Annotated in this window: 46 protein-coding genes, 1 pseudogene and 1 riboswitch (2 of these 48 cut by a window edge); of the genes and pseudogenes, 20 read left to right on the top strand and 27 right to left on the bottom strand. The window is 44.9% G+C overall.

Annotation, left to right across the window (positions count from 1 at the left end; genetic code table 11):
* The 3 genes from MSG34_RS22210 to MSG34_RS22200 form a co-directional block, all read right to left on the bottom strand.
* Positions 1 to 964, bottom strand: the 5' portion of a protein-coding gene (locus MSG34_RS22210; protein WP_048614238.1) for a sodium-dependent transporter. 398 nt of this gene lie to the left of the window's left edge; the window shows 964 of its 1,362 coding nt (coding positions 1-964); it begins with the start codon at positions 962 to 964; its stop codon lies off the left edge, out of view.
* Positions 965 to 1,253: 289 nt separating this feature from the next.
* Entirely contained in the window at positions 1,254 to 2,012 is a 759-nt protein-coding gene (locus MSG34_RS22205) for a YggN family protein (protein ID WP_248339429.1), read from the bottom strand.
* A gap of 88 nt (positions 2,013 to 2,100) precedes the next feature.
* Complete coding sequence (locus MSG34_RS22200) at positions 2,101 to 2,574, bottom strand: GreA/GreB family elongation factor (RefSeq protein ID WP_248339428.1); 474 nt, start codon at positions 2,572 to 2,574, stop codon at positions 2,101 to 2,103.
* Between the two features lie 145 nt (positions 2,575 to 2,719).
* Here MSG34_RS22200 and MSG34_RS22195 point away from each other — a divergent pair, with 145 nt between their 5' ends.
* Together MSG34_RS22195 and MSG34_RS22190 are read left to right on the top strand one after the other, a co-directional pair.
* Positions 2,720 to 4,654 (top strand): RecQ family ATP-dependent DNA helicase, encoded by a 1,935-nt coding sequence (locus tag MSG34_RS22195; protein WP_248339427.1) that lies wholly within the window; start codon positions 2,720 to 2,722, stop codon positions 4,652 to 4,654.
* 258 nt (positions 4,655 to 4,912) lie between these two features.
* The gene (locus MSG34_RS22190) at positions 4,913 to 6,817 is read left to right on the top strand and encodes a methyl-accepting chemotaxis protein (RefSeq protein WP_248339426.1); all 1,905 of its coding nucleotides are present in this window, start codon (positions 4,913 to 4,915) and stop codon (positions 6,815 to 6,817) included.
* A gap of 120 nt (positions 6,818 to 6,937) precedes the next feature.
* Here MSG34_RS22190 and dinB read toward each other — a convergent pair whose 3' ends face one another.
* Positions 6,938 to 8,014: a DNA polymerase IV gene (dinB, locus tag MSG34_RS22185; RefSeq protein ID WP_248339425.1), complete on the bottom strand. Its 1,077-nt coding sequence runs from the start codon at positions 8,012 to 8,014 to the stop codon at positions 6,938 to 6,940.
* 164 nt (positions 8,015 to 8,178) lie between these two features.
* Between dinB and MSG34_RS22180 the strand changes: the two genes are divergently transcribed.
* Positions 8,179 to 9,417 carry a response regulator gene (locus MSG34_RS22180; protein ID WP_248339424.1) on the top strand — a complete coding sequence of 413 codons (1,239 nt, stop codon included), beginning with the start codon at positions 8,179 to 8,181 and terminating at the stop codon, positions 9,415 to 9,417.
* 135 nt (positions 9,418 to 9,552) lie between these two features.
* Here MSG34_RS22180 and nqrM read toward each other — a convergent pair whose 3' ends face one another.
* From nqrM to bolA, 9 genes are all read right to left on the bottom strand, one after another.
* Positions 9,553 to 9,807 carry a (Na+)-NQR maturation NqrM gene (gene nqrM, locus MSG34_RS22175; protein ID WP_009848378.1) on the bottom strand — a complete coding sequence of 85 codons (255 nt, stop codon included), beginning with the start codon at positions 9,805 to 9,807 and terminating at the stop codon, positions 9,553 to 9,555.
* 16 nt (positions 9,808 to 9,823) lie between these two features.
* Positions 9,824 to 10,828 carry an FAD:protein FMN transferase gene (locus MSG34_RS22170; RefSeq protein WP_048607978.1) on the bottom strand — a complete coding sequence of 335 codons (1,005 nt, stop codon included), beginning with the start codon at positions 10,826 to 10,828 and terminating at the stop codon, positions 9,824 to 9,826.
* 174 nt (positions 10,829 to 11,002) lie between these two features.
* Entirely contained in the window at positions 11,003 to 12,229 is a 1,227-nt protein-coding gene (gene nqrF / locus MSG34_RS22165; RefSeq protein ID WP_017631923.1) for an NADH:ubiquinone reductase (Na(+)-transporting) subunit F, read from the bottom strand.
* Between the two features lie 29 nt (positions 12,230 to 12,258).
* A complete protein-coding gene (nqrE, locus tag MSG34_RS22160; protein ID WP_009848375.1) occupies positions 12,259 to 12,855 on the bottom strand; it encodes an NADH:ubiquinone reductase (Na(+)-transporting) subunit E in 597 nt (198 codons plus the stop codon).
* A gap of 7 nt (positions 12,856 to 12,862) precedes the next feature.
* On the bottom strand, positions 12,863 to 13,495 hold the full coding sequence (locus MSG34_RS22155; RefSeq protein WP_008223083.1) for an NADH:ubiquinone reductase (Na(+)-transporting) subunit D: 633 nt from the start codon (positions 13,493 to 13,495) through the stop codon (positions 12,863 to 12,865).
* On the bottom strand, positions 13,495 to 14,262 hold the full coding sequence (locus MSG34_RS22150; protein ID WP_019823841.1) for a Na(+)-translocating NADH-quinone reductase subunit C: 768 nt from the start codon (positions 14,260 to 14,262) through the stop codon (positions 13,495 to 13,497). The genes MSG34_RS22155 and MSG34_RS22150 overlap by 1 nt, the downstream gene beginning before the upstream one ends.
* Positions 14,252 to 15,496, bottom strand: a complete 1,245-nt coding sequence (locus tag MSG34_RS22145) for an NADH:ubiquinone reductase (Na(+)-transporting) subunit B (protein ID WP_017067139.1) — start codon at positions 15,494 to 15,496, stop codon at positions 14,252 to 14,254. The genes MSG34_RS22150 and MSG34_RS22145 overlap by 11 nt, the downstream gene beginning before the upstream one ends.
* A gap of 5 nt (positions 15,497 to 15,501) precedes the next feature.
* Positions 15,502 to 16,842: a Na(+)-translocating NADH-quinone reductase subunit A gene (locus MSG34_RS22140; RefSeq protein ID WP_019823845.1), complete on the bottom strand. Its 1,341-nt coding sequence runs from the start codon at positions 16,840 to 16,842 to the stop codon at positions 15,502 to 15,504.
* A 521-nt stretch (positions 16,843 to 17,363) separates the two neighbouring features.
* A complete protein-coding gene (gene bolA / locus MSG34_RS22135; protein WP_017064186.1) occupies positions 17,364 to 17,672 on the bottom strand; it encodes a transcriptional regulator BolA in 309 nt (102 codons plus the stop codon).
* 174 nt (positions 17,673 to 17,846) lie between these two features.
* Here bolA and MSG34_RS22130 point away from each other — a divergent pair, with 174 nt between their 5' ends.
* The 4 genes from MSG34_RS22130 to MSG34_RS22115 all read left to right on the top strand — a co-directional run bounded on the left by MSG34_RS22130 (position 17,847) and on the right by MSG34_RS22115 (position 21,594).
* Entirely contained in the window at positions 17,847 to 18,998 is a 1,152-nt protein-coding gene (locus MSG34_RS22130; RefSeq protein WP_017068516.1) for a methyltransferase, read from the top strand.
* Positions 18,999 to 19,064: 66 nt separating this feature from the next.
* Positions 19,065 to 19,634 (top strand): YajG family lipoprotein, encoded by a 570-nt coding sequence (locus MSG34_RS22125; RefSeq protein ID WP_017631927.1) that lies wholly within the window; start codon positions 19,065 to 19,067, stop codon positions 19,632 to 19,634.
* A complete protein-coding gene (locus MSG34_RS22120; RefSeq protein WP_248339423.1) occupies positions 19,634 to 20,182 on the top strand; it encodes a peptidylprolyl isomerase in 549 nt (182 codons plus the stop codon). The genes MSG34_RS22125 and MSG34_RS22120 overlap by 1 nt, the downstream gene beginning before the upstream one ends.
* A gap of 53 nt (positions 20,183 to 20,235) precedes the next feature.
* Positions 20,236 to 21,594 (top strand): MFS transporter, encoded by a 1,359-nt coding sequence (locus MSG34_RS22115; protein ID WP_048657901.1) that lies wholly within the window; start codon positions 20,236 to 20,238, stop codon positions 21,592 to 21,594.
* Between the two features lie 78 nt (positions 21,595 to 21,672).
* Here MSG34_RS22115 and MSG34_RS22110 read toward each other — a convergent pair whose 3' ends face one another.
* Positions 21,673 to 23,013: a DUF4397 domain-containing protein gene (locus MSG34_RS22110; protein WP_248339422.1), complete on the bottom strand. Its 1,341-nt coding sequence runs from the start codon at positions 23,011 to 23,013 to the stop codon at positions 21,673 to 21,675.
* Positions 23,014 to 23,526: 513 nt separating this feature from the next.
* On the opposite strand from MSG34_RS22110, the pseudogene MSG34_RS22105 reads away from it, so the two are divergent.
* From MSG34_RS22105 to csdA, 3 genes and pseudogenes are all read left to right on the top strand, one after another.
* Positions 23,527 to 24,415: pseudogene (locus MSG34_RS22105) on the top strand (outer membrane protein OmpK).
* Positions 24,416 to 24,525: 110 nt separating this feature from the next.
* On the top strand, positions 24,526 to 25,419 hold the full coding sequence (gene panE, locus MSG34_RS22100; protein WP_248339418.1) for a 2-dehydropantoate 2-reductase: 894 nt from the start codon (positions 24,526 to 24,528) through the stop codon (positions 25,417 to 25,419).
* An 87-nt stretch (positions 25,420 to 25,506) separates the two neighbouring features.
* A complete protein-coding gene (gene csdA, locus MSG34_RS22095; RefSeq protein ID WP_248339417.1) occupies positions 25,507 to 26,718 on the top strand; it encodes a cysteine desulfurase CsdA in 1,212 nt (403 codons plus the stop codon).
* Between the two features lie 332 nt (positions 26,719 to 27,050).
* Here the strand turns inward: csdA and csdE are convergent, their stop codons facing one another.
* The 4 genes from csdE to MSG34_RS22075 form a co-directional block, all read right to left on the bottom strand.
* Positions 27,051 to 27,482: a cysteine desulfurase sulfur acceptor subunit CsdE gene (csdE, locus tag MSG34_RS22090; RefSeq protein ID WP_248339416.1), complete on the bottom strand. Its 432-nt coding sequence runs from the start codon at positions 27,480 to 27,482 to the stop codon at positions 27,051 to 27,053.
* Positions 27,483 to 27,519: 37 nt separating this feature from the next.
* A complete protein-coding gene (tcdA, locus tag MSG34_RS22085; protein ID WP_050052889.1) occupies positions 27,520 to 28,329 on the bottom strand; it encodes a tRNA cyclic N6-threonylcarbamoyladenosine(37) synthase TcdA in 810 nt (269 codons plus the stop codon).
* A gap of 113 nt (positions 28,330 to 28,442) precedes the next feature.
* Positions 28,443 to 29,555 carry a murein transglycosylase A gene (gene mltA / locus MSG34_RS22080; RefSeq protein WP_050619901.1) on the bottom strand — a complete coding sequence of 371 codons (1,113 nt, stop codon included), beginning with the start codon at positions 29,553 to 29,555 and terminating at the stop codon, positions 28,443 to 28,445.
* Positions 29,556 to 29,636: 81 nt separating this feature from the next.
* The gene (locus MSG34_RS22075; protein WP_248339439.1) at positions 29,637 to 30,110 is read right to left on the bottom strand and encodes a DUF2850 domain-containing protein; all 474 of its coding nucleotides are present in this window, start codon (positions 30,108 to 30,110) and stop codon (positions 29,637 to 29,639) included.
* Positions 30,111 to 30,272: 162 nt separating this feature from the next.
* On the opposite strand from MSG34_RS22075, the gene argA reads away from it, so the two are divergent.
* Together argA and MSG34_RS22065 are read left to right on the top strand one after the other, a co-directional pair.
* The gene (gene argA, locus MSG34_RS22070; RefSeq protein ID WP_248339415.1) at positions 30,273 to 31,610 is read left to right on the top strand and encodes an amino-acid N-acetyltransferase; all 1,338 of its coding nucleotides are present in this window, start codon (positions 30,273 to 30,275) and stop codon (positions 31,608 to 31,610) included.
* A 283-nt stretch (positions 31,611 to 31,893) separates the two neighbouring features.
* Complete coding sequence (locus MSG34_RS22065) at positions 31,894 to 32,085, top strand: hypothetical protein (protein WP_004735192.1); 192 nt, start codon at positions 31,894 to 31,896, stop codon at positions 32,083 to 32,085.
* 80 nt (positions 32,086 to 32,165) lie between these two features.
* On the opposite strand, the gene recD is transcribed toward MSG34_RS22065, so the two are convergent.
* From recD to MSG34_RS22040, 5 genes are all read right to left on the bottom strand, one after another.
* On the bottom strand, positions 32,166 to 34,373 hold the full coding sequence (gene recD / locus MSG34_RS22060) for an exodeoxyribonuclease V subunit alpha (RefSeq protein WP_248339414.1): 2,208 nt from the start codon (positions 34,371 to 34,373) through the stop codon (positions 32,166 to 32,168).
* Positions 34,373 to 38,047: an exodeoxyribonuclease V subunit beta gene (gene recB / locus MSG34_RS22055; RefSeq protein ID WP_248339413.1), complete on the bottom strand. Its 3,675-nt coding sequence runs from the start codon at positions 38,045 to 38,047 to the stop codon at positions 34,373 to 34,375. The genes recD and recB overlap by 1 nt, the downstream gene beginning before the upstream one ends.
* A gap of 260 nt (positions 38,048 to 38,307) precedes the next feature.
* The gene (locus tag MSG34_RS22050; protein WP_248339440.1) at positions 38,308 to 38,454 is read right to left on the bottom strand and encodes a hypothetical protein; all 147 of its coding nucleotides are present in this window, start codon (positions 38,452 to 38,454) and stop codon (positions 38,308 to 38,310) included.
* 6 nt (positions 38,455 to 38,460) lie between these two features.
* Complete coding sequence (recC, locus tag MSG34_RS22045; protein WP_248339412.1) at positions 38,461 to 41,937, bottom strand: exodeoxyribonuclease V subunit gamma; 3,477 nt, start codon at positions 41,935 to 41,937, stop codon at positions 38,461 to 38,463.
* Positions 41,938 to 42,064: 127 nt separating this feature from the next.
* Positions 42,065 to 43,060, bottom strand: coding sequence for a TDT family transporter (locus MSG34_RS22040; protein ID WP_050633773.1), 996 nt, complete (start codon positions 43,058 to 43,060; stop codon positions 42,065 to 42,067).
* 163 nt (positions 43,061 to 43,223) lie between these two features.
* On the opposite strand from MSG34_RS22040, the gene MSG34_RS22035 reads away from it, so the two are divergent.
* The 6 genes from MSG34_RS22035 to dapD all read left to right on the top strand — a co-directional run bounded on the left by MSG34_RS22035 (position 43,224) and on the right by dapD (position 48,799).
* The gene (locus MSG34_RS22035) at positions 43,224 to 44,120 is read left to right on the top strand and encodes a LysR family transcriptional regulator (RefSeq protein WP_248339411.1); all 897 of its coding nucleotides are present in this window, start codon (positions 43,224 to 43,226) and stop codon (positions 44,118 to 44,120) included.
* An 88-nt stretch (positions 44,121 to 44,208) separates the two neighbouring features.
* A complete protein-coding gene (locus MSG34_RS22030) occupies positions 44,209 to 44,502 on the top strand; it encodes a YebG family protein (protein WP_008223840.1) in 294 nt (97 codons plus the stop codon).
* A 155-nt stretch (positions 44,503 to 44,657) separates the two neighbouring features.
* Positions 44,658 to 44,741, top strand: a riboswitch (Fluoride riboswitch).
* Between the two features lie 194 nt (positions 44,742 to 44,935).
* Complete coding sequence (locus MSG34_RS22025; protein ID WP_048608014.1) at positions 44,936 to 45,628, top strand: hypothetical protein; 693 nt, start codon at positions 44,936 to 44,938, stop codon at positions 45,626 to 45,628.
* A gap of 23 nt (positions 45,629 to 45,651) precedes the next feature.
* Positions 45,652 to 46,641, top strand: a complete 990-nt coding sequence (locus MSG34_RS22020) for a GGGtGRT protein (protein ID WP_248339409.1) — start codon at positions 45,652 to 45,654, stop codon at positions 46,639 to 46,641.
* A gap of 228 nt (positions 46,642 to 46,869) precedes the next feature.
* Positions 46,870 to 47,511 carry a MarC family protein gene (locus tag MSG34_RS22015; RefSeq protein ID WP_048614308.1) on the top strand — a complete coding sequence of 214 codons (642 nt, stop codon included), beginning with the start codon at positions 46,870 to 46,872 and terminating at the stop codon, positions 47,509 to 47,511.
* A gap of 256 nt (positions 47,512 to 47,767) precedes the next feature.
* Positions 47,768 to 48,799, top strand: coding sequence for a 2,3,4,5-tetrahydropyridine-2,6-dicarboxylate N-succinyltransferase (gene dapD / locus MSG34_RS22010; protein ID WP_048608022.1), 1,032 nt, complete (start codon positions 47,768 to 47,770; stop codon positions 48,797 to 48,799).
* Positions 48,800 to 48,903: 104 nt separating this feature from the next.
* Here the strand turns inward: dapD and MSG34_RS22005 are convergent, their stop codons facing one another.
* On the bottom strand, positions 48,904 to 49,437 hold the full coding sequence (locus MSG34_RS22005; RefSeq protein WP_048608024.1) for a DUF3332 domain-containing protein: 534 nt from the start codon (positions 49,435 to 49,437) through the stop codon (positions 48,904 to 48,906).
* A 254-nt stretch (positions 49,438 to 49,691) separates the two neighbouring features.
* Entirely contained in the window at positions 49,692 to 53,588 is a 3,897-nt protein-coding gene (gene purL, locus MSG34_RS22000; RefSeq protein WP_248339408.1) for a phosphoribosylformylglycinamidine synthase, read from the bottom strand.
* Positions 53,589 to 53,917: 329 nt separating this feature from the next.
* On the opposite strand from purL, the gene mltF reads away from it, so the two are divergent.
* Both mltF and MSG34_RS24225 read left to right on the top strand, forming a co-directional pair.
* Positions 53,918 to 55,486 (top strand): membrane-bound lytic murein transglycosylase MltF, encoded by a 1,569-nt coding sequence (gene mltF, locus MSG34_RS21995; protein WP_048614314.1) that lies wholly within the window; start codon positions 53,918 to 53,920, stop codon positions 55,484 to 55,486.
* A 317-nt stretch (positions 55,487 to 55,803) separates the two neighbouring features.
* Positions 55,804 to 55,935, top strand: a complete 132-nt coding sequence (locus MSG34_RS24225; RefSeq protein WP_017059878.1) for a hypothetical protein — start codon at positions 55,804 to 55,806, stop codon at positions 55,933 to 55,935.
* Between the two features lie 61 nt (positions 55,936 to 55,996).
* On the opposite strand, the gene tadA is transcribed toward MSG34_RS24225, so the two are convergent.
* Positions 55,997 to 56,602 carry a tRNA adenosine(34) deaminase TadA gene (gene tadA, locus MSG34_RS21990; RefSeq protein WP_248339405.1) on the bottom strand — a complete coding sequence of 202 codons (606 nt, stop codon included), beginning with the start codon at positions 56,600 to 56,602 and terminating at the stop codon, positions 55,997 to 55,999.
* An 86-nt stretch (positions 56,603 to 56,688) separates the two neighbouring features.
* Positions 56,689 to 57,671, bottom strand: partial view of a hemolysin family protein gene (locus tag MSG34_RS21985; RefSeq protein ID WP_050646966.1) — the 3' portion only. 307 nt of this gene lie beyond the right edge of the window; only the last 983 of its 1,290 coding nucleotides appear in the window; its start codon lies beyond the right edge, outside the window — the gene reads right to left on this strand; it ends in the stop codon at positions 56,689 to 56,691.

Below are 57,671 nucleotides of genomic sequence, written 5' to 3'. Positions count from 1 at the left end.
CAATCGCAAAGATCTGACCAAGCACACCTAAACTATCAAACATCAACGGCAGAACCGTGAATACGAGCGTGTCAGAACTTAATAGTGAGCCATCTTCCGCATAGATTTGTACGCCTTTTTGCATCGCAACAAACATTGCTGGCATCACCACTAATCCAGCAATAAAAGCGACAGCAGTATCCACCAGAGTCACGTTCATCGCCATTTTTGGTAGGTTCTCTTTCTTGCTTAAGTAAGAGCCATAAACCAACATCGAGCAACCGCCAATAGTGAGTGAGAAGAACCCCTGTCCCATTGCCGCCAGAATCAGTTTTCTATCCCACACTTTCTCAAAGTCCGGAACTAGGTAATGTTTTAGGCCTTCCATCGCGCCAGATTGCGTCATGATGTACACGAACAATAAGCCAAATAAAACAAACAGCGCAGGCATCAGACGAGTCGACCACTTCTCGATGCCTTGCTTAACACCGCCCTGCACAATCAAGATAGTCAGTACATAGAACGCGACGGTACCAAATACGTTGCGCTCAACACTGAAGCCTTTAAACCAATCAGCAATCGCTTCTAGGCCGATAAGATCCGCGACCGCACCAATGAGAAAGCAGATCAACCAACCACCAACAATACTGTAAAACGCCAACACTGCGCTTGGTACACTCAGTCCAATCCAGCCGACAAACTCACCGACTTTCTTACCCAAAGGGTTTGTCGTCAAAGATCGCATACTATCAACTGGGTTTGCTTGGCCGTGACGGCCGATAGCCATCTCTACCACCAGCATTGGGAAAGCAACCACGAAGATCATGATCAAATAGACTAAAAGGAAAGCGCCACCACCATTGCTGGCAACTTGAGTCGGGAAACCCCAAATATTACCCAAGCCAACCGCTGCACCAGCCGCTGCTAAAATAAAGCCTAAACGAGAGCTAAAGTGCTCTCTTGAAGAGGAAGATTGTTGGTCCATATCGCCCGCATTGAAAATCAGTGAACTAGTTGAGAAGTACAGTAATAAAAAGCAATGATAGGCACAACTAATAAATGAACAATTCTCTGATTTTTACAATCAATGCGCTATTTAGAACCACAAAATTAACAACCTACTGGTGTTATCGTTCAATTATAAGAAACAAAGCGAAGTGGAAGGCTTGAGAAGGAAATGGATTAAATAGAGATAAATACTCGCTGTGTGGTTCCATTTATACAAACAAAAAGAGCACCAACCGGTGCTCTTGCTATTCATCACTAGACTCGAATTAAATTGTGAATACTTGATAGTCTTTTAGGTTCGGAATGATTTCATGCAACTCTTGTTCTTGTTCCGCCATCTCATCAAGAGAATCACAGAACTCACTCGCTTCCTCTTGTACTTGTTGAGAGTGTTCTTTCATTCGCTCTTCAACTTTCAGCTTTAATTCAGCCATGCTGTCAGCTAATTCAGTCAGGTTTAGGCCACCGTCTTGTTTCATCTTTTCTGACATCGCATTAAAAGCACTAGAGATAAATTCTTGGTTAAAGATCTCTTTTGCCTTCTCGAAATCTTCAGACCAGCCATTGGCCATAGAATCAAAGCTTTCTGCTGGTAACACTAACTCGCCATCTTTGTAGTAACGCGCTTCCAGTTCTGCAAAGTAGGTTTTCATTGATTCTTTTACGTTATCAAATGACTCAGGTGAATCCAGGCTAGCCGCGATATCATCAATCACGTCATTGGCTAACGCTAAGCTATCGTTGGCCATTTGTTTCGCTCGAGGTAAGTACTCACTCATATTTTCGCGATATTTCTCAATCGCCGCTTGTTGGTCGGCATCAAGCTCAACCTTCTCACCATGGATATAGAGGTCGTTGTTATCATCAAAAACGGCCGTATCACCATTCACTTGATGGATTTCGACTTTTTGATCATCGATTCTTAGTTCATTTTTCAAATCAACTCGACACTGAGCAGCAAACGTTGGCAGGCTCACAACAGCGATAACCGCTGTTAGTGATGCAATTAATACATTGTTTTTCATAACATCCTCTCATCAATCTGACAGATTACTATACCCTTGGATTATGCTTCTTTGTCAGAGAAACGTTTAATATCTACTAATCAACCAGTTAGTCGATAGAGATAACCTCATAGCAAAACTGTTTATCAGCGACCTTAAATTCAATCTCATCGCCAACTTCTTTACCCATTAGAGCCTGACCAAAAGGCGCATTCGCCGTCACAATAGCTACCTCATTTTCATTCCACGTGACAGAAAGTCCGCCGACTCTCGGCCCCATAAAGAAATGTTTATATTGATCATGCTCGTCAATGACCACAACGTAGCTGCTCACTGCAATCTTCTCACTATCACGCAGTACTAAGTTGCGATAACACTGAATGTCGTCCTCACACTCTTGCACCCTCACCGCTTGACCATGGGCGAGATACGAAGCTTCTAGTGCCAATGTATCGTACTTATGCTCAGGCACTGTCTCTTCATCGGTCGCAGCATCAATCGCACGCTGAGTCGCAGATTGTGCGATACATAATCGGGATTCGAGTTGCTCTATGATTATTTGGCGAAGCTCAGACTTATTCATACTATTGGGGTGCTTTTCTATAGGAGCTACAGAATAGAATTAGGTACAATCAGGTGCAAGACATTTGATTCATCAAGCGACGCTATCATGAATAGGCGCCCGCTTTAGCATCAATACGACACTTAATAACTCAGGTAGAACATAAATGATTGAGCAGAAGCTAAAACAAGTATTCGGATTCGACTCACTGCGTAATGGGCAAAAGCAAGTCATTGATAACGTTCTATCTGGTCACTCGACTGCCGCGATATTCCCGACAGGCTCAGGTAAATCGCTGTGCTATCAATTACCAGCACTAGAGTTACCGCACTTAACCTTGGTGATATCGCCACTGTTAGCTTTAATGAAAGACCAACTCGCTTTCCTGCACAATAAAGGCATTAGTGCAGCTGCAATCGAATCAAGCCAAGACAGACAAACCACACAACAGGTTATGCAGTCGGTACGTAACGGAGACACCAAGATCCTCATGATCTCCGTTGAGCGCTTGAAGAACGAACGCTTTCGTCAGTTTATCTCCCAAGTGCCGATCTCGTTACTGGTGGTAGATGAAGCGCACTGTATTTCAGAATGGGGACACAACTTCAGACCAGATTACCTGAAGCTTCCTCAATACCAAAAGCAGCTCAATATTCCTCAGGTTCTGCTACTGACAGCCACTGCGACCACATCGGTTATCCAAGATATGAAGTCAAAGTTTGAAATTGATGAGGAGCGCGTTGTTGTTACGGGCTTCTATCGTCAAAACCTCGATCTGTCGATTCAACCTTGTGAACAAACCAGCAAGTTAGAAACCTTGTGCAATGTGGTTAACCAAGCTTCTCTCGCTCCTACTATTGTTTATGTCACCCTTCAACAAACAGCAGAGATGGTAGCTCAGCAACTTCGTAACGCTGGCGTTAATGCAGTGGCTTACCATGCGGGTCTCAAGCCTGAAAACCGAGATGCAATTCAACATCAATTCATGAATGATGAAGTGAGTTGTATCGTGGCAACCATTGCGTTTGGTATGGGCGTGGATAAGTCCAATATTCGCCGAGTGATTCACTTTGACTTACCAAAATCGATAGAGAACTACTCACAAGAGATCGGCAGAGCTGGCCGAGATGGGCAAGCGTCTGAATGTATTTTACTGGCTAACAAACATGGTTTGAGCACACTCGAGAACTTCGTTTTTGGTGATACGCCAGACAACATATCGATCCAAGCGGTATTAAAAGAAATTTACGAAAATCAAAACATTGGCGCTTCTGGCTCGAATCAATGGGAGATCATGCTTAACCAACTATCACGTGAATCCAACATTCGTCAGTTACCGCTAAAAACACTGTTGGTATATCTGGAAATTGAAGGCGTGATTGAGCCCAAGTACAGCTACTTCGCAGACTACAAATTTAAGTTCATTCGCCCGAAACAACAAATCACCGAACAGTTCCAAAGTGAACGTCGTCAATTTGTCGAAGCTATTTTCCAATGCTCTCCTCAAGCAAGAGTGTGGTGCCAAGTCGACTTCGATGCACTTTGGACTCACTTCCAAGCCGATCGCCAGCGTGTGATTGCGGCTATCGACTACTTCAATGAACAAGGTTGGATTGAACTAGAAAGCAAGCAGATCACCGATGTCTACGCGATCCATAATACTTCTGAAGATATGATGCAACTGTCAGAGCGTCTAACTGAGTTGTTTAAAGCAAAAGAAAACAGCGAGATAAACCGCCTTAACCAAATGCTGAATTTCTTTGAGGCGGATACTTGCCTAAGCTCACGCCTTGCAAGTTATTTTGCCGATGATAAGGCACCAACAGACTGCGGTCACTGCTCTGTATGTCGAGGAGAAGTGGCAATCTTACCAACCGTTGATGTTGAACCTATCGATGATGAGACGGTGATGACATGGATACATGAGTTTATTTCTGCTAGCCAACAACTGATTACCGACGAGGCAATTACTCGCTTCTTATGTGGAATAGCCACCCCGCTTTCAACCAAACTCAAAGCCAGCAAAATGGTCGGTTACGGCAAGCTAGAGCAGCAACCGTTCAGTGGTACCTTAGCGCGAGTTAAACAGCTTCCTAGGTAACCCAACTTCCTTGTTTAGAAAAAACCGGCTAGGTTATCAAATCTAGTCGGTTACATATGGCTTAGATTCCTTAGCCCGCCGAGATTCAAGCTTTCTTATCTTCTATAAGCTGCGCCCAATTTAATCATTCCTGCCATTAAAAACCTCAAAAACAATCAATAACCTTCAAAAACTAGACACCCTTTCAAATTGATTAACAATCGGCCAACTTTCAAATTTTGATTAATACCCCCTATTTTGTATTAAAGGAACCATAGAATGGTCAAGAAGATATCTCTATCTTTTCTTATAGTTATGCTCGGTTTATTTTTGGTCGCATTAACATCTGCAAATCACTATCTCAACAACTGGAAATGGGAAAACATTCAAGTTAATAACGACGAAGTGGTCAGTGTTGTTTCTCAAACGTTTGAGTCGAACCTAGAAGATACAAAGTCTATGATTCAACAATTCGCGTTTCTACTTCCATATTACGGAACCGACGCCCCTTTTGACGAATCTCGAATGCTCCGAGTACTAGATAGAGTTCATTCCGTAAACCCTGCTTTTATCGATGTTTATTTTGCAGACATTAATGGCACCCCATTTAGTGCACTATCCAAAGGCTGGGTGAAGGATTTTAATGTTATCGAAATGCAGAGAGAGTGGTTTCTCGCCATATCCGCAAAAGGCAATACTAGCTATATATCAGCTCCCTATGTTAGTAACACAGGTGAACGAGTTATTTCAGTATCTGCACCAATTAAGAGAAGTGGACAGTTAGTTGGAGTATTTGGTGTTGATATAACACTGTCTGAGTTAATGCCGGAGTTTGGTGTCGAATTTGCTATTACAACAAAAGATGGCGAGATTGTGATGGCGGACGCCTCAACCAGAGAAACAGGCTGGGTGAATAAAAATATCTATGATTTACGCCCAAACTTTACAACACTGACCAACACCCCCTATCTATATAAAGCTGAGGGATCTGACGAACCGTACACAGTATCCAAGCAGCCACTGACAGATAGCTATGACTTGTTTGCTTGGACTAACCAAAGTCATGAAGACACTATGAATAAAAGCCTAATGACAGGGATCATAGGGTTGTTCGCATGTATTGGTATTTTACTGATGATAACTGTTTATGTCGCTATTCAAAGACAGCTTAGAAACCTACCGATTATGGTATCAACGCTTGAAAAAATGTCCGTCGGCGAATTCACTCCTATTGAGTCCAACTCAAGTAATAACGAACTCGATCAGGTACAAACTTCATTACAACGGTTACAAAAAAGTATCTCTAATATTGTCGAACAGTCGAATATTAAGATGTCAGATTTAGCCGTACAACAAACTAAGATAGAACAGTTAATCGATGATACAAACACCAATGCAAGCTCTGGGTTTAATAATGTAGAACAAGTAGCAACTGCGGCAACTGAGTTATCAGCAGCTGCGTCTAGCGTATCAGACAACGCTGCGCACGCAGACAGAATGGCAAAAGCCACTATGCAGGTTATTGAAACCAGTGCCAACGTAATCAGCGAAGCCGATAATATAAATCATGATGTGAGTTCAGCGATGGCAGAATCAGCCATTATCGTAAATGAACTAAGGGAGCATTCTGAACATATAAACTCGGTGGTTGAAGTTATCAACTCAATATCAGAGCAAACAAACTTACTTGCTTTAAATGCCGCAATAGAGGCAGCGCGTGCTGGAGAACATGGACGTGGATTTTCAGTAGTCGCTGATGAAGTAAGATCTCTTGCAAAGAGAACTCAAGTATCTACGGTGGATATCAAAAACATCATCACTCAACTTCAATCTCAGTCCCGAAAAGCTGACGAATACATGTATTCAAATACGGTACTGGTTCAACGCTCGCAAGAAATGATGCTTGAACTTTCACAAGCCTTCTCCGATATCAGACAACAAGTTATAGAAATATCTGAAATGAACACCATGGTATCTTCTGCCTCAGAAGAGCAAAGTATCGTGACGCAAGATATTACCGAACGTATTGAAGGTATTAACACAACAGTAAAAAACAGTGTAACCAGTGCTCAACATACTCAAGACGCCAATATCGTTATTTCAGAAAAAACGGCAGAACTCAAAGAGGTGTTAGCCTTTTTCAATATTAGTCAGATAGGTAACAGAGGCCGAGACTCACAATAACTTCGCTAATAATCCAAACAAAACACGCTTAATAAGGCGTTCGAGTAACGAACGCCGATACATATTGGGAAATATGTCGCACCACGAAAGTCATATGAGGGGTGCCCAATAAACAATGCCCTAGAAGAAACTCAGCTGACGCATTTGGTCTTTGGGTTGTAGCATTACGCTTAAACCAAGCAGACGTATTTCTCGCCCCTGTTGTCTTTTCAGTATTTCACTTAAAAGTTCTTTGAAGTGTTCACGATCGAGAGAGGCATGGATGTGTTCAATCGTGGTTTGTTGAAAATCAGCGAACTTGAGCTTAATGCCCTGCTTAATGATCGCTTTACTTGGGCTGGCTTTTTCTAAGCGAGTTTCGAGTTCAGGAAACAGCTTATCTTCGATTACCTGCCAACATTCAGCGTAGGTTGAAATATTTTGGGTAAAGGTGCGCTCTACGCCTACTGATTTTCGCTCGCGTTCGATGATAACTTCTCGATCATCAATGCCATGACTGCGCTTCCAAAGTGATGCACCTTGACGGCCAAACTTGAGTAGCAGGTCTCGATAGTCAGACTCCTTGATATCCTTACAAGTAAAGAAACCCGCTTGATGCAGCTTTTCAATGCTCACCTTGCCGACACCGGGAATCTTTTCAAGTGGCAGCTCATCAATCACTGATTGAACCTCCTGTGGAGGTATAACAAACTGACCATTGGGCTTATTCAGATCCGAGGCCACTTTCGCCAAAAATTTAATCGGTGCAATTCCTGCAGAAGCTGTCAGGTTCAGTTCGTTCCAAATATCACGGCGAATCGACTCGGCAATGAGTGTTGCTGAACCGTGACACTGCTTAGAATCGGTAACATCTAGGAAAGCTTCATCCAAAGAAAGAGGTTCAATGATTGATGTGTATCGAGAGAAGATTTCGCGGATCTTATTAGATATCTCGACATAGACCGACATTCTTCCCGGCACAACCAATAGATTAGGACAAAGCTGTAGGGCTTTTCCGGTCGGCATTGCAGAGCGAACACCAAACTTGCGGGCTTCGTAATTACAGGTGCTCAAAACACCGCGTTGCTTTTCATGCCCACCAACAGCTAACGGGCGATTTCGGTAAGCAGGGTTATCACGCATTTCTACAGCCGCGTAAAAACAATCCATATCAACATGAATTATTTTTCTTACTTTCTCTTCACCCGCGCTACACATCTAGAAATCACTCGACCTTACAACTGTATCTATAAACAGTATAATCCAATTATTATCAGATTTAAAACGATCTCGAGTCCAGCTAAAGAGGTTTCGCTTCAATAGCCATGAGCTCTTCTGATACTATTGTTAACGAGTATTTAGTCTATAAGTAGGGATCGCTTGTGAGTGAAAAAATACTAGTGGTGGAAGATAGCCGAGCATTTCGCAACTACCTGTACCAACAGCTGAAAAATAGCGGTTATGAGGTAGCAGTTGCTGAATCGATTGCGGAAGCAAAAAACATATTGGAACAAGAGACGGATTTCTTGTGTGCCGTATTGGATTACTGCTTACCTGACGGGCAAGACGGTGAGATCATTGACCTCGTCTTAGGCTACCAACAGAAAATCATTGTTCTGACCGGGATGTTCGACAATCAACTGCGAGAGCAAGTCCTAGCCAAAGGCGTTATTGATTACATACTTAAAGATAGTATGTCATCAGTAAGCTACCTACTCCCTCTAGTTCAAAGAATTTCGAATAATCGCCACCACAAAGCATTGGTTGTCGATGATTCAGCGGTCGTTCGCCGTTACATAGTTCAACTTCTAGAACACCAATACATCCAAACAATCCAAGCCGAAGATGGCGAACAAGCATTAAAGCTTCTTCATAACGACCCCGATATTACATTCGTTGTTACAGACCATGATATGCCTAAGAAAGACGGTATAGCGATGATCCGTGAGATTCGACGCGATCACGACAGAAACCAGTTGGCTATTCTAGGATTATCGGGCAGCGATGATCGCACCATGACAGCTCGATTCCTTAAAGCGGGGGCTAACGATTTCCTTTACAAGCCTTTTAACCAAGAAGAGTTTTTCTGCCGTATCCATCAGCTGCTTGATATGAAAGAAGCGGCTAATGAGCTATTTCGACATGCCAACGAGGATGCTCTTACTGGCTTATGGAATCGCCGCTACCTGTTCAGTCACCCTTGTAAGGGCTGCGATCAACGAAACATCGCGATGATGGACATCGACTTCTTTAAGAAAGTGAATGACACCTTTGGCCACGATGGTGGCGATGCCGTGCTGATCGATGTAGGGAAAATCATCAAAGATCATTTCAAAGACGATGTCGCTGTGCGCTTCGGTGGTGAAGAGTTTTGTATTCAGTCGTGCGGTGCGTTTGAGAGCTTTGTTGACAACTTAGAGTCCATGAGAGAAGCCATTGAAAGCCATGTTGTTGAGCATGACTCTCAAAAAATCAAGGTCAGTATCAGTATCGGCGTAACCGATTTAGACGCCAAGTTAGATGAACAGATCAAAGCCGCTGATGAGCTTCTTTATACGGCAAAAGAGCAAGGTAGAAACCAGCTAGTCTTTGCGCGCAACAGCATGCAAATCGAACAATAGTCATTCGGTTTTGTTTCCATTTTTAGTATGCCAAGATTAATTGCTAGACTTCAAAACTAAAAAAGCTCAAGACGGTAATCTTGAGCTTTTCAATTTAAGGGCATAGATAACTCTACCCCTTATGACTGTCACCAATTAAGCGATACGGTCTTTACTCCAAGCCGCTTCTTTTTGTTGACGCTCAGCCAGCTTCTCTTCACGGTAAGCTTCACGTGCTTCACGCTTCTTACGCGCGTCACAAGGTTCAGGGCAGTTACATACTTTATCAATACCAACAGCACCCAAACCGCCACAGCTACCTTTCACAACTTTCTTTTGGATAATGTAGCCAATTGACATCGCTGCGATTACTGCAAGAAAAACACCAAATGTAATCAGAAATGTATTCATAATTATCTCGCTTACCTTATTTACCTAAGTATGGCTTAAATGCTTCAGAAGCAATTTCTTTAAAGCCATCTGCTGTTTTTACCACCATGAACACTGGGATGTTATGTTGGTTTGCGACTTCCATTCCTTTTTCCTCACCTAAGACCATAAGGCCCGTAGATAAGCCGTCTGCAGTCATTGAAGACGGGTTTAAAACAGTCACAGAAACCACTTTATGATGAAGAGGCTTTCCTGTTTCTGGGTTGATGATGTGTGAGTAACGAACACCATCACGCTCAAAATAGTTGCGGTAGTCACCAGACGTTGCGATCGCCATATCACCAGGTTCGATGATCTCTTGAATGTTGCGTTCGTCAATACTTGGCTTTTCGATGGCAATACGCCAGCCTACACTTTCGCGGTTAAGGCCTTTTAAACGGATTTCACCGCCGACTTCTACCATGTAGTTGTGAATACCAATTGAATCAAGGTAATCAGCAACAACATCAACGCCCCAACCTTTTGCAATGGTTGACAGGTCGACATACAAATTAGGCAAGTCTTTAGTTAGCTTGTTGCCTTCAACGCTCAAGTGGTGAATACCAACCTTAGCTTTACGAGCAGCAAGCTCTTCATCTGATGGAACCACTTCCGGACGCGCTTCAGGACCAAAACCCCAAAGATTAACTAATGGACCAACCGTAACGTCCAACGCACCTTCAGTAAGACCGTTCAAACGAATGGCTTCTTTCACAACGATAGCGGTTTGTTCAGAGACTTCGAATGCGTCAGCGCCTTTGTGTTGGTTGAAACGGCTCAGCTCTGAATCTTCACGGTAAGTCGACATTTGATCATTCACTTCTTCAAGTAGACGATCGATCTCTGTATGAACTTCATTAGACTCGGGAAATTCATCACCATTGATGTATTTAATATTGTAACTGGTGCCCATAGTCGGGCCACTTAAATGCACTTGCTCTCTTGCCTGCTCACAGCCCGCAAGAAAAATCAAAGAAGTTAATGCAACAAGCCAAATTCTCACTTGCTTACTCCTGTCTAATGTTGAGGATTTATATAAGGAAAAATAAGAGTAAAAAATAGGTATTTTGAATGCCTTACTCTTTCTTATATAAGCCAGTATGTTGTCAAAAATAGTCTTAGAAAAACAAATGGCTGACTCGTGAGAGTCAGCCATAATATCAATCACTTAAATGGATTAACCACCGAAGTCATCTAGTAGGATGTTTTCATCTTCTACACCAAGATCTTTCAGCATGCCGATAACAGCCGCGTTCATCATTGGTGGACCACACATGTAGTACTCACAGTCTTCAGGAGCTTCGTGATCCTTCAGGTAGTTTTCGTACAATACGTTGTGGATGAAACCTGTGTAACCGTCCCAGTTGTCCTCTGGTTGAGGATCAGACAGAGCACAGTGCCACACGAAGTTCTCGTTTGCAGCCGCTAGGCCATCGAAGTCTTCAATGTAGAACATCTCACGCTTAGAACGTGCACCGTACCAGTAAGACATCTTACGAGTAGAGTTAAGACGCTTAAGTTGGTCGAAGATATGTGAACGCATTGGCGCCATACCTGCACCACCACCGATGAATACCATTTCATTGTCTGTGTCTTTAGCAAAGAACTCACCAAATGGACCAGAAATAGTACATTTGTCGCCTTCTTTAAGAGACCAGATGTATGAAGACATCACACCAGGAGCTACGTCAGGGTTGTTTGGCGGCGGAGTTGCGATACGCACGTTAAGCTTGATGATGCCTTTCTCTTCTGGGTATGAAGCCATTGAGTAAGCACGGATCGAATGCTCTTTAACGATAGACTCGTAACGGAACAAGTTGAACTTATCCCAGTCACCACGGTATTCCTCAGGAATATCGTAATCTGCGTATTTCACGTGATGTGGTTCAGCTTCAATCTGAATGTAACCACCCGCGCGGAACGGAACTTCTTCACCTTCAGGGATCGCTAGAGCAAGTTCTTTGATGAAAGTAGCTTCGTTGTTATTCGAGATAACAGTACATTCCCACTTTTTAACACCAAAGATATCTTCGTCTAGTTCAATCTCCATGTCAGTTTTCATAGCAACTTGACATGCAAGACGTTCGCCTTCGCGAGCTTCACCTTTTGTGATGTGATCAAGTTCAGTTGGAAGGATGTCGCCACCACCAGACTTAACTTTTACACGACACTGACCACAAGAGCCACCGCCACCACAAGCAGAAGATACGAAGATACCAGCGCCAGCTAGGGCACCAAGTAGCTTGCTACCAGGTTGAGTAACGATCGCCTTTTCAGGGTCGCCGTTTACAGCAATAGTGATGTCACCTGATGGTACTAGCTTAGACTTAGCGAAAAGAATCACTAGTACTAGAGCCAATACAATAATGGTAAACATCGCTACGCCAAGAATAATGCTTTGCATTTGTTATTCCTTATTACTGGGTGCTTACCCTACAGTTGAACACCAGAGAAAGACATAAAGCCTAACGCCATCAGACCAACAGTAATGAACGTGATACCAAGGCCACGAAGACCTGGAGGTACGTCAGAGTACTTCATCTTCTCACGGATACCCGCAAGAGCAACGATAGCTAACATCCAACCCACACCAGAACCGAAGCCGTAAACAACAGATTCAGCAAAGTTGTAGTCACGAGTTACCATGAAAGATACACCACCAAAGATTGCACAGTTAACTGTGATCAGTGGAAGGAAGATACCTAGTGCGTTGTACAAAGGTGGGAAGAAACGGTCTAGAACCATCTCTAGGATTTGTACAAGTGCCGCGATAACACCGATGAATGCGATGAAGTTAAGGAAACTTAAATCGACACCTTCAACAAGCGCGTTTTCTTTCAGGATGTGTGTGTAAACAAGGTTGTTTACAGGAACAGCGATTGTAAGTACTACAACTACCGCAACACCAAGACCAAAAGAAGTTTTAACTTTCTTAGATACCGCTAGGAATGTACACATACCTAGGAAGAAAGAAAGCGCCATGTTTTCGATGAAAATCGATTTAACTAGCAGACTAATATAATGTTCCATGACTACCTTACCCCTTCGCTTCTACTTGTTCTGGTTTGAACACACGAATTGCCCAAATCAAGAAACCAATTAGGAAGAATGCAGAAGGTGCTAGAAGCATCAAGCCGTTTGGCTGATACCAACCACCGTTGCTCACTAGAGGTAGTACTTCCATACCAAATAGTTTGCCAGAGCCTAGAAGCTCACGGAAGAAACCAACAGTGATAAGAACGAAACCGTAACCAAGACCGTTACCAAGACCATCGATTAGAGATGGGATTGGCGCAGACTTCATTGCGAATGCTTCAGCACGACCCATTACAATACAGTTAGTAATGATTAGGCCTACGAATACAGATAGCTGCTTAGAGATATCGTATAGGTATGCTTTAAGCACTTGGTCTACCACGATTACTAATGATGCGATAATTGCCATCTGAACGATGATACGCACACTGTTAGGAATGTGGTTACGGATCAAAGAAACGAAGAAGTTAGACAGAGCAGTAACGAACATTACCGCGATAGTCATAACAAATGCTGTTTCTAGCTTAGTGGTTACCGCAAGAGCAGAACACACACCAAGAACCTGTAGCGCGATTGGGTTGTTGTCCAACACCGGCGCTAAGATGCTCTTTTTAATTTCTTTTGCACTAGACATTAGTTCAGACCTCCGTCACGAACTTTTGCTAGGAACGGACCAAAGCCCATATCACCTAACCAGAAGTCAAATGTATGTTGAACACCAACGCTAGTCAGTGTTGCACCAGAAAGGCCATCTACACCGTGCTCAGAACCTTGAGGAGCGCCACCTTTAACAACCTGAATAGCAGGTTTGTGGTTTTCGTCGAATAATTTCTTACCAACGAATTGAGCGCGCCAAGTTGGGTTCTCAACTTCACCACCAAGTCCAGGAGTTTCACCTTGCTCGTAGTAAGTGATACCAGAAACTGTGTTGCCATCAGTTTCTACCGCAACGAATGCGTACATCATTGACCATAGACCGTTACCGTGAACAGGGATGATAACTTTAGAAGTTTCAGCGCCATCTTTCACAAGGTATACAGTACCCGTGTTAGCACGACGAAGGATCTTAGCGATGTCATCTTCAGCTGAAAGCTTGATTGACTGAGCTGGATCTTTTGCCGCTTTACGTTGGTCGTATGCAGCAGCATCGCCGTCAACGAAATCGCCAGTAGCGAAATCAACTAGACGAGGTTCAATGTTCTCTGCGTACAGTTCAGGGATATTACCCGCAAGTTCAATGCCCGCAACTTCAAGGATCTTAGTTTGCTGATCCAGAACTGCGTTAGCTTGTTGCTTAGGTTTAAGAACAACTGCAGCTGTTGAAACGATGATTGAGCACACTAGGCTCAATGCGATAACAACAAACAGCGTCTTTTTAATGCTATCGTTATTACTTGCCATAGCGCGCTAGTCTCCGCTTAATGTTCTTCTCGATTACAACGTGGTCAAACAGAGGAGCAAATAGGTTTGCGAATAGAATCGCAAGCATCATGCCTTCTGGGTATGCAGGGTTAACTACACGAATCATTACACACATTGCGCCGATTAGGATGCCGTACCACCACTTACCTTTGTTGGTAAATGAAGCTGATACTGGGTCAGTCGCCATGAAGAACATACCGAATGCGAAGCCACCTAGAACTAGGTGCCAGTGCCAAGGCATGCTGAACATTGCGTTAGTATCAGAACCGATCACGTTAAACAGCGTAGACACAGCAATCATACCGATCATTACACCAGCAATGATGCGCCATGAAGCGATACGCATGTAAACGATCATCGCTGCACCAATCATAAGTGCTAGAGTCGATACTTCACCGATAGAACCTGGGATGTTACCAATGAATGCGTCCATCCAAGTGATTGCTTCACCAGATGTTACGTTCATTAGTGCGCTACCGCCGCCTTGAGCCCATTGGCTAAGAGCAGTTGCACCAGAGAAACCATCTGCAGCAGTCCAAACTACGTCACCTGAAATCTGTGCAGGATATGCAAAGAATAGGAACGCACGGCCAGCAAGTGCAGGGTTCAGGAAGTTACGACCCGTACCACCGAAGATCTCTTTAGCGACTACAACACCGAAGGTAATACCTAGTGCTGCTTGCCATAGAGGAAGTGTTGGCGGAACGATAAGCGCAAATAAGATAGAAGTAACAAAGAAACCTTCGTTTACTTCGTGCTTACGCACCATACAGAACAGAACTTCCCAGAAACCACCAACGATGAATACCGTTGCGTAGATAGGTAGGAAGTAAGTCGCACCAAGTAGCATCTTACTGCCAACACCTGCATCGGCTCCTAAGGAGGCTCCAAGCATTTCGGTTAGCCAGTAGTGCCAGTTACCACTGATAACAGATGCTAGTTCAGCGCCTGCGTACATATGGTTAAGTGCTGCGATAGCTTGGCCACCCGCGTTGTACATACCCCAGAACATTGCTGGGAATACCGCGAACCAAACCATGATCATGATACGTTTTAAATCAACGCTATCACGAACGTGCGAGCTTTTCTTTGTAATAAGACCTGGCGTGTAGAACACTGTCGCTGCTGCTTCATAAAGCGCAAACCACTTCTCGTGTTTACCACCTGGCTCAAAATGATGCTCGATGTCTTCAAGAAACTTTTTAAGGCCCATGAAAATTACCCTTCCTTCTCAATCGTATCTAGGCATTCACGAAGTAGTTGACCGTACTCGTACTTACCTGGACATACAAAGGTACACAATGCTACATCTTCTTCGTCTAGCTCTAGCGCACCAAGTGCTTGAGCACTATCAATGTCGCCTGCACATAGATCACGAAGCAGCAATGTAGGTTCCATATCTAGAGGCATTACGCGCTCGTAGTTACCAATTGGAACCATTGAGCGGTCACTACCGTTTGTTGTCGTTGTCATGTTGAACAACTGACCTTTAAACAGGTGACCAAGGAATGAACGAGTAACAGAGAACTTGTTCTTACCAGGCATAGCCCAGCCGAATAGCTCTTTATCACGACCTTCACGTAGAACAGAAACTTGCTGATGGTAACGACCAAGGAAAGCATGTGGACCTGTTGCTTCAGTACCCGTAAGTACAGAACCAGAAATCACACGAACTTCGCCTGGCATTAACTCGCTGTCTGTCAACTCTTCAAGGCTAGCACCAATTTGAGTACGAACTAGACGTGGGTTGTTAACCACTGGACCAGCCAGAGAAACAACACGCTCAGAGTAAATCTCACCAGTAAGGAAAAGCTTACCGAATGCGATAACATCTTGGTAGTTAATGCTCCACGCTACATTTTGTGCATTTACCGGATATAGGTAATGCATATGCGTGCCTGCAAGACCTGCAGGGTGTGGGCCATCAAAAACATGTTCTTCAACGTTAGACTGAGCTGAACGAGGTAAGCTAGTACCTTTTTTACAAACGTACACTTTACCGTTAGTCAGAGTTGAAAGAAGATCTAAACCAGCAACGAAAGCATCAGACTGCTCGTTAATGATTAATTCTGGCTCAGCTGCTAGCGGATTAGTATCCATAGCAGTAACGAAAATAGCCTGAGTTTCAGAATCAACTGCTGGAACCTTGCTGAACGGACGAGTTCGCAAAGCGGTCCATGCGCCAGACTCAACTAACTGAGCTTTAACCGTTTCACGGTCAAGACCTACTAGTTGGTTAGCTTCATAGCTATTGAACGTGATTTGCTCATTGCCTGCTACTTCAATCACTACTGATTGAAGAACACGCTTAGCACCACGGTTCACTTCAATAACTTTACCGCTTGCTGGAGAAGTAAATACAACACCTGGGTTCTTTTTATCTGCAAAAAGAACTTGGCCTTTCTTCACTTCATCACCAACGCGAGCATGCATCGTAGGACGCATACCAACGTACTCTTCGCCAAGCAAGGCGACTTTAGTGATGGACTTACCATCATTAATCACCTGGGATGGAGTTCCTGCGATAGGAAGATCCAAACCCTTCTTTATTGTAATCATACGCACTTGCACTACTTTATCGGGAAAAAGATTCTTTTAATTGCGTAAATTCGGGACGTTTTAAAATCGCCCTTAGACACGACATTACAGTGTCCGGTTTTGGTAAATTTGAGATACCAAAATCGCAACATTACATTAATAAACTCATCACAAAGATTATGTGAGATTTATCAGGTGCCGTATTCTAGCATTTTTTGACAACTTGATGCCATGACCAATAACTTGAATACGGCCTTTATTTGGTGAGATTTGAAGCATATGGACTCTCAAATATGTATAAATTTGACGAGCCGCACAGATAAAATGGCTTTTGAAACGTGTTTTAAACAAGAGATTAATACTCTGTCACAAACTATTATTTTAAGATTTATGTTGAAACACTGTTAATAAAAACATTACTCATTGTAGGTATTTTCAGCCGTTCGATTTACCATCAGTTTGAGTGATATAACAACGAAAAACAGATGAGTTTGACGACAAAAAAGGCGACATAGCCACCTCTTCTATATTCGTAAGCTTTCTTACTTACCGCCACCCATGCACATCGGGCTATCTGGCACGTTATCGAGCTGCTTCATCCATTCATCTTTTGTATAAGTGTGAATGGACAATGCGTGAATATTGTTCGCTAACTCTTCTGAAAGTGCTTTATTTACCGCTCGATGACGAGCAATAAGGCGCAATCCTTCAAACACATCACTGACAACAATCACTTTAAAATGACTCTCAGAACCGGCCGGAACATTGTGCATATAGCTCTCATTGACCACGTTTAAATGACTTGGTGAAAACTCATTGTGCAATTTTGTTTCGATAACTTCTTGGATCATTGTGATTCCTTAATAACGTATTGGCATTATCCGTGGGGTGAGTATAAACCCTAACAGGTCGAGTGTCTGAGTATTTGATAGCGAATGGCATAGGTTTGGTTGAGTTTTTTCTATCTTGTTCAGCCTGCATTTGAGACAATATCTTTGTTATTTCTTACATAAGTATCTCAAGCAATGAAAACCGAACTTACCCTTCACGACAGAACTTTGACCTTACATCGTTTCCCGAAACGTTCAAATGAAACCCTTCAAGCTTGGGATGCGGGCGACGAATACCTGATCAGTCATGTCGAAGAGATGAACCTTGAACCTGGCAAACATATCCTGATCATGAACGACAGCTTCGGTGCCCTATCCGCTTGGTTCTCGAAAGATCATGATGTCACTATGATGAGCGACTCATTTATCTCTCACCGTGGCGCACTGAAAAACTTGCAGCGCAATCAAAGTAACCGAGTGAACTTCTTGAACACGATGGATGATATCCCACACGGTATCGATCTTGTGATCATGCAGCTGCCAAAAACAAATCGTCACCTAATCTGGCAATTGAGCCAGCTACGCCAAGCTTTGCCTGAAGGCTGCCAAGTGATCGGCGTCAACAAGGTAAAAGAGATTCACACCTCTACGCTTAACCTGTTCGAAAAATACCTAGGTGAAACCAAAACATCACTAGCGAAGAAAAAACACCGCTTAGTATTCTCATCACCAAACTGCCAGCCGATTCAAACGGTAGAGCCTTTTGTTGAATGGGATGTAGACGGTGAAGATATCCGATTGAAAAATTTACCAAATGTTTACTCAGGGGAAGCACTCGATCAAGGCGCTCGCTATATGCTAGAGCACATCCCTCAAGATCCTGAGCTGCGTCATATCATCGATCTCGGCTGTGGCAACGGTGTATTGAGTGTAAAAGCAGGGCAATTGAACCCACAAGCTCGTATCACCTGTGTGGATGAAAGCTTTATGGCGGTGGAATCGGCGCGCCAAAACGTCAAGGATAACCTTGGTGAAGAAGGCAACTTCCAGTTCATCGCCAACAACTGTTTAGATGGCTTCAAGAAAAACAGCACCTACTTAGTGATGTGTAATCCTCCATTCCATCAGCAACAAGCGATTACTGATCACATTGCATGGCAAATGTTCTGTGATGCAAAGCATGTTCTAAGCAATGGAGGCAAATTAATTGTTATTGGCAACCGACACCTCGGATACGATGTCAAACTAGCAAGACTATTTGGTGAAGCTAACGTTGAAACGCTTGAACTAAACCAAAAATTTGAGATATTACAAGCAACAAGAGAACCTGCGAATTTTAATAAATAAGCAGAAACGACTTCACAAGAATTTAAGATACCGAGCTTCTGGTGTGAATTTAGAAAGGATAAAGGAATGAAAAAACTGATTTTGGCTGCTTCTATTATGGCTTTGACAGCATGTTCAGCCCCTCAGCAAGAACAGATCAATGTAATGCCAGAAGCTTCACTAAGCTCAAGCAACCTAGTACAAGGCAAAACATACACACTAACAAGTAAAGATGTTCGTGCCGCTCAATACGTTGCATTGGTTGATAGTGGCCGTTCAAATATTCAGCCAATTCACGCTAAGCAGAACATGCGCATTTCTCTAGAGAACGCTGTAGCACAACAGTTAGAGTCTCAAGGTTACCGCGCAAGCGTAAACAGCGAAAACTCGATTGTTTTAGAGATTCAAGAAGCGCTTGTTACCGTAGAACACACCATTATGGAAAACCAAATGGACGGTAAGGTAACACTTGAAGTAACGGCTGAAACTCCGGAAGGTAAGCTCGTTAAAACATTCAACGGTACTGCTACTCGCACAGGTGCATTAAGCGCTTCAAACGACGATATCGCGATGGTGCTTAACGATGTAATCAACTTGGTATTGAAAGAAATTGCCAATGACCAAGAGCTACAAACTTACATGAAGGAACGTTTCTAATGGGTCGCATTCTATCTTCTATTGCATTAATGCTGGTGAGCGTGAGCGTTTGGGCTGGTCCTAAAGTGAACGTAGAAACAACATTAGGCGGCTTCACTATCGAGCTTAACCAAGAACAAGCACCAGTGAGTGCTGAGAACTTTCTAAAATACGTGGCAGACGGCAGCTACGAAGGTACTATCTTCCACCGTGTTATTCCTGGTTTCATGGCGCAAGGTGGCGGCTTCGATCAAGACATGAATCAGCAAGCGACTTATGCACCTATCAAGAATGAAGGCAGCAATGGCTTGAAGAACGATACAGCAACAATCGCTATGGCTCGTACTAATGCGCCAGATTCTGCAACTCGTCAGTTCTTCATTAACTTCTCTGATAATGATTTCTTGAACGCAAAAGGTGGTAACCCAGGCTACGCTGTATTCGGCAAAGTAACTGAAGGTTTTGATGTTGTTCAAAAGATGGCAACGATTCCAACCAAGCGAATGGGCCGCATGTCAGACATCCCAGTCGACCCAATCGTCATCACTAAAGTGACCCTTCTTAAGTAATCCAATGTAACGCCCTTATTTCTTAAGGGCGTTTTTCTATACAAGGACGCCCTATGTCATCAGGCACTCCCTCTCTTTCTTGGATGCAGACCTTCCGCAGCTACCTTGATAAACGCCTACTTTGGGTGTTTATGCTCGGTTGTTCGAGCGGCTTCCCATGGGTTCTTATTGGATCCAACATGTCTGGTTGGCTAAAAGATGCAGGTTTAACACGAGCAGCCATTGGCTACTTTGGTAGTGTGTTTGCCGTCTATGCGATTAATTTTTTATGGGCACCATTGGTAGACCGAGTAAAACTGCCAGTGCTTCACGCAATACTCGGCCAGCGCCGAAGTTGGATCTTTTTCTGCCAAACCATTGTTTTAATCGGCACCTTATTCATCGCAGGCGTCAATCCCGCAGAGAATTTGGCGTTTACCTCAATGTTGGCGCTCGCTATTGCTATTGCCTCAGCTACACAAGACATCGCGATTGATGCATTTCGTATTGATACCTTCCCAAAATCTGAAGCATCAAAACTGCCGCAAGCTTCTGCAATGGCGGTAATTGGTTGGTGGACGGGGTATTCTCTACCAGGCTACCTTGCCTTTATTAATGCAGACTCAATCGGTTGGAATGGCGTGTATTACGGGATGGCAGGTGTCGTTGTTGTATTAATGCTGTTTACTCTTTTTGTCGGAGAGCCAAATACACAACGTGAAGCCCTACAAGAACAAGCACAGCAGCGACACAATAAAGTGGTCGGCTCAAAGCTTGTCGCTTGGTTCAGTGTAACGGTAATTGAACCATTTTATGATTTCTTCAAAAGAAACGGCGTTCAAGTTGCCATTACTCTATTGCTGTTTGTGTTCCTATTTAAGATAGGTGAAGCCTTCCTAGGTCGCATGTCGATTACCTTCTATAAAGAGATAGGTTTCAGTAACGAGCAGATCGGTCACTACTCCAAGTTAATTGGCTGGGGAGCAACCATATTCTTCACTTTGGTAGGCAGTGTCTTCAATGTGAAATTCGGTATTGTACGCGGGCTGATGATCGGCGGTGTGGCAATGGCGGCAAGTAATCTAATGTTTGCGTGGATCGCTCAGACTGGTCCGAGTGAAACCTTGTTCTTGGCAACCATCATTGTCGACAACTTCACAACGGCCTTTTCTACCGTTGCGTTTGTCTCTTTCCTAACGTTATTGACAGGCCAAGCGTTTTCAGCAACACAATACGCCTTACTCGCATCCTTAGGTAACTTCGGTCGCACCACACTGGCTTCCTTTAGTGGTGAGTTGGTTGATTACCTCAATGACTGGTCAACCTTCTTTATACTTACTGCACTTATGGTGATACCAAGTTTGATCATGCTCTATTCGTTGCGCCACTTTTTCACAGATTTACTAGAAAAAGCGAAAACCAACCACGAATAAGAGAAAAAGAAGACAGAATAGAAAGAGGGTAGCATCACGCTACCCTCTTTTACTTTGCCACTAATGATTTGGTAAGCGCTAATCTGTTGTATCACTCACTATAAGATTAAAACCCGCTCCGTCATCAATTGCCACGACTTGATACACCACACCATCAGCTAAGGTTGCGGGCGCAGAATCAATCGCCACAACCGATGGTTGTCCCGCTACCGTTATCGTCACAAAGTAAGATCCCGCTGCCACATAAATGCCATTCGCATAATCTTTGAATTTCACATCACTTAACGCCGGAGTGCTACCAGAGATACCTACGTTTTCTGTTAAGTAGATGTCCACCGATGCCGCAATTGGGTTAGCAGCAGCATGGGTAATGTTTAATACCGCACTGGTCGCCACCGGACGACGGTTCTCAGGAACAAGCAAAGGTTCCAAATTCAGTGGACTTACTGTCCCTACCGCATAGATGCTGTAATCCATGCCGGCAAATACAGCAACACCATCCGCATCAATCAATGCATTGGTTGTAGTGCCGTCAGCAAAGATGTCAATGTCATAACTTCCTGCAGCTAAATCGATAAATCCACGGATCTCTTTAAACATCAAATCAGCAAGAGGTGCAAATGCAGCTCCGTTCACAAATGGATCTACGTCCGGGGCGCCATCAACAAGATGACCGACTCGTACTTCTGCAGTTTCTGCCATGTCATAGATTAAAGATGATCCACTACCGTCCATCACCATCAATTTTACTGGGGAAGCGCTATTGGAGTCAGCTCTTGGCACCGCCGCAATAGTTAGCTCGCTACCGCCAGACAGAGTTATTTCTCCAGAATCAAAAGCAATAGCATTGCCGCTCACGGTTTCTAATCTCACTCGGTATTGCCCTGCTGGAATATTGAGTACGTCAGTAAAATCTTTATAGCCCAGCGTACCAAGCGGAGCGCCCAATGGATCACTCGGCCCTGTCACATATAGGTTTACATCGCCAACTCCTGTTGCCGCGTGTACTACTTGCACATCTAGACTTGAACTGGTTGCCGTTCCTGCAGCAGGGCGAGTAACAACCAAAGCCTCTACAGGATTGTTGGATCCATCGGCGTCGCCTACAACCATCACGGTGTAATCTAAGTCACCGCTTAAATCGAATTGGCTTTGAGGGATAACAGTGACCACTTCGTCACCTGGGAGTTGGACATCGACTTGAAGAGTTGTCTGTCCTTGACCTACGGAGGCGTATCCGGATGCTTGAGCATAATCGACATCGCTCCAACGAGCCTGACTATTGACTAGAACGTTAGCTAAAGGCGCATCTGGCGATGCATGTACAGCTTGTAGTTGAGTTGTTGATTCATCGTCGTCATCACACCCAACAATAAATAGGGCTGAAATTGCTACAGCGAGTATAGGTGAATATTTCATTGGTCTTCTCTCCAAAAAAGTTAGACCAGTTCGTCACACAAATGATTAGTCCAATAACTAATCTTTAAAAAGTATTTCAAAATCTAGTGCAGTGAACTGTCTTTAATTCTCCGTGATTCAAAAAGTAGCTAGGTTCAAATCCCTAGGCAGTCATCACATGAGTTGTCCATCAATTGATTCCAACTCCATTACGCTGTTGGTCAAAAATAGATCAAAGACAAGATTAAGAGGTGGTTTGAATGAGTCATTTTTTAAGAGAAAACGCTTAGAAAGGAATACTGTTGATTTTGATATGCATGTCACTCTAATTAGTAGAATCGTTTGCTTAGCGCAGTATTTCACCTATTTATCCACAAAATAATCGAATTTCACAAAATCAATAGAATTAGAGGTGCATCAAGATGCATTGCCACCTTAAAGTTCCATCATTTAGATCATTAGTGTGATCAACCTCACCTTAATAATTGTAGTTTTCACTCTGTCTCACTTTTATTTGAGAACAAAATCGCTATTATGCTCGGCATTCGGACATCATAAACACGCACGGATTAGCGGGTTACTTATTTCAAACATAGAGAGTTCCATTATGCGTAAATCACTTTTAACTCTTGGCCTACTTGCAGCAACTTCTGCTCCTGTAATGGCAGCGGATTATTCTGACGGCGATACTCACAAAAATGATTACAACTGGATGCAGTTTAACATCATGCACACTATCGACGAGAAGCCACAAGATAAAGACCATACTTACCTTGAAATGGAATTCGGCGGTCGCTCTGGAATCTTCGACCTTTATGGTTACATTGATGTATTTAACCTAACTAACGATAGCAGCAGCGATAAAGCAGAAGATGATCAACTGTTTGTTAAATTTGCACCGCGTATGTCTATCGATGGTCTAACTGGCAAAGATCTTTCTTTTGGTCCAGTTCAAGAACTATATGTTGCAAACTACACGACTATCGATGGTAAAGCTGACGGTGGCTACGCTACTAAAACAGGTATCGGTTCTGACGTAATGGTTCCATGGTTTGGCAAAATGCAGTTCAACCTTTACGCAACGTACGATCTAAATGCAAAAGATTGGAACGGTTACCAATTCTCTACTAACTGGTTCAAACCATTCGTAAACTTTGATAACGGTTCATTCATTGCTTACCAAGGTTACATTGATTACGAATTTGGTCGTGATAGCTCATACAACCAATCTAGCAATGGCGGCGCAATGTTTAACGGTATCTACTGGCACAATGACCAATTTGCAGTTGGTTACGGTCTGAAACTATACCAAGATGTATACGGTCTAAAAGACGGTGCTCTAATTGATAATGCAAACCCACAATTTGGTGAGTTCTCTACATCTGGCGTAGCACACTACTTCGCAGTAACTTACAAGTTCTAATCGAACTTCTAAGAAAGTTTCCAAAATGGCACCCTCGGGTGCCATTTTTTATTGCTTTCATTTAATGCCTCGCTATCCTTGCAGCATCACTTTCTTATCTCGGTATTGCTGTGAACATCACTATTGTTGGACCTGGAGCTATCGGCTCTTTATGGGCGATAAAACTACTTAAAGCTGGTCATAATGTCTCGTTGTGGAGTCGCTCCCCTGAAACCTCAATTGACCTAACACTTGATGAGCAAACTCCACTTTCCTTCAGCAATAACAATATCGAAAAGCTATCAACGAGTGACTTAGTAATCTTTACGGTCAAGGCTTGGCAAGTAGAAAAAGCCACCACTCCGTTACTTCAATATCTCGACTCTGACACCATTCTCATGTTCATGCATAACGGAATGGGTGCGGTCGACAACATCGCCACTCAAATTAGTACTTACCCGATAGTATTGGCAACCACGACCCAAGCTGCATTCAAACCTGATCGTAATAGTGTATCTCACACAGGAATAGGACAAACCCAGTTGGGGGCTTTTAACCAAACGGGACAGCAGTGCACGTTTTTAGTTGATGTATTGGATCATGCTCTCCCCGCTGTGAGTTGGAACCCAGAGATAACATCCGCACTATGGACTAAGCTCGCTATCAATTGTGCTATCAACCCACTCACTGGGTTGGAACAAATCAAGAACGGCGAACTTGCAGACCAAAGGTTTGAGGGTATTTTAAGTTCTATCGTTGAAGAGCTCACACAAGTTATGCAGGCCGAAGAGATCGCTTGTTCATTCGACGGATTAGAAGCAAGCGTCAAACAGGTCATCCAAGCCACAGCGCAGAACAACTCATCCATGAAGCAGGATATGTTTTACCAACGCAAGACAGAGATCGACTTCATCACTGGACACCTAATAAAAACAGCGCTTAAGCATCAGATAGAAGTTCCCGTTAACCAAAAGCTGTTCGATCAGGTCAAAGAGCAAGAAAATAGCTGGAATCATCAAGATTAGTCAGCAACGGTCAACAAGTCGCGATAAAATAACAATACCGCTAAGCATAACGCTGGCACCAATTTCCAAGATTTTAGGTAAGAATAGATGCTTGATATCAATCACATCCGAGAGCAGTTTCCTGCGCTATCACAAACCATCAATCAACAACCATTGATTTACTTAGACAGCGCGGCAACGACACAAAAACCTCAGGTAGTTATTGATGCCATTAGCCAATATTACTCCAAACAAAATGCCAATGTTCACCGTGGTAGCCATAGCTTAACAGCGAACGCGACCAGTCAGTTTGAAGCTGCCAGAGATAAGGTCGCTCAGTTTATCGGTGCAAGCTCTTCAAAAGAGATCATCTGGACTCGCGGTGCAACCGAGGCGCTCAATTTAATTGCTCAAACTTACGCAAGAAGTACTCTTCAGCCTGGCGATGAGATCTTAGTGAGTGAAATGGAGCATCACGCCAACATAGTTCCTTGGCAAATTGTGGCACAACAAACCGGGGCTAAAGTCGTTAAAGTACCGATGACATCGGATTGCGAATTTGACCTAACTGCATTTGATGCACTTTTAAATGAACAAACCAAGATTGTTGCATTAGCTCAGATAACCAACGTAACGGGTTCTCGTCAGCCAATTGAAGCTGTCATAGAAAAAGCACACAAGATGAATGCTATTGTTGTGGTCGATGGCGCGCAAGGGATCGTTCATGAGCCTATTGATGTTGCTGCTTTAGGTGCGGATTTCTACGTATTCTCAGGGCACAAGCTTTATGCCCCTGCGGGTATCGGTGTGCTTTACGGAAAACTTGAATTGTTAGAAGCGATGCCACCTTGGCATGGTGGTGGCAAAATGGTCGAGCGCGTCTCTTTCTCTGGCACTACTTTTTCAGAACTGCCTGGCAAGTTCGAAGCGGGCACACCAAATGTAGCAGGAGCCATAGCACTAAGCAGCGCTATAGAATGGTTAAGTAGTTTTCCACAACAAGATGTAGAAAATCACATCCACCAGCTACAACACGAGACCTATCTTGCGCTCAGTAAACTGGATGACATTCAGATTTTAGGGTATCAACCTAACGCAAGTGTGATTACTTTTGTGATGGATGGCGTTCACCATCAAGATATAGCGACCCTACTGGATCAGCAAGGTATCGCAGTACGTGCAGGACATCATTGTGCTCACCCATTAATGGATGCACTTAATGTGAAAGGAACGGTTCGAATTTCATTTGGTATTTACAACAACATGGATGATGTTGAAAAGCTCGTAGCGGCGATAGAAAAAGCCGTTGATATGCTTTAGGGGATGGCGAGACTCAATTAGCAGTCATCATTCCAGAACTGAGGAACGAAGTAACTGGAATGTCTAATAGCAAACTATCCAAACGAGATTCCCGATTACGCTCCTTCGTCGCTTTAGGGAATGACGAAATACAGTTAGAATTCGTCCTTCCATAACTGAGGAACGAAATATCTGGAATCTCTAACAGCAAACTATCCAAACGAGATTCCCTATTACGCTCCTTCGTCGCTTTAGGGAATGACGAAATACAGTTAGAAATCGTCATTCCAGAACTGAGGAACGAAGTATCTGGAATCTCTTTAAAGCACTACGATAAAAATGTATGGAGACAATTACAAGTTAGCGAGGTTCTTGATTTGCTCAACAATCGCTTTTAATCCATTACCGCGAGATGGGCTAAGGTGGGTAATTAGACCGATTTGTTCAAAGTAACCATCAATATCGAACGCTTGAACCTGCTCTGATGTTTTTCCATCATACGCAGCCATTACTAATGCAATCAGACCGCGCACGATACGCGCATCAGAATCAGCACAAAAGTGCCAAACACCATCGATATTAAGAGAAACCAACCACACTTGGCTTTCACAGCCAGAGACAATCACCTGCTCACTTTTCAGTTCATCAGGCATCGTTGGCAGTTTCTTACCCCATTGAATCACTTGGCGATAACGGTCTTCCCAGCCGCTAAATGTCTGCATCTTGGAGATGATATCATCACTGGTAATTTCAGTACCGAATGGAGAGCTTGGGAATGTGGTCATTTTAATATCCAGTCGATTATTAATTGAATAGAAGACGTTACTTAGTGTGCTTTTGAATCAGCTTTTCAACGATACGCGAAACAGCCACAAAACCAAACGTCGCCGTTACAACCGTTGCCGCACCAAAGCCCGTCGCACAATCCATGCGCTTTGGACCTTCTGCGGTCGCTTTCGCAGCACATACACTGCCGTCAGCTTGAGGGTATTTCAACTGTTCAGTTGAGAACACACAATCGATACCAAACTTACGCGCTGGATTCTTAGGGAAGTTATGATGACGACGAAGGGTATCTTTTAGCTTCTTCGCGAGCGGATCTTGAATCGTCTTAGTCAGATCAGCCACTTTGATTTGAGTTGGATCGATTTGCCCACCAGCACCACCCGTGGTGATCACCTTAATTTTGTTACTGCGACAATATGCCAACAGTGAAGCCTTAGCTTTCATGCTATCAATCGCATCTAACACAAAGTCGAACTCTTTCGATAGGTATTCAGCCTGATTATCAGGGCCGATGAAGTCGTCAATCAGGTTAACTTTACACTCAGGGTTAATCAGCTTAACGCGCTCTGCCATCACTTCGATTTTGCTTTTACCAACGGTACCCGACATTGCGTGGATCTGACGGTTGATGTTGGTCACGCACACATCATCCATATCGATCAAAGTCAGCTCACCTAAACCAGTACGAGCAAGCGCTTCAACCGCCCATGAACCTACACCGCCAATACCGATCACGCACACGTGTGCTGCTCTAAGTATATCGACTTCACTATTGCCATATAAGCGACGGGTGCCACCAAATCGTTGGTCATAGTTTTCTGAAGCTGGAGTGGTCAATTCACGCATTGTTGCCGCCAATTTATTTCTGAGAAAAAGAAAAGAGTGCGTTTTATACGCACTCTTGAATAAAAAGTCTAGGGGATTAGCGATTCGCTTTCAATGCCCTATTTTATTGTCGCTTACTCAACCTTTTCAGGAGGCAAAGCCCAAGGAGCTTCAGTCGCGCTGCCATCTAAGCCGAGCTTCCACACACGACCAAAATGCTTGTAATGACCCGCTTCGGTACCCGCTCGTGGGCCCATACCGTGGTAAAGATCCAAATGGTTTTGCTTAACCGCGCCGCCCGTATCTAAAACCAGTAACAGTCTTAGTTGGTGAGCACCGCTCCAAGTACCATCGGCATTCAGTAGTGGAACCTCAGCAAGAATCGGCGTCCCCATAGGCAAGATAGAACGATCGCCCGCTACCGCCGCCATTGGTAATAGAGGAATGCCCGCGCTGCCCATCACAGATAGGTCGTCTCTCGCTTCAAAAAACACGAAAGATGGATTTTGCTCAAGCAGCTCTTTGACTACTTCAGGATCGTTTGCCAACACCCACTCTTTGATTGCTTTTAACGACATTTTTTCGCGTGGAACTAAGCCTCGTTCAATCAGAACACGGCCAATGCTCACATAAGCTTTATTGTTCTTACCCGCGTATGCGAAATACTGCAGCGTGTCATCATCACCGAAGTGTACAAATCCACTGCCCTGCACTTCCATCATAAATGGGTCGATACGGTTTGCTGAGTAACCTAACTCAAGGCCCTGACCTTCTAGTGCGCCGTTGTAAATCTCTTCGCGGGTTGGACACTCTTTGCCACACTCAGGAAGTCCGTAAACAGGGTAACGGTATTCTTCATTCGCTTCGTGGCGCAGCTCCATCACAGGAGAAAAGTAGCCCGTGAACAAAACATTACCTTGCTTATCACCACCGCCTAGTTGAGCAGTTTGAACGCCAAAATTAGCGAGCTCACTTGGATCCCCACTCAGCATCGCCCACTCATTGAGTTGTTGATAAAGCGGCTCATAGATTTTAGCCATCGAAGGGGATTTAGAAACCACCATCTCAGCTTGCTCTGCAAATGCGGTGTAATCTCTTGGTTTATTGGATTCAACCTGATCGACCTGATTCAAGGTACGAGGAAATTCGTCATCAAGGTGTTGTTGAGCAAGATCAGTGGGTTGAGCACAGCCAAATAGCAAAGAGGCAGCGACTAGGGGAAGCCATTTTTTAATCACAAGAGTCATCCTAAAAATTCTATGCATCGAGGATGACAAAAACAGTCAGATAACACAATCGTAGATTGTAAGAGTTTACAATAAGATAACCTATCGGACCGAGTTATCGATATGGCCTTTAAGGCGGAAAATGGGATTGTAGTGACTGTCAGAATCGAGCACCATTTCTGTATTGTCAGAATTGGTCATGCGGAAGCGATAGGTTTTATCACCCGCCTTATATTCAAAGTAGCTACCGTCAAAGTCAAAGCTCGTCGAAACAACAGACCCACGAACTGATACACCATTAGCATTCAGAACAAACTCATCCGTCGCATAATGTGCAACATCTTGCTCTATCCAAGTGCCGTATATCAGATTGTCGGGCGTTGCCGCATCTTGCACTCGGGAAAGCACATCGCCGAACAAAGAAACCACAGCAAATGAACCCACCAAGGCTAAAACCATTAAGCAGCGCTCAATGATCTTACGCTTCAACTTAGATTGATTGCGCTGTTCTGCTTCACTGTAGAGGCCTTTGGTTATCTCATCGATTTTGTTCTTTGTAGCTGGAACTTGCTGCATTCGTTTACGACTCATAAGGATGCTATGCGCATTCTACACTGAGACAGTTTATATATTGAAGTCTAGATAAGAATAGTTTGCGCTTTATTCCAAAAAGGTGTTGTTTACATTTGAATTTAAATGCTAAATTAACGAATAAATAAACACAAATGGACTTGTTCTGTGAAATTAAGAAGTACAGCGCTAGTAAAAGGTTTCAGACAATCAACCCCTTACGTGAATGCTCACCGTGGCAAAACCATGGTCATTATGCTGGGAGGCGAAGCTGTTGCCGATAGAAACTTTGGTAACATTATTAGCGACATTGCCCTACTCCATAGCCTTGGCGTGAAGATTGTTCTCGTTCACGGGGCAAGGCCACAGATCAATCAACTGCTGGAAAAACAAGATTGCCATACGCCTTATCACAAGAATATTAGGGTCACTGATGAATATTCTCTGGGCGTCGCTATGCAGGCTGCTGGCCAACTACAACTTGCCATCACAGCTCGACTTTCGATGAGTTTAAACAACACCCCGATGGCAGGCACTCAACTCAATGTGATGAGTGGTAACTTCATTACGGCTCAACCGCTTGGCGTGGATGACGGTACGGATTATTGCCACAGCGGGCGTATTCGTCGAATCGATATCGAAGGGATCAATCGCACACTTGACCAAGGTTCAATTGTACTGCTTGGCCCTATTGCCAGCTCCGTGACAGGCGAAAGCTTTAACCTACTTTCTGAAGAGGTCGCGACCCAAGTTGCAACTCGTCTAAAGGCCGACAAGCTGATTGGCTTTTGCTCCGAACAAGGGGTAACAGATGAACGCGGTAACGTGCTCGCCGAACTCTTCCCTAAAGATGCCAAGCAAATTCTAGAACGATTAACGGAATCTCAAAATCCTGCCGAAGACATGAGCACAGGAACACTACGCTTCTTGAAAGGAGCGATCTCCGCTTGTCGTGCCGGAGTGCCTCGTTGTCACCTAATCAGCTACAAGGTAGATGGCGCGTTAATCCAAGAATTGTTCTCTTTTGATGGTATTGGGACCCAAGTGGTTATGGCGAGTGCTGAGCAAGTAAGACAAGCTCAGATTGACGATATTGGTGGCATCTTTGACCTTATTCGTCCTTTGGAAGAACAAGGCATTCTCGTTCGTCGCTCAAGAGAACAATTGGAACAAGAGATTCACCGTTTTACTATCATCGAAAAAGACGGTCTGATTATTGGTTGCGCAGCGCTATATGCTTATCCGGAAGATCACATGGCAGAGATGGCGTGTGTGGCGATTCACCCTGACTATCGCGATGGAAACCGTGGGCAATTGCTGCTGGATTACATGCGCCACCAATCAAAATCTCGTGATATCGACCAGATCTTTGTCCTTACTACGCACAGCCTTCACTGGTTCCGCGAACAGGGTTTTTACGAGATAGCGGTTGATGAATTGCCGATGGAAAAACAAGGGTTATACAACTATCAGAGAAACTCAAAGATCTTAGCGCTCAACGTATAAACAAAGTTTTGGAGCACAATCTCACTTCAGCAGAAAAATAATTGCAAATGTAATCGTTTTCTATATGAGATTTATTAACTATGCACTTTCACTCACACGTATAATTGTATAGAATTTAGACGCTTTAATAATCTTAACAAATGTTTTTATTGGAATTGCCATCTCGATAGTCACATCGAACTCATTGAGGTGGTCACTGCACGGATTGCTATACCCGTTGACGGTCAGCACGCTAACATTAGCTCTGCTCGTTAATATAAACAGCAAAAAGAGCAACATTGATATGAGAACCATTGTTTGTAACTCGCTGCAAAGTTTTTGGGATATGGCTGATAACCAGTTCTTAGAAGGGCTAGACGTACACTGCGTGTTCCCTGTTAGCGAGAATCTAAAAGAGTTTATTTTGAATTGCCAAGCAAAGTACAAGATAAACCACATATCGTTTACTCGAGCGTTTTTAAGCAAAGAGTCTTAATAACGTTCAAAGCAACTAGGGATGGTTGCTTTGTGTTTATCTAGCCCTAAGTTCAAACCCTTCTCTAGCGTCCATAACGACTAATTCGTTAAACGACTGCCTAAACCACTCACTCGCTCTGTTTTCACCTTAATCCCACGCTTCAACACGTTGGTATCGCTGAACATCATCAGTCGTTTCTTCGCACGTGTAATACCGGTATAGATAAGCTCCCGCGTTAAAATAGGGCTGAAATCTGGCGGCAAGATCATTAAGGTCAGATCAAATTCACTACCCTGCGATTTATGTATCGTCATTGCATAAGCTGTTTCATGATCGGGCACTCGGCTTGGAAGCACGGCTTTCACACTGCCGTCTGGCAACTCAAAATACACCTTCAATCGAGGTGCCGAACTTGCCTCATTTGACTCTAGATTAGTTGTATCGGCTTCAAGCATACAGATGCCAATATCACCATTATACAAACCCAAGCCATGATCATTTCGTGTCACCATGACAGGACGCCCGTGATACCACAGCTCATCATTATGAGGGCTCACCAAACGTCTTGCGGCCAGTGCTCTTTCAATTCTATGGTTGAGACCTTTGACACCAAAGTCCCCTTCACGAATGGAACACAACAGTCGACATTGGCTGAACAAATCGAGCACCGATTTTGCGCGTGCTTCTTGGGTCTCTAGCTCTTCCAACGGTACATTCATTCTATTGAGATATGCACCATACTCGTTAACCAAAGTACGCAGCATCAAGTTATAGCTGTCGCTCGATAGAGGATGATTTTCGATATCGCCAAAACCTTTGGCAAACACTTGATCTACTTGATTCGCAGAACCATTATTGATCGCTTTTGCCAACTGCCCGATACCGGAACGCGCATCGAAACGATAACTCTTCTGCAGCATACACAAACTATCTGCAATCGCAGGCGGATTCACCACTCCAGCTTTGTCTTGTCTTGGTTTAGCGATCGCATCAAAGCCTGTCATCTCTGCAATCAAATTGCCTTGCGCGCTGCTGTACCCTGTAGAATTGAATGAACAGATATCACCGAGTACAGCTCCTGCCTCTACTGAAGCGAGTTGGTCTTTATCACCCAACAAGATAAGCCTTGCGTGCTCCGGAAGTGCATCCACCAGCTTATACATCATCGACAGATCAACCATAGAAGCTTCATCCACTACCAAGATATCTAGATGGAGCGGGTTGCGTCGGTTATGCCTAAACTCAGCACGGTTAGGAATCGCGCCGAGTAATCTGTGTAACGTACTCGATTCAGTGGGTATGTTGGCTTTTACTTCAGGTGCTAATGGCAGCTGCTCAATCGCTTTACCGATCGACTCGGTTAAACGCGCCGCTGCTTTACCCGTCGGTGCCACCAGTTTAATCGTCGGTGTTTTACCTTGGCTGAGCGATTGCTCGACCATCGCCGACAGCAATTTGGTTACCGTGGTCGTTTTACCGGTACCCGGACCACCAGAAATCACCGCAAAGCGACGACTCAGCGCCACCGCTGCTGCGACTTTTTGCCAGTTCAAACATGCTGATAACGGCACCAAACTGTCTAGAACATCTAAGTCCGTCACTTGCTTGGCTTGTACTATCGCTTGGTCGATTGCTCCCCAATCTAGAGCCTGCTCATTCACAATATCAAGATGGTCACACACCAATTGTTGGCGTAACACCTGCGAAGTTTGTTGGCTTGCTTCAGCCTTGGCTAAAGCGTTAAACAGAAAGTGATAGCTACGTGCGAATAACTGATTCAACGTTTCGGTTAGCGCTTTTTTCTGCTCAACATTGAACTCTACTGGCTTACTTAAACGGTTTAAGGTCTCAGCCAACACAACTTCGTAATTCCAATAACGCTGTAAATAGACACGTTGCCCATCGAACATTAGCGGCTTAACACAATCGTTGGTCGTACCCACTAAGTTAGATGATTGCAGAACAGCCGCCCAATCAATACCTAACAATTTCTGGTTCAGTTGCAGTGCCGTTTCACCGTACAAACCGAGTAACTGGGCAAGGTCTGCTGTTTGAGCTTGTAAAAGCTGAGTACAAATGTGCCCTTTGCCTAATTCATGGCTCACGACCCCAGCAAGAAAACCGATTTCTTGAGGGTGGCTCGTGGCTTGCTGAGCAATAAAACGGGCAAATTGATAATCCAACTGACGAATAGAACCCTTATCCGCAAGAAACTTGAGTACATCCATCAGTTGCTCAGGAATAAATGAAACTGGCTTTACTGTGTTCGCAGCTTCTATGCTGGTATTAGTGGTCGTTGTTATCATTATAAAAGCCCCATCTGTCCAGTTTCATTGTCATTCAATTGTGCTGAACGTCTGTCTATCACTTTACCGTCAATCAATTGATCCATTTCATCGAGCAAAGCCAGTGTTGGTTTAGCCGAGAAAACACCTTGTTGTGATTGGCCATCCATTCCTCTTAAAAACAAGTAATAAACCCCACCGAAATGTTGTTCATAGCTGTAATCTGCAACGCGACTGCGTAAGAAGCGGTGCAATGCCAATGCATAGATTTGATATTGCAGATCATAACGATGGTCGGCCATCGCCGATTTCAATGCCTCACCATGGTAAACGGCAACGTCATCACCTAGATGGTTCGATTTCCAGTCGAGGACATAGTATTTACCTTGGTGCTCGAACACCAAATCGATGAAGCCTTTCAACATGCCTTGCACGGTTTGGAAACCTAGGTCGCCCGCTTTTGCCGATAACGGATCGTGATATTGAATGGTTTGATTCAATTCCGATGCGGCTAACACTTCGATCGGCAATAAGAATTCCATCTCGACTAATCGTTGCGTTGAGTCTTTCTCACTTAGTTTTAAGTTCTTACCATCCAATGCGGTGTTCAGCACCGTATCAACTAGTTGTTGAAGCACGGGTAACCACTCTAGTTCGTATTGCTCCGACTCTAATAAGTGAGTGATTACTTGCGTGTTATGTTCGCTGGTTGCTGGCTCGGTAAATTCTACATCCTCAAACAAGGTATGTAAGAAGGTACCCGGACGAGCGCCTCGAGGGAAGGTGAATATAGAACGTTCAGGTTCAATCAATTCCGACTCGTCTTGTTCATCCGCCGAGTCAATATCGAAGCCAGACACCTCAATCGTGGCATCATGACTTGCGCCGTGACTGCCTTGTTTTACAAGTCCCGAGTAACTGGTAATTCGCCAAGCTCGGTCAATTGAAGCTTTCAGTTCATTGGCCTGTAAGTCGTCACTCACTTGCTCTGTTTGTACAAATACGTGCTCGTGAGCAGTCGGAGTTTCAGACAGTAGTACACTTGAATTCTTACCCTCAATTGCCGATAGAGCTTGATGCAACTCGGCGATGCCTTGCTCTTGTCCGTTTTGAACCAAATAGCCCATGGCACTCAAGTGAACGCCAGTTGGCTCTTTGGTTGAACGCCCTTTACGTAGCGGTGCCATGCCAATGAAACATCCAAAAACAGCACGAGTAAGCGCCACGTAAATCAAACGTAGATCTTCTGCCAATCGCTCTTTGTCGGCTTGTGCTAAGGCACTGTCGCTGCCAGTAATATCCAGTACTGTGGTATCTGAATCGTGATCGTAGAACTTGCCTTCACTCGCTTCACGGTAACTCGCGACAAACGGTAAAAATACGAGGTCATATTCCAAGCCTTTCGACTTATGAATAGTAACGATTTGAACCAAGTTTCTTTCTGACTCAAGGCGTTGAATGTCGTCTTCACTGCCACCTAAACCATTCTGAGCATCGGAAATCGCTTCTGCCAACCAACGCAGCAAGCCATAGTCACTGTCGAGCTCTTGCCTTGCTTGTTGTAGCAGTTCGCCAATGTGCATCAAATCAGTGAGTGAGCGCTCACCATTTTCTTCTTCCAGTAAGCGTTCCGCGAGATGTCGTTTACTGATCACGCTGCGCAGCATGGGTAACACGCCACGCTGTAGCCACAACTTACGATATTCTCTAAATTCGTTAACGACGTTTTCCCACACCACTTCATCGTTGTTGAGTTCATCTAATGATGCCGCATCCAGAGCAAACAACTCGGAGGCTAAACTGGCACGCAATGCACGATCGTTTTCTGGTGTCAGCACCGCTTGTAGCAGGCGTTGAATATCTTGCGCGACCAAGCTGGTAAACACACTGTCTCGGTTGGACAAATACACACTCGCAATGCCTTGTTCCGACAGCGCGTTCTTGATCAAGCGACCTTCACTACCGGTTCGAACCAAAACAGCAATATCACCCGCATTCACGGCATGTTGTTTTTTGCCGTTATCAAAATAGGCTTGTTGATTTTGAGATGCGGTCAGAATGGTTTGAATTTGACTCGCTGTCGCCTCGGCCATGGCTTTGTGATATTCGCCTTTTGGTAATGGCTTATCTTCAGCCTCTTGCAGCCAAAAGGTCAGTGCGTGCTGAGTTTCTCCGTTCATCACCCATTGGCGTTTATCAGCCGATGGGCTAGCAGCTACGGGCAAAAATGGAATGTCTTGGTCGTAGATAAACGGGCTATCTGAATTCATAAACACTTGGTTTACCGCACTGACCATGTCAGCACTCGAACGCCAGTTAGTGCCTAACGTATAGTGAGCACTAACTTGGTTTCTTGCCTTGATGTAAGTAAAGATATCCGCGCCACGGAAACCGTAGATAGCCTGTTTCGGGTCACCGATCATAAACAGACCGCATTGCGGGTTATCAAGGTAGATTCGGCTAAAAATACTGTATTGAAGCGGATCGGTATCTTGAAATTCATCGATCATCGCCACCGGGTAAAGCGTGCGAATTCTTTCCACCAGCAAGGATTGCTCATCGACATCAATCGACGCCGATAACTGAGTCAGCAAGTCATCAAATGATAGCCACTGCTTCTGTTGTTTCGCCTTGGCTAACATAGTTCGACAATGGGTAATCGCATGCGCCAGCAATGGAGCTTTCAAGTCGGCTGGGTGATTTAAGAAATCTTCAATCGCTTCGAAAACGGCATGCTGAGGCGCAGTGCCCTTTGGTGTTTTTTCAATTAGAGTGGCTTGAGAGAACTTCTCTAATTTATCTGGGAACTGATAATCATGGGTGTCGCTCTGTGCCCATGCTGTCACCGCTTCTAACCATGTCGGCAGAGATTTCTTAGTGTAGCTACGCTTGTTCACATCCGAGCCAGAGATCAAAGCCAAAAAGTCCGCTTCAGATTCACACCACAGCGCTTTAAGCTGCTTCACTTTGTCTAGGTTTTGATTGTGTAGAGTTTGCAGGTCGCCCGACATCGCATCTACCGTTAGCTTCAGCGGAGAGCCCGTCAGGTAACGGTTTACGTCAGCCAATAACGAAGCGGGAGAACCCCAAATATTTCGTACCTCACCAGCCAGTTGAATCGGCAACGGGTAAAACTGCTTACGCCAGTAGTCTGCTACCACTTGCGCTTTCAGATGGCTTTCATCGGTCACAAATTCATTATCAAAACGGCTTCCTGATTCAAAAGCATTTTGGGTCAACATTCGCTGACAGAAACCGTGAATGGTGTAGACCGCAGCCTCATCCATTTGTCTTTCAGCGTTAAGAAGAGTTTTAGCCGCGCCAGCATGATCATCGATGGCTTGTAACAAAGGCGCAATCACTGGGTCGTCACTTTGCCCACGTGCAAACGCAATGCGTGCATCATGAATACGAGCACGGATACGATCTCGCAGCTCTGCTGTTGCCGCTTCAGTGAAGGTCACCACCAGAATTTGGTCTACGGTTAGTGGCTCATGGTGTCGTGTGGCTTCCGTCAGATCACCTTGTGGCGCAGCTGTACCGTGCCCCAGCAGTAAGCGTAAGTACAAGCCAGCAATGGTAAATGTCTTACCCGTACCCGCCGATGCTTCAATTAAACGCGCGCCATGAAGTGGAAACGTCATGGTATCGAGTGTTTTTGGAGCGATTACCTGAACACTGCTTGTGGTCGTCATGCCTTACTGCCTTTTGATAGATGAGTCTGTTAAAAATGTGACTATTGCTATAAATGTGACCTAGCATGGAAAACGTCATTCAATTTACGTCCTACGCTAATTTGTTAATAGTTAGTGCGATCTCTCTCACGGATCAATTCGGATCGCCTCGCTACTATGCGCCCACGAGTTCAGGAGCGCGTACGAGTTTTGTACTTTACGACGTTACTTTGAACCACAGAATAATGGTCCCTCTGACCTGTGGCCGTACAGCGAACGCCCTACACTAATAATGATTTACTGGCGGCCACTTTATTTCCTGTACCTTGATTCTCTTCACCTGGAAAGTAAGCATCCCAAACGCTTACCAGCGACTCTCTTTTGCCTTTCATTAATTCAGCGCACTCGCTATTGATCTTGTCGATCACAGCCACCTACTCCTGATCTTCCAGATCGGCTGAAGCCAACCTTGCCGCCTGCAACACAAGTGTCGAGTACATACGTGATTGAGCAGCCAGTTCATCATCCCACTTAGGCCAAATTCGTGAGATGTAGGTATCTCTGCCCTCGCCCGTAAAGGCGAAGCTATCATTAAAGGTATCGGCCATTTTCTTGAGTGACTTTTCTTCGTCATCGACCCACTTACCACGGCTAAAGCCCGCTTCAACACCAGCTAATGCGGTTTTCGGGAAGTAAGGCAATGGTGCTGTCATGCCTTGATAAAACAGTCGTACTAACTCAGCTAATATACTCTTCGCTTGCTGCGCATCGCCGATAGGTTGTAGCGTTTGATGAACCACGCCCTCTTTTCTGTCATAGCCAATAATATGGGTCGTTTTTCCGTGCCCCATAACAGCGCAGGATAGATGATCAATCCACGCAGCCAAATAATCTTGAGAGCGTATTTTGCCGCTACGGAAACGCACCAGACCTGACTGATAGTTTTGAGTTAACCACCCCATCAAGCGAACAGGCTTACCTTCGCCTAACACGTCAAACTCGATATTCACTTCGAGATCTTGTTGCGGTGATCCGCTCACAAATCGAATCTCTTTGGCTAAGTCTTCCGCTTGAACACGGTTGGTTTCAAATTCGATGTCACCGAAGGCGCCAACAGGTAATCGACCTTGTGCTTTTTGCTCAGAGACAAACAATCGAACCGCTTCGTCTGCGCCTTCAGGATGGTCTAACAACACTTGCAGCAACGCATCTTTGAGCTGGAAGCTCTCTAGTCCATTGAGTACGAATGGCTCATCGTCTTCCATTACAGGAAGTGGCGGTTCAAACACGACTTTTAGACGGCGATTAAAGAAGTACTGCACCGGTAAGCGCCAGAAACGCTGTAACTCAACCAAGTCGAGTTCTAACGGATACGTTGCACCCAACAAATAGTCGTCCAATGCTCGGTTGAACTCACCACTGCGTTCACCTGAACGGTTAGCCGCAGGTAACCACTCTTTGGCATAACTCAATACATGGCTCGCATCACCTTGAGTAAACGCAGCGGGGCTGAACGGTGTCATGGTGTGCTCAAAGCTGATCGCTTGAGTCAGCTTGATACCAGAATCGTCACTTGGTAGTACTTGGTCTTCACTTAGGCAGTAGTTCTGTTGGCAGTACTCTATCAATTCAGAAACCAACACCGACGGCACTCGCTCGGTATTATCTTGAATCGAACGGCCGACATAGCTGATGTATAAACACTCTTGTGCTGACAGCATTGCTTCTAGGAATAGATAACGGTCATCATCACGACGAGAACGATCGCCAGGTCGTGTGCATCCGTTCATCAGGTCAAAACCTTCTGGTGGCATTGAACGAGGGTAAACCCCATCATTCATGCCCAATAAACAGACAGTCTTAAACGGAATCGAACGCATCGGCATCAAGGTACAAAAGTTAACTTGCCCCGCTAAGAAACGCTGACTAATACGGGCGCCCGACAGTTTATTATTTAGGTACTGATAAATGATGCTTGGCGACAGTTCTTGTTCGTATAAGGCATCATCAAGCTGTTCATTCAGTTGTGAAAGTGCATCGCGAATCGATTTGAGCACCACCTCACCTTCTAACTCAACCGCAAAGAAATCATCAATCATTTGCAGCAAGGTTTCACGCCACATGTCGATAGATTGCGTCTCAGTAAGGCGTTGACGGTAATGAGCGATACGATCGATAAAGTGCGCTAACTTACCTGCAAGTTCGGCGTTAATACCCTGAACTTCGTTATAAGCGGCAATCAGAGAGTGTTCAGTTTCAAATAAACCTGCAGAGTCCGACATCGCATAACCCAATAACATGCGCTGAATACCAAATAGCCAGGTATTTTGCTCGGTTGCAGGTAGATCAAATTCCGTTGCGGTAGAAGAGTCGACACCCCAACGGATGCCCGCTTCTTCAACCCATTGCTTGGCTTGCTCGAATTGAAACTCATCAATACCAAAGCGCGCCATCATTGCAGGGATTTCTAACAACTCTAGCAACTCAGACGCTAAACAACGTGTATTCGGTAGCGCGACCAACTGCATGAAGGCGGTCAGAATTGGGCTCTCTTGATCGGCCGTTCTATCCGAAATCGAATATGGGATATAACGCTCACCCGGAGCATTACCAAATACTGCCTGAATCGCTGGGCTATAGGCATTGATGTCAGACACCATCACGATGATATCGCGTGGTTTCAGGGTCGGGTTGGCATCAAACATCGCCAACAGCTGATCATGAAGGACTTCAACCTCACGCATTGGGCTGTGACACGCATGTACGGTCAGAGAGCGATCGCCAAGTTCAACAACCTGTTTATGGTTACTGGAATCTAATATGTGGTCGTCTTGATGTTCTTCTAACTGGAGAATATCGGCTTGCAGTTGATGCAATAGGTTATCTCTCTCAACATCAATAAAGAACTCATGCTCTTCGCAGTCTGATTGAGATAGTAAAAACAGGTTATCTCTGCCCAGTTTCCCCATAGACGCAAGTAAACTATTACCCACGGCTTGGCTGGTATGCAGTTCGTCTTCAATATTAGCTTCAATGCCATCTTTCAATGGTGAAGCTTCACCCTCCAATTTAGGTAAACCATCAACCAACGCAAACTGCTTACGACGCTGGGCTTCAACTCTTGCCAAATATTTACGGTCGCGAATATCGCCCCAGTAATGTTGGCAAGGGTTGGTAAACATCAAGTGCACATCAATCTGCTCACCGAGTGCTTTCAACGCATCCATGTAACGAGGAGGCAACGAAGAGATACCAAACACAAATAAGCGTTTAGGCAGATGTTGCAATTTACCTTGTTGATTAGCTAGCGCTTCAATGAAGTCGTGGTACAAATTGCCACGGTGGTATTTTGATTGGCCTTGAGACAGGGTTTGCTCATAGAGTGCTTGCCACAAAATCGGTTGCCAAGGGTGCTCTTGCTGCCCTTCATCATCGACCAATTCAGCAACGGGCTCTCCCGCTTCCCACATCGCCATCCACTCCGGTCGATACACCAAGTAACCATCGAAAATGTCGGCAATTTTCTCTGCCAATTGGTACAGCTTCGAATCATCCTCGTCGTTTTCAAGATAGCGCTGTAAAGGAAGAAAATCAGGGTGGTCAAGCTTAGCGGGTAGCAAACTCATCAGCTTCCATGTCATCGCTTCCTTGTTAAAAGCACTGCGTTTAGGTACATCAGGAAGCACTTGGGTAAACATATCCCAAATGAAGGTTGCTGGAAGTGGGAAATCGATATTTGCTGCTACACCAAACTCTTTGGCGAGTTCCATCTTAAGCCATTGAGACATACCTGGGCTCTGAACCAAGATCTGCTCTTTTTCGAAAGGGTTGGCTAAAGGATCACTTTTGATTAAATGAACGAGAAGGATTTTTAAAGTATCGACTTTATTGGAATGGTAAACAGTAAACAAAGTGCACTCACGCTAATCTTGCCACAATATAAAGCCAGATTAGCATAAGTGCCGAGTTTGGATTAGGAATATAAGCTTATGAAATACTGAAAACTTAAGGTCCGTTTATCTTTTGAACTATTGCTTCTTATAATCTACTGCCTACCGCGCTTAGAACACGATGAGGTTTGTAATTCATGTAATAACGAACCGCCACATAGCCCACTACAAACGTTGCCACAATCAATTCTAGATATGCTAGGTTGAACACTTGATCCACATAGTGAGCTTCCACACCAACAGTTTGCATCCAAGCTGCCAATTTGAATAACGCCGTTGCACCAATCACAATTGGGAAGGTAAATGCGGCATAACCTGGGCTAAACGGTAAACGAAGTAGTTTGAAGAACGCTGCGTAAATGATGAACGTCATCAACACTGCAATACCAAACAATAGACCGATGATAACTGGCGAAGGATCTGCTGAAACCGTTAGGTATCCTGCTAGAGATAGACTTGCAGGTGCAGCCATAATCGCAATGGTAGGTTTCGCTGCGTCAGGCACTTCATGAGAGAAGATCAAACGGTAGATCATCACAGGTAACATTACCGCATAAATCAACAGACCAAAGACCAAAACAGCGTTTGCCACAGGCTCTAGAGTCGGGTTACCAGAGAAGGAAACATCCGCAACAATAATACCGATTGGTGGCACAAACCAGCTTGGCACCATGTGGTGGATCTCAAACTGTTTTGCTCTGTGGTATAGGAAGCTCACCAAGAACACCACGTGCAATGCCACAGATGCCAACCAAACACTTTCGCTGAGGAAGGTCGAAATTGGTGCCAAAGAAGCAGAAACAACCATACAACCCATCGCAAACGTTGGTACAACACTTCCCACGACTGGGTGAGCAAGATCTGCACGCAATAAATGTCCGTGAATCAAAAACTTCACAGCCAAAACAAGAAGCAAACATCCAGCAATCGCTGCGCTTACCCATTGAACCAAACCCGGTGTATGTAAGATATCTTGTGATACTAATACACCATCCCAGCACCAGCCTAAGCTTGCGATTGCTAGTGCTAACCCTGCCATGGGTGTTGGAGCTCCTGTTAATCTATATTTAATACGTTGAATCATGTCAGCCTCTCTTAAACTTAATTCACTAAACTTGTGAACTCATCAGCTTGTTGAAGCCATAATACGCTTGCGCTTCGTTAAACAATATCCAATTATATATAACAAGTGTTCATTAATACTGAACAAAATCCATTTTCACCAGCAGAGTAAAACTAGGAATCTGATGGCTAATATTTCAATTAAACAACTCAAAGTGTTCGTCACTATTACCCAGCACTCGACATTGACCGCAGCCTCTGAGGCTCTGTTTCTGTCTAAGGCCGCTGTCAGCATGGCACTAGGCGAAATGGAGAAACAACTCGGCCACTCTCTATTTGACCGGGTCAACAACCGATTAATTCTCAACCAAGAGGGACATAAGTTACTTCCATTGGCGGATGAGATATTACACCGTGCTGCTGGTATTGATGTTTTGTTCCGTGATGATCAGCCTTTAAGTGGCAATCTAAAGGTCGGCGCGAGTGACACGATTGGTAATCAGGTCGCACCGTTTATTTTGTCTGGCTTTCGCGAACGAACACAGCATCAGGATCAAAGCTTGTTCATTTCAAACAGTGCGCTTATCTGCCAAAAGTTGGTGGATTATGAACTTGATATCGCACTAATTGAAGGAAAAACATTACATCCAGAACTCATTTCGAGTCAGTTTAGCAGCGATGAAATGTGTATTATTGTTAGTAATCAACATCCTCTTGTTGCCAAAGAAAAAGTGATTTTAAGCGATTTAGAAAATAGTCACTGGATCCTGCGTGAATCAGGATCAGGGACTCGTGAGTTTTTCCTTCGTGCCGTCGCACCGCGCATCGAACATTGGTATGAATCCTTTGAACTCAACACCACAGAGGCGATCATCAATTCAGTTTCCGCCAATCTTGGATTCGCATGTCTATCACGACTGGCAGCACAACGAGCGATTGATTCAGGCCGAGTAAAAGCGCTCGATGTGCCACTCGACATGAAACGACGTTTCTGGATGCTGGTACACAAAGACAAATACCAGAGCCCGCTGCTGAAATCTTTCATGAGTTATTGTGAAGACTGGGCTACACATCAAGATTGAGGCCGCATTGTTAGGGCTCCAACTGGACTTTTAACATCAGAAACTGTATAAAAAGCCAGTAAAATTTATCAAACTTAGAGGATTAACCATGGCTGTTATCGTCAAGTACGTGGTGGAACGCAACGGAGAAGAGAAAATGACTTTTACCTCTAAAGCCGAAGCCGACGCATACGACAAAATGCTGGATATGGCTGATGAGCTTTTTGAACTTTTAGGCAAAAGCGATTTAGTTGAAGATGAAGGCAAGCAAGAAGAACTTGCAATGTACCTAGCGAAGAACAAAGAAGAAGTTCTTTACGCATTAGGTGCTAAGCGTAAACCAGCTCCGAAAAAAGCTAAGAAGCTTGAAGCTGTTGAAGACGCAGAAGAAGATGCAGCGTAACTAGCTGATCGCTTTCTAAAAAACGCCAATGACGCCTCTAATCAGAGTTCGTTATTGGCGTTTTTTTATACTTATCGAAATATAATGAAGCTTGTTTATAGTCGAAATTGCTCTAAACATTCGCTTGCATGAAAGTGTGATAAAGATCTAATCTATAGCCATCAGGTGATGGGGTCCCACCTAAGCTTTTGCTTCAACCGCCCGTTCTTCCGAACAGTGCTAATGACTCCTACAGAATCGAAAACAGGTAATACTGTTGGATGTATCGCTATTCCTCCATTTTGAAATGGACTTAGTCTATTAAGACCAGGCTCCATGACGCCTTTGGATTATCGATACTCAAGATCTGTAGTGAATTAGCCGCAACTCTTCCAACACGTCCTGTTTTCTCAACGCCCTAGGTCTTCAATGACTCTAACTGTGAGAAAACATTATGCACTACTCTTCAGAAATTCAATCAATGTGCCCTATTCAAAGGGGTGATCTACACACTTCAGCACCAATTCCAGTTGAAGGCGCTATGGTTAGTCCAAAAGATGTCATCGCTATTTCTGGCTTAAGCCATGGCGTCGGCACTTGTGCACCACAACAAGGTGCAGCAAAACTAACGCTGAACGTAAAAAACGGCATCATCGAAGAAGCACTAATCGAAACGATTGGTTGTTCAGGCATGACTCAATCAGCCGCGATGGCAGCAGAAATCCTCACCGGAAGAACCATTCTTGAAGCCCTAAATACTGACTTAGTGTGTGACGCTATTAACGTAGCTATGCGTGAAATCTTCCTGCAGTTTGTTTACGGTCGAACTCAATCAGCTTTCTCTGAAGGCGGCCTAGAAATTGGCGCAGCATTAGAAGACTTAGGTCAAACGCAGCGCAGCCAAGTGGGTACCAGTTACTCAACTGCAGCAAAAGGCGTTCGTTATCTAGAGCTTGCAGAAGGTTACGTGACCAAGCTAGCGCTTGATGATCACAGCGAAGTGATTGGCTACGAGTATCTCAACCTCGGAAAAATGATGAAGGCGATTAACCAAGGCGTGCCAGCGAATGAAGCGGCCGACCTGGCGACAGGGACCTATGGCCGCTTCGATGAAGCCGTGACCACTATTAACCCACGCCAACAGTAATTTTGCCAATTTAGAGGAAAGATATGATGAACACTCAATTTAATGAATCAGTAACTCGCGTATTGGCAGAAATGAACTTCGACTCTTTGGAGCAAGCTGACCAATACTGTAAAGCCCACAACGTTGATCCAAAAGCGTTAGTAATGGACACCCAACCTATCGCTTTTGAAAGCGCTGCCGATGCTTATATCCTTGGCTCAGCACTGGCGCTATTTCGTAAAGCCACCAGCGCAGAACAAGCGGCAAACATTATTGGTGAAGGTCTTCAAGCATTCACCAAACCTGGCAGTGTTGCTGAACAACGCCAAGTTGGTATTGGACATGGCGCGCTAGCCGCTCGTCTTCTCAATGAAGAGAGCCACTGCTTCGCCTTCCTTGCGGGTCACGAGTCTTTTGCGGCAGCAGAAGGTGCGATTAAAATTGCGCTAAACGTCAACAAATCACGTCAAAATCCATTGAAAGTGATCTTAAATGGTCTAGGTAAAGATGCGGCATATCTTATCTCGCGCATCAACGGCTTCACTTACGTGCGCACTCAATACGATTACCAAACCGGTGAGCTTGTTGAAACTGAACGTCGCCGTTTCTCACAAGGCCCTCGCGGCGACATCTTGTGTTACGGCGCTGATGATGTACGTGAAGGTGTGGCTATCATGCACATTGAAGAAGTGGATGTCAGTATTACGGGTAATTCAACCAACCCTACTCGCTTCCAACACCCTGTAGCGGGTATCTACAAAGCAGAACGCACTCGCCAAGGTTTGCCATACTTCTCAGTAGCTTCAGGCGGCGGTACAGGTCGAACATTGCACCCAGATAACGTAGCAGCAGGCCCAGCGTCTTACGGCATGACCGATACCATGGGCAGAATGCACGCTGACGCGCAGTTCGCAGGTAGCTCTTCTGTTCCTGCTCACGTAGCGATGATGGGCTTCATCGGCATGGGCAACAACCCAATGGTCGGGGCGACGGTTGCATTGGCTGTGGCAGTGAGTGAATCTCAAAACGCATAACGGCAAAATGAGCCCCACAACCTGCCTGTTATGTAGTGTCTGTTAGTTGAGAATCAAGCAATAACGAACGACTAAAACTCTACACCTATCACTAAAACTAAACAGCCAGCCTTATGCTGGCTGTTTTTTATTCACACTTGCTCTACTATCTATTTCTAATAATTATTTGTATCTAAGATTAAATACATTCTACTGTCGTATTTAACTGCATACTTTCAAAGGAATAATATGAAAGAGCTCATCATTCATACCATTACCGTGTTCATGGGCTTTTTTGCCATCATGAACCCTATCGCCAACACACCGATCTTTCTTGGATTAACGGGTGATAATGATAGGGAAACGGTCAAGTCTATCGCTTTCCGCTCGGTTTTCATCGCCTTCATCATCGTCAGCACCTTTGCTGTGTCGGGTAAGCTCATCTTTGACCTCTTTGGTATCACGCTTTACGCGCTTCGCATCACTGGTGGGATCCTCGTGTTCTTGATTGGCTTTCACATGCTGCAAGGAGACTCAACACACTCTAAAGCGAAAGAGAAGGTCAACTCAGACGCCCAACAAGATGCGGCGCTCAGTATCGCCGTCTCGCCATTGGCAATGCCAATATTGGCCGGACCGGGCACCATTGCCACCGCGATGAACTTTGCCAGCACCGAAGGCATCTACGAAACCATCATCACCATCGTCGCCTTTGGCCTACTGTGCGCCTTAACCTACGTATTGTTTGTATTCGGCGAGCGCTTCGTTAAAGCCGTTGGACCAAGTGCATTGAATGTAATTACCCGAATGATGGGTTTGATACTTGCTGTCATCGGCATGCAGATGTTGATTGAAGGTATTGAACAAGCTCATAAGGCGCTGTTTGTTTAGATAAGGCTATTTAACCGAGAGAATTGATTAAACGAGACAATTTGTGTTGATCTACACCATTTTCTCATTGCAGAAAAACATCTCCAAAAAGACAAGCAATATCATTTTACAGACTTTATCCCAATGCGCCCTTTCATAACGAGGGCGCTCTCTTTATGATGAACGCAATTAAATTAACTTTGCTAACGGCAGCGCTTGTTATTCGAGCCGTTGTTTTGGAATAGCAAAATCAAGACTCAACACATGGAGATTCAACATGGCTTACTTTTCACTAGCCTTCGGTACGGCAACCAAAAATCGCGATAATAAAATCATTGAAGCGTTCTTCCCTAACCCACTTCTAAACCCAAGCGACGCTCTTGTAGCGGCTGTGGCAGAAGTATCAGGTTACTCTGAAGGCAACCAAGCTATCGAAATCTCTGCTGCACAAAGCGCAGAACTGGCGAAGGCATTCGCAGCAAACGATGATGCAGCTAACGCATCTTTCGCAGAAAAAGCGGCAGCGTCTGAACAGCCACTTGTTCTTGTTGTTCTTGCGACTGACGAGAAGCCAGCATCAGTTGCTGAAGGCTTCCTAAAGCTACAACTTATCTCTAACCGCCTAGTACAACCACACGGTACGGTACTGGACGGCATCTTCGGTCTACTGCACAACATCGCATGGACAAACGAAGGCCCAATCGACCTACCTGAGCTGGCTGAGCGTCAAATCGAAGCTCGCCTTGCGGGTCGTGCTCTGTCTGTAGATTGCGTAGACAAGTTCCCTAAAATGGTGGATTACGTGGTACCAACAGGCATTCGTATTGCTGATACTTCTCGTGTTCGTCTTGGCGCACATGTGGGCGAAGGCACAACAGTAATGCACGAAGGTTTCATCAACTTCAATGCTGGTACAACTGGCGTGAGCATGGTTGAAGGTCGTATCTCTGCAGGTGTTGTTGTAGGTAACGGTTCTGACATCGGCGGCGGCGCTTCTATCATGGGTACTCTGTCTGGTGGCGGTACTATGGTTATCTCTATCGGCGAAAACTGCCTACTAGGCGCAAACGCTGGTCTTGGCTTCCCTATGGGCGACCGTTGTACGGTTGAGTCTGGTCTTTACGTGACTGCGGGAACTAAGGTTCGCATGCTAGATAAAGAAGGCAACGAAGTAGAAATCATTAAAGCTCGCGACCTAGCTGGCGTTTCTGACCTTCTGTTCCGTCGTAACTCAATCACTGGCCAAATTGAATGTCTTGCGAACAAGTCTGCTGTTGAGCTAAACAGCGAGCTACACAGCAACAACTAATCTAAGCGCTAGATGCTAGATGCTAGATGCTAGATGCTAGAAATTACGAAGCCGTTGGGGTTAAATCCAACGGCTTTTCTTTTATATAGGCAGAACAGAGTGGGTTATGCTTTCTCTGCGGCTAGCTGCTCAAGAGCTTGAATAGAAGTCTCTGAAACTAGTGTGCCATCCATGTAATAGCTGACCTTGTCACCATCACGAACGCCTGTCAGTACTGCTTTTTGACCATCGTTGTAAGTAATGTCCATACGAATGGTGTTCTCGTCGATTTGCTGCATCTCACCCCACTCAATCTGACGATTGTTGAAGCCAAGTGGCGCATCTTTCAGTGAATCATCAAGGCTGTCGTTCACATCAATCATGGTATCGACTTTACTATCGAAGATGTGAGGCGCGCCAGTCAATGGGTTTTTACCCGCCCAGAATTCGATCGAGTTGAATACGATGTAATCGGCTGCGGTTGTTAGTGCATAAACCGGAGCAAGCAAGAAGTTGACCCCTGCACGAGCGTAACGGTTGTCTACAACCTCAACGTTGAACTTCATTAATTTCCCAGTAACGGCGTTACTACCGACACACCCAGCTAACGACATGACAATCGCTGCCACTGCAACTGCTTTTGTGATTGTTGTTTTCATAGTTCCCTCTTATGCCACGATGATTGATTCAGTTTTTGCATAGCCAAACCTGCACACATACAGAAATTTATGGCCTAACAAATTGATTCCATAACATTTAGCGTAGTGGAGATTTTTAGAACAGCAAACTGCAAACGTTAATTTTTTCGCTCTGGTTCCTAAATTTTGAGAAATAAAAAAGCGCAGACCTTTCAATCTGCGCTTTTCATTTTTGCATAACCTAGCCTAGATTAATGCGGCTAGTAAGAAAGTGATTAACCCACATTCTTACGTGCGTTTTGGAACATACGCATCCAAGCGCCATTCTCACCCCAACCTTCCGGAGACCAAGAGTTTGCAACCGTGCGGAATACACGCTCTGGGTGCGGCATCATGATAGTCACACGGCCATCTGTCGTCGTTAAACCAGTGATAGCGTTTGGCGAACCGTTCGGGTTGTTCGGGTATTGCTGCGTTTGGTTACCGTTGTTATCAACGTAACGTAGTGCAACCGTACCTGAGTTTTCAATCGCGTTTAGGTGGTCGTTGTCACGCACTTCTACGCGGCCTTCACCGTGAGAAACTGCGATTGGCATACGAGAGCCTTCCATGCCGTTGAAGAATACAGAATCTGACTTCTGAACCTCAACTAGGCTGAAACGCGCTTCGAAACGCTCTGATTCATTGCGAACGAAACGTGGCCAGTACTCAGCTCCTGGGATAAGTTCACGTAGGTTAGACAACATCTGACAACCGTTACACACACCTAGAGAGAAGGTATCTTCACGCTTGAAGAAGTTTTCAAACTGGTCACGAGTAGAGTCGTTAAACAGAACTGACTTAGCCCAACCTTCACCAGCGCCTAGTACATCACCGTAAGAGAAGCCACCACAAGCCACAAGGCCGTTGTACTCTTCTAGAACCGCTTGACCTGTTAGGATATCGCTCATGTGAATGTCAGTTGCTTCGAAGCCTGCACGGTCAAATGCTGCTGCCATTTCAACGTGAGAGTTAACACCCTGCTCACGTAGAATCGCCATCTTAGGCTTAGCGCCTGTGTTGATGAACGGTGCAGCGATATCTTCATTTACGTCAAAGCTTAGCTTCACGTTCAGACCTGGGTCTGAGTTGTCTTTCTTCGCTTCGTGTTCTTGGTCAGCACACACTGGGTTATCACGTAGACCTTGCATCTTGTGCGTGGTTTCAGCCCATATAGTACGTAGTTCAGTACGGTTACGTTCAATTACTACAGACTCACCAGACTTAATCACTAGCTCATCAGACGCTTCAACAGAACCAATGACATGTGAACACGTTTCTAGGCCGTTTTCTGCAAGAGTAGCAAGTACTGCGTCTAGGTCATCGTTGCGAACTTGGATTACAGCACCCAGTTCTTCGTTGAATAGGGCCGCAAGCGTATCTTCGCCTAACGCTGCAATATCAGCATTAACACCACAGTGACCTGCGAACGCCATTTCAGCTAGCGTTACGAATAGACCACCGTCGCCTTTGTCGTGGTAAGCGACAACTTTGTCGTTCGCTACAAGTGCTTGAACGCCTTCGTAAAAACCTTTTAGTTGCGCTGCGTTGTCTACGTCTGCTGGCTTATCACCAAGCTGCTTGTATACCTGTGCAAGTGCTGTCGCACCCATACGGTTTTTGCCGTTACCTAGGTCGATAAGAACCAGGCTTGTATTACCCTTGTCAGTGCGAAGCTGAGGAGTAATCGTCTTACGAACGTCTTCAACACGTGCGAACGCAGTGATAACAAGAGATAGCGGAGAGGTTACTTCTTTCTGCTCGCCATTCTCTTCCCACTTAGTCTTCATCGACATTGAGTCTTTACCCACTGGGATCGTTAGACCCAGTGCTGGACATAGTTCTTCACCAACCGCTTTAACCGCTTCGTAAAGACCTGCATCTTCACCTGGGTGACCCGCTGGAGACATCCAGTTAGCCGACAGTTTAATGTGTTTGATATCGCCGATGTTGGTCGCTGCGATGTTAGTAATTGCTTCACCAACCGCTAGACGAGCCGATGCGCCAAAGTCTAGAAGTGCCACTGGCGTGCGCTCACCAAGAGACATTGCCTCACCGTGGTAAGAGTCGTAGCTTGCCGCTGTTACTGCGCAGTTAGCAACTGGAACCTGCCAAGGGCCAACCATTTGGTCACGAGCTACAAGGCCTGTTACCGAGCGGTCACCGATGGTGATAAGGAATGTTTTCTCAGCGACTGTTGGCAAGCGAAGAACACGGTCAACCGCTTCGTTCATCTCGATGCCAGAACGGTCAATCGCAGGGTTGTTCGCTTTTAGCGTTTTCGCGTCACGGTGCATCTTAGGTGTTTTACCTAATAAGATGTCCATTGGCATGTCGATTGGCGTGTTGTCGAAGTGTGAATCTTCAAGTTTAAGTTCACGCTCTTCCGTTGCTTTACCCACCACTGCGTATGGTGCACGCTCACGCTTACAAATCGCGTCGAATGTTGCCATGTCTTTATCAGCAACCGCCATTACGTAACGTTCTTGAGATTCGTTACACCAGATCTCAAGTGGGCTCATGCCCGGCTCATCGTTTGGTACGTCACGTAGGTTGAAGATACCGCCACGCTCACCGTCGTCTACTAGCTCAGGAAGTGCGTTCGAGATACCGCCCGCGCCCACATCGTGGATGAATGCGATTGGGTTAGCATCACCTAGCTGCCAACAACGGTCGATAACTTCCTGACAACGACGTTCCATTTCTGGGTTTTCACGTTGTACAGAAGCGAAATCAAGATCTTCAGAAGAAGAACCAGAATCCATTGAAGATGCCGCACCGCCGCCAAGGCCGATGTTCATCGCAGGACCACCAAGAACGATTAGGCTTGCACCTACTGGGATCTCTTTCTTCTGAACGTGCTCATCACGGATGTTGCCAAGACCACCAGCTAGCATGATTGGTTTGTGGTAACCACGCACTTCTTCACCTGCGTGAGAGTTTACTTTTTCTTCGTAAGTACGGAAGTAACCAAGTAGGTTTGGACGACCAAATTCGTTGTTGAATGCCGCGCCACCAAGAGGACCTTCAAGCATGATATCCAAAGCAGTCACGATACGGCTTGGCTTGCCAAAGTCTGTTTCCCAAGGTTGAACGAAGTTCGGGATCTTAAGGTTAGATACAGAGAAAGCAACAAGACCCGCTTTTGGCTTACCACCAATTCCGGTTGCGCCTTCATCACGGATTTCACCGCCTGAACCTGTCGATGCGCCCGGCCACGGAGAGATTGCCGTTGGGTGGTTGTGCGTTTCAACTTTCATCAAGATGTGTGTTTTTTCTTGGTGGTAGTTGTACTGGCGAGTTTCTGGATCTGGGAAGAAACGACCAACTTCAGAACCAGTCATTACCGCTGCGTTATCTTTATAAGCAGACAGAACGTGTTCTGGTGTCGTTTCAAAGGTGTTCTTAATCATCTTGAACAATGATTTTTCTTGCTTAACGCCATCGATAGTCCAATCAGCGTTAAAGATCTTATGACGACAGTGCTCTGAGTTCGCTTGTGCAAACATCATTAGCTCGATGTCCGTCGGGTTACGACCTAGCTTCTCAGTGAAGCTTTCAAGAAGGTAATCAATCTCATCTTCTGCAAGTGCAAGACCTAGGGTAACGTTTGCTTTTTCAAGCGCTTTACGTCCGCCAGTTAATAGGTCAACTTCCGCATAAGGAGCAGGCTCAGCAACGGCAAATAGTGCCGCCGCTGATTCGAAGTCAGTGAAAACCACTTCCATCATACGGTCGTGCAGGATTGCTTTCAGCTCAACAAGTTGAAGCTCAGAAAGTTCAGCAGAGGTTTCAATGTAGAAAGCAGTACCGCGCTCTAGACGTGACACTTTAGCCAGTCCGCAGTTGTGTGCGATATCTGTTGATTTTGAAGACCAAGGCGAGATAGTGCCCGGGCGTGGCGTTGCAAGCAGCAGTAAACCTTCAGGTTCATGCTCTTCAATCGTTGGACCGTAAGTCAGTAGCTTTTCTAGCTTCTCAACTTCAGACTCATCTAGGTCTGCCGTTAGATCAGCAAAGTGGGCAAACTCAGCGTAAATACCTGTTACAGGTAAGCTTAATTCACGACAAAGCTCTAAAAGCTTGTTAACACGAAACTCAGATAGAGCTGGGGAGCCACGCAAAATTCTCATGTGCTTACGTCTCTTATGCAGTTGATTAAGGTAGTATTGGAATAAATTCAGTGGGTTATAGGAACAACCTAACTGTTTTCTTCGAAGCTATTCCCGAAGGTTGCCAAACCTATGCCGATTCCACCTCTTCAATGCGAGCGCATTATAAAGCATTTCTTTTTGTGACGTAACACCAAAAGCAACCGTTTGCGTGATTTTTTTTATCTTTCTGCGTAAATGGTACTTTTGCTGCATTTATCACCACTTTTACAACTGTTTAATTAAACCTGCTTTGCCAGCCTTGCGGGGTTTGGTATAAAGGGGCTTCCACTTTTCGAGATTTCATTTTGATGCCTAAATTTACGCTCATCTTTTCGTCTAAGTTCCTTCTGCTCGCCATCGCCCTATTTGGGTTGGCTGGATGCCAGATTGAATCTGAACCTAAAAGTGTCCTTGAGCAGATACGAGATCGTGGCGTTCTTCGTGTCGGCACCCTAAATAACCAACTCTCTTATTACATCGGTCCTGATGGCCCTGCTGGCTTGGATTACGAATTAGCTCGTGAATTTGCGCAGGAGCTTGGTGTAAAGCTTGAGGTTAAACCCGCTTACCGTTTGTCTGGCTTGTTCCCTGCACTGCAGAAAGGCGAGATCGATCTTATCGCGACCGGCTTAACGCAAAACAACAAACTGACACGCGCTTATCGCGCCGCGCCTGCTTATTACTATGTAAGCCAACAGGTCGTATACAAAAAAGGCCAGTGGCGACCAAGGAACCTTGAGCAACTGATCAATTTTGAGAATGAGCGTCAGGCTGACTTTGTTAAAGCGCAAACTGAATCAGAAGAGGCGGCGTCTACTGACACATTAACGCCATCTTTGGTTGTAGTGAAAGACTCACACTTTGAGCCAACACTAAAACAGCTGCAGAAAACACACGATGACTTTATCTATGATGCGGTCGGTAATGCTGATATCAACGACCTGTTAAAAGAAGTTTCGACTGGCGAGCGCTTATTCACTGTGGCTGACTCGATTGAGCTGTCACTAGCACAACGTTTATACCCAGACGTAGCTTTGGCTTTTGAACTGACAGAAGACCAACCTATCTCTTGGTATTTGCAGAAGTCTGAAGATGAAAGCCTGTATGCTCTGTTGATTGAGTTCTTCGGTAACCTAAAACAGTCTGGTGAGCTGGCTTCACTAGAAGAGAAATACATCGGCCACATCGGTACTTTTGACTACGTTGATACACGCGCCTTTATCCGCGCATTAGACAGCAAGCTGCCAAAATGGTCGCCGCTATTTCAAAAGTACTCTCAAGAATTTGATTGGCGTTTGATTGCCGCTTTGGCCTACCAAGAATCACACTGGAACCCTGTTGCGCGCTCACCAACGGGTGTTCGTGGCATGATGATGTTGACACTACCCACCGCGAAGAGTGTCGGGGTAACCAACCGTCTAGACCCGAAACAGTCGGTACAAGGTGGTGTTGAATACCTGCGTCGTATCGTGAACCGAGTGCCCGATTCAATCACTCAACACGAGAAGATCTGGTTTGCCCTAGCCTCATACAACGTCGGTTACGGACACATGATGGACGCTCGCCGCTTAACCAAAGCACAAGGTGGTGATCCTGACGCTTGGGGTGATGTAAAAGACCGATTGCCTCTATTGAGACAGAAGAAATACTACAGCCAAACTCGATATGGGTATGCACGTGGTGATGAAGCGAGAAACTACGTTGAAAACATTCGCCGTTATTACCAAAGCATTATTGGCCATGTAAATAAGCGCAATAAAGAACAAGAAGCGACCCTTGAAGGTTTGGTGGTGATCCCACCTTTAGAAACCTCAGGTGCTGAATCGAGTATCAGCGCAGCTCAGTCAACAGTAAGCAGTTCTGAGCCTTCGCAATAAAAACCAAAAGAGCAATGCCATCTAGCATTGCTCTTTTTTATTGTCTTTTTTCGACTCTTCTTTCGTCGCTACGTGATAAGGAGAAGAGACAGGGAAAATAATGATGAAATCTCGAGTGTCATATTACAGTAACAATCGAGCCTTATAACGGCACACCACAATCAAGATTATGCTCTGTTGCACTTCGATGCTGGCTTTAGACTAGAACTGCTCTTCTATTTAAGCCAAGCCTGCGACAAGCCAAACAAACGAATAACACTATAATTAAATCGTTAGTCCAAACTAAAAAGTCAGACGACAAATAGGAAATCATTGAAATGATGAAGAAACTGAAATCGAAACGCCTTGATAAGACCGTTGCTGCAAACCGTCGTAAGCGTATGCTTTCAAATAATAAGAAGAAGATCATTTGGCGCAATCGCGCTTTCATGCAGATGATTGCTGAGTAAATGAAGTTACTCAGTCAGTTTGCTTGGCACTCTTGCGATTGAGAGTGCCGAAAGCATGCTGCTATTTATTGTTACCAGCCTTCATCTCCGCGTCTAAACGCTGCTCTTCCAAGAGGCGTTCTTGCTTTCGCTTCTCTTTTATCTCTTTTCTACGACGCTTGAAAAACGCTTGTAATTGCTCACGACACTCTTCCTCTAACAAACCATGTTCGACGTCGGCATAGTGGTATGAGGCTTGGCTTTCAAACAAATTCAATACTGTACCTGCAGCGCCCGCTTTTAAGTCTGGGGCGCCAAACACAATGCGCTTTACTCGGCTGTGTAGCAAGGCACCTGCGCACATTGGGCAAGGCTCTAGCGTGACGTATAAAGTGGTATCGAGTAGACGATAGTTTTCTAAGGTTTGACCGGCTTTACGCAAGGTTTCAATTTCTGCGTGTGCCGTTGCATCGTGGCTGCCAATCGAACGGTTCCATCCTTCAGAGATAATCTGCCCATCTTTCACTAATACAGCACCCACAGGAACCTCTCCCTCACTCTCAGCTTGCTTGGCCACCTCGATGGCGCGTCGCATGAAGATTTCATCTTGAGGGGTGAATTGATGGTCTGACAAAGGGAACTCCAGAAAACAAAGGATAAAAACGAAAATAGGTATGCGGTGAAGCATACCTAATCTTCGAGATAATGAACAATAAAGAGATAATAGATAACAAGAGACAATGAACGATTGCCGATTGCTGGTTGGTCGAACTGTTAGCTATTAGCGTCTTCTGTGTCATCGACTATTGGCGTCGCTTTGATGCTCACAATGCGATTGTTCTCAACAGAGATAATTTCAAACTGCCACTGCTGGTATTGAACAACTTCGCCTGCATCCGGTAAACGCCCGATTAACCAAGTCACAAGGCCATTCAACGTTTGGAAGCTCTCGCTTTCGCCCTCAAAATCCGATAGCTCTAAACGGTTTTTCAGTTCACTGATAGGAATCAATCCATCCACCAACAAACCGTCTTCCACTTGTTCGGTCCAAAGATCGTTTGGGTTATTCGATAGCTCGCCAGCAATCGCCTCAAGAATATCGTAATGAGTCACAAGACCTTGAACATCGCCATACTCGTCGACAATGAATGCCATCTCGGTACCCGACTCTTTAAAGTAGCCAAGTAAACGCAGAGCTTTCATCGATTCTGGAACATAGATCGGCGAGCGAGACAGCCCCATGATCACTTGAATGCTTAGATTGCCCGCCTGATTCAGTAACGCTTTGGCTGACACTGTACCCACCACTTTATTGAGGTGGTCTTGGCACAATGGAAACACACTGTGTTTTGATGAACGTAGTTTCTTTAATATCTGCTCAACGGGTTGGTCGACATCCAGAAAATCGATGTCTCGACGCGGAGTCATCAATGAGCTCACAAGGCGATCATCAAGCTGCAAGATATTACGAATCATCTCTTGTTCGCCGCGTTCAATCACACCCGATTCAGAGCCCTCTTTCACAAGTGCATGGATATCATCTTCAGTAACGCTATCTTCTTCACCGCCTCGGCCCATCAACTTAAGAATACCTTCCGTTGAAGCCGACAACGCAAACACAAACGGCGTCGCGATTTTAGATAACCAAAAGATTGGCAATGCGACTAATACAGCGATGTTTTCAGCTTGAGACTGAGCAAAACGCTTTGGTACCAACTCACCGACAACGATGGCGAAATAAGTAATACCTACCACCA

This window comes from Vibrio sp. 1CM2L (assembly GCF_023161695.1).
In the GTDB taxonomy this organism is placed as follows: Bacteria; Pseudomonadota; Gammaproteobacteria; order Enterobacterales; family Vibrionaceae; genus Vibrio; species Vibrio coralliirubri.
The sequence above is the reverse complement of the archived record's forward strand: the minus strand, read 5'-3'. Positions and strand labels throughout refer to the sequence as shown.

Excerpts from the sequence above, each read along its gene's own strand:
- MSG34_RS22205 (WP_248339429.1), bottom strand. The coding sequence starts at position 2,012 with ATGAAAAACAATGTATTAATTGCATCACTAACAGCGGTTATCGCTGTT.
- MSG34_RS22200 (WP_248339428.1), bottom strand. The coding sequence starts at position 2,574 with ATGAATAAGTCTGAGCTTCGCCAAATAATCATAGAGCAACTCGAATCC.
- MSG34_RS22195 (WP_248339427.1), top strand. The coding sequence starts at position 2,720 with ATGATTGAGCAGAAGCTAAAACAAGTATTCGGATTCGACTCACTGCGT.
- MSG34_RS22190 (WP_248339426.1), top strand. The coding sequence starts at position 4,913 with ATGGTCAAGAAGATATCTCTATCTTTTCTTATAGTTATGCTCGGTTTA.
- dinB (WP_248339425.1), bottom strand. The coding sequence starts at position 8,014 with ATGTGTAGCGCGGGTGAAGAGAAAGTAAGAAAAATAATTCATGTTGAT.
- nqrM (WP_009848378.1), bottom strand. The coding sequence starts at position 9,807 with ATGAATACATTTCTGATTACATTTGGTGTTTTTCTTGCAGTAATCGCA.
- nqrF (WP_017631923.1), bottom strand. The coding sequence starts at position 12,229 with ATGCAAAGCATTATTCTTGGCGTAGCGATGTTTACCATTATTGTATTG.
- nqrE (WP_009848375.1), bottom strand. The coding sequence starts at position 12,855 with ATGGAACATTATATTAGTCTGCTAGTTAAATCGATTTTCATCGAAAAC.
- MSG34_RS22155 (WP_008223083.1), bottom strand. The coding sequence starts at position 13,495 with ATGTCTAGTGCAAAAGAAATTAAAAAGAGCATCTTAGCGCCGGTGTTG.
- MSG34_RS22150 (WP_019823841.1), bottom strand. The coding sequence starts at position 14,262 with ATGGCAAGTAATAACGATAGCATTAAAAAGACGCTGTTTGTTGTTATC.
- MSG34_RS22145 (WP_017067139.1), bottom strand. The coding sequence starts at position 15,496 with ATGGGCCTTAAAAAGTTTCTTGAAGACATCGAGCATCATTTTGAGCCA.
- MSG34_RS22140 (WP_019823845.1), bottom strand. The coding sequence starts at position 16,842 with ATGATTACAATAAAGAAGGGTTTGGATCTTCCTATCGCAGGAACTCCA.
- bolA (WP_017064186.1), bottom strand. The coding sequence starts at position 17,672 with ATGATCCAAGAAGTTATCGAAACAAAATTGCACAATGAGTTTTCACCA.
- MSG34_RS22130 (WP_017068516.1), top strand. The coding sequence starts at position 17,847 with ATGAAAACCGAACTTACCCTTCACGACAGAACTTTGACCTTACATCGT.
- MSG34_RS22125 (WP_017631927.1), top strand. The coding sequence starts at position 19,065 with ATGAAAAAACTGATTTTGGCTGCTTCTATTATGGCTTTGACAGCATGT.
- MSG34_RS22120 (WP_248339423.1), top strand. The coding sequence starts at position 19,634 with ATGGGTCGCATTCTATCTTCTATTGCATTAATGCTGGTGAGCGTGAGC.
- MSG34_RS22115 (WP_048657901.1), top strand. The coding sequence starts at position 20,236 with ATGTCATCAGGCACTCCCTCTCTTTCTTGGATGCAGACCTTCCGCAGC.
- MSG34_RS22110 (WP_248339422.1), bottom strand. The coding sequence starts at position 23,013 with ATGAAATATTCACCTATACTCGCTGTAGCAATTTCAGCCCTATTTATT.
- csdA (WP_248339417.1), top strand. The coding sequence starts at position 25,507 with ATGCTTGATATCAATCACATCCGAGAGCAGTTTCCTGCGCTATCACAA.
- csdE (WP_248339416.1), bottom strand. The coding sequence starts at position 27,482 with ATGACCACATTCCCAAGCTCTCCATTCGGTACTGAAATTACCAGTGAT.
- tcdA (WP_050052889.1), bottom strand. The coding sequence starts at position 28,329 with ATGCGTGAATTGACCACTCCAGCTTCAGAAAACTATGACCAACGATTT.
- mltA (WP_050619901.1), bottom strand. The coding sequence starts at position 29,555 with ATGACTCTTGTGATTAAAAAATGGCTTCCCCTAGTCGCTGCCTCTTTG.
- MSG34_RS22075 (WP_248339439.1), bottom strand. The coding sequence starts at position 30,110 with ATGCAGCAAGTTCCAGCTACAAAGAACAAAATCGATGAGATAACCAAA.
- MSG34_RS22065 (WP_004735192.1), top strand. The coding sequence starts at position 31,894 with ATGAGAACCATTGTTTGTAACTCGCTGCAAAGTTTTTGGGATATGGCT.
- recD (WP_248339414.1), bottom strand. The coding sequence starts at position 34,373 with ATGATAACAACGACCACTAATACCAGCATAGAAGCTGCGAACACAGTA.
- recB (WP_248339413.1), bottom strand. The coding sequence starts at position 38,047 with ATGACGACCACAAGCAGTGTTCAGGTAATCGCTCCAAAAACACTCGAT.
- MSG34_RS22040 (WP_050633773.1), bottom strand. The coding sequence starts at position 43,060 with ATGATTCAACGTATTAAATATAGATTAACAGGAGCTCCAACACCCATG.
- MSG34_RS22035 (WP_248339411.1), top strand. The coding sequence starts at position 43,224 with ATGGCTAATATTTCAATTAAACAACTCAAAGTGTTCGTCACTATTACC.
- MSG34_RS22030 (WP_008223840.1), top strand. The coding sequence starts at position 44,209 with ATGGCTGTTATCGTCAAGTACGTGGTGGAACGCAACGGAGAAGAGAAA.
- MSG34_RS22025 (WP_048608014.1), top strand. The coding sequence starts at position 44,936 with ATGCACTACTCTTCAGAAATTCAATCAATGTGCCCTATTCAAAGGGGT.
- MSG34_RS22020 (WP_248339409.1), top strand. The coding sequence starts at position 45,652 with ATGATGAACACTCAATTTAATGAATCAGTAACTCGCGTATTGGCAGAA.
- MSG34_RS22015 (WP_048614308.1), top strand. The coding sequence starts at position 46,870 with ATGAAAGAGCTCATCATTCATACCATTACCGTGTTCATGGGCTTTTTT.
- dapD (WP_048608022.1), top strand. The coding sequence starts at position 47,768 with ATGGCTTACTTTTCACTAGCCTTCGGTACGGCAACCAAAAATCGCGAT.
- MSG34_RS22005 (WP_048608024.1), bottom strand. The coding sequence starts at position 49,437 with ATGAAAACAACAATCACAAAAGCAGTTGCAGTGGCAGCGATTGTCATG.
- purL (WP_248339408.1), bottom strand. The coding sequence starts at position 53,588 with ATGAGAATTTTGCGTGGCTCCCCAGCTCTATCTGAGTTTCGTGTTAAC.
- mltF (WP_048614314.1), top strand. The coding sequence starts at position 53,918 with ATGCCTAAATTTACGCTCATCTTTTCGTCTAAGTTCCTTCTGCTCGCC.
- MSG34_RS24225 (WP_017059878.1), top strand. The coding sequence starts at position 55,804 with ATGATGAAGAAACTGAAATCGAAACGCCTTGATAAGACCGTTGCTGCA.
- tadA (WP_248339405.1), bottom strand. The coding sequence starts at position 56,602 with ATGCTTCACCGCATACCTATTTTCGTTTTTATCCTTTGTTTTCTGGAG.